Annotated in this window: 57 protein-coding genes and 1 pseudogene (1 of these 58 running past the window's edge); 47 read left to right on the top strand and 11 right to left on the bottom strand. The window is 50.7% G+C overall.

Annotation, left to right across the window (positions count from 1 at the left end):
- Together phoR and BZJ19_RS09910 are read left to right on the top strand one after the other, a co-directional pair.
- Positions 1 to 91 carry the 3' end of a phosphate regulon sensor histidine kinase PhoR gene (gene phoR, locus BZJ19_RS09915; protein ID WP_077481289.1) on the top strand. Its footprint begins 1,205 nt before the window's first position, so only the last 91 of its 1,296 coding nucleotides appear in the window; the start codon falls outside the window, past its left edge; it ends in the stop codon at positions 89 to 91.
- Entirely contained in the window at positions 85 to 1,044 is a 960-nt protein-coding gene (locus tag BZJ19_RS09910) for a PstS family phosphate ABC transporter substrate-binding protein (protein ID WP_077675515.1), read from the top strand. Before phoR ends, BZJ19_RS09910 begins: the two co-directional genes overlap by 7 nt.
- Here the strand turns inward: BZJ19_RS09910 and ppx are convergent.
- The 3 genes from ppx to BZJ19_RS09895 are packed head-to-tail and all read right to left on the bottom strand — an operon-like array spanning position 1,041 to position 5,175.
- Positions 1,041 to 2,555, bottom strand: a complete 1,515-nt coding sequence (ppx, locus tag BZJ19_RS09905; protein ID WP_077675514.1) for an exopolyphosphatase — start codon at positions 2,553 to 2,555, stop codon at positions 1,041 to 1,043. The genes BZJ19_RS09910 and ppx overlap by 4 nt on opposite strands.
- Positions 2,533 to 4,644 (bottom strand): polyphosphate kinase 1, encoded by a 2,112-nt coding sequence (ppk1, locus tag BZJ19_RS09900; RefSeq protein ID WP_077675513.1) that lies wholly within the window; start codon positions 4,642 to 4,644, stop codon positions 2,533 to 2,535. Before ppk1 ends, ppx begins: the two co-directional genes overlap by 23 nt.
- Positions 4,645 to 4,665: 21 nt before the next feature.
- A complete protein-coding gene (locus BZJ19_RS09895; protein ID WP_077675512.1) occupies positions 4,666 to 5,175 on the bottom strand; it encodes a glycine cleavage system transcriptional repressor in 510 nt (169 codons plus the stop codon).
- 240 nt (positions 5,176 to 5,415) lie between these two features.
- On the opposite strand from BZJ19_RS09895, the gene BZJ19_RS09890 reads away from it, so the two are divergent.
- Genes BZJ19_RS09890 through phoU form a run of 4 tightly spaced genes read left to right on the top strand, consistent with a single transcriptional unit; the run spans position 5,416 to position 10,838 of the window.
- Positions 5,416 to 7,617, top strand: a complete 2,202-nt coding sequence (locus tag BZJ19_RS09890) for an ABC transporter permease subunit (RefSeq protein ID WP_077675511.1) — start codon at positions 5,416 to 5,418, stop codon at positions 7,615 to 7,617.
- Between the two features lie 18 nt (positions 7,618 to 7,635).
- A complete protein-coding gene (gene pstA / locus BZJ19_RS09885) occupies positions 7,636 to 9,282 on the top strand; it encodes a phosphate ABC transporter permease PstA (RefSeq protein ID WP_077675510.1) in 1,647 nt (548 codons plus the stop codon).
- Between the two features lie 19 nt (positions 9,283 to 9,301).
- On the top strand, positions 9,302 to 10,120 hold the full coding sequence (gene pstB / locus BZJ19_RS09880) for a phosphate ABC transporter ATP-binding protein PstB (protein WP_077639624.1): 819 nt from the start codon (positions 9,302 to 9,304) through the stop codon (positions 10,118 to 10,120).
- 10 nt (positions 10,121 to 10,130) lie between these two features.
- Positions 10,131 to 10,838: a phosphate signaling complex protein PhoU gene (gene phoU / locus BZJ19_RS09875; RefSeq protein ID WP_069590609.1), complete on the top strand. Its 708-nt coding sequence runs from the start codon at positions 10,131 to 10,133 to the stop codon at positions 10,836 to 10,838.
- 3 nt (positions 10,839 to 10,841) lie between these two features.
- Here phoU and ppk2 read toward each other — a convergent pair whose 3' ends face one another.
- The 3 genes from ppk2 to BZJ19_RS09860 form a co-directional block, all read right to left on the bottom strand.
- A complete protein-coding gene (gene ppk2 / locus BZJ19_RS09870; protein ID WP_077639625.1) occupies positions 10,842 to 11,663 on the bottom strand; it encodes a polyphosphate kinase 2 in 822 nt (273 codons plus the stop codon).
- 146 nt (positions 11,664 to 11,809) lie between these two features.
- Positions 11,810 to 12,550: a copper homeostasis protein CutC gene (locus tag BZJ19_RS09865; protein ID WP_077675509.1), complete on the bottom strand. Its 741-nt coding sequence runs from the start codon at positions 12,548 to 12,550 to the stop codon at positions 11,810 to 11,812.
- A 219-nt stretch (positions 12,551 to 12,769) separates the two neighbouring features.
- Positions 12,770 to 13,372, bottom strand: a complete 603-nt coding sequence (locus tag BZJ19_RS09860; RefSeq protein ID WP_069590615.1) for a peroxiredoxin C — start codon at positions 13,370 to 13,372, stop codon at positions 12,770 to 12,772.
- Positions 13,373 to 13,515: 143 nt separating this feature from the next.
- Between BZJ19_RS09860 and BZJ19_RS09855 the strand changes: the two genes are divergently transcribed.
- The 3 genes from BZJ19_RS09855 (at position 13,516) to aceA (ending at position 17,927) form a co-directional block, all read left to right on the top strand.
- Positions 13,516 to 14,424 carry a hydrogen peroxide-inducible genes activator gene (locus BZJ19_RS09855; protein WP_077675508.1) on the top strand — a complete coding sequence of 303 codons (909 nt, stop codon included), beginning with the start codon at positions 13,516 to 13,518 and terminating at the stop codon, positions 14,422 to 14,424.
- A gap of 518 nt (positions 14,425 to 14,942) precedes the next feature.
- Positions 14,943 to 16,550: a malate synthase A gene (gene aceB, locus BZJ19_RS09850; protein ID WP_077675507.1), complete on the top strand. Its 1,608-nt coding sequence runs from the start codon at positions 14,943 to 14,945 to the stop codon at positions 16,548 to 16,550.
- Between the two features lie 72 nt (positions 16,551 to 16,622).
- Positions 16,623 to 17,927, top strand: a complete 1,305-nt coding sequence (aceA, locus tag BZJ19_RS09845; protein WP_077675506.1) for an isocitrate lyase — start codon at positions 16,623 to 16,625, stop codon at positions 17,925 to 17,927.
- A gap of 45 nt (positions 17,928 to 17,972) precedes the next feature.
- Here the strand turns inward: aceA and BZJ19_RS09840 are convergent, their stop codons facing one another.
- A complete protein-coding gene (locus BZJ19_RS09840) occupies positions 17,973 to 18,413 on the bottom strand; it encodes a CBS domain-containing protein (protein ID WP_077675505.1) in 441 nt (146 codons plus the stop codon).
- A gap of 219 nt (positions 18,414 to 18,632) precedes the next feature.
- On the opposite strand from BZJ19_RS09840, the gene queA reads away from it, so the two are divergent.
- The 5 genes from queA (at position 18,633) to secF (ending at position 24,124) form a co-directional block, all read left to right on the top strand.
- Positions 18,633 to 19,691: a tRNA preQ1(34) S-adenosylmethionine ribosyltransferase-isomerase QueA gene (gene queA / locus BZJ19_RS09835; protein ID WP_077675504.1), complete on the top strand. Its 1,059-nt coding sequence runs from the start codon at positions 18,633 to 18,635 to the stop codon at positions 19,689 to 19,691.
- A 105-nt stretch (positions 19,692 to 19,796) separates the two neighbouring features.
- Positions 19,797 to 20,918 (top strand): tRNA guanosine(34) transglycosylase Tgt, encoded by a 1,122-nt coding sequence (gene tgt / locus BZJ19_RS09830; RefSeq protein WP_077675503.1) that lies wholly within the window; start codon positions 19,797 to 19,799, stop codon positions 20,916 to 20,918.
- Between the two features lie 36 nt (positions 20,919 to 20,954).
- Positions 20,955 to 21,284 carry a preprotein translocase subunit YajC gene (yajC, locus tag BZJ19_RS09825; protein ID WP_069590628.1) on the top strand — a complete coding sequence of 110 codons (330 nt, stop codon included), beginning with the start codon at positions 20,955 to 20,957 and terminating at the stop codon, positions 21,282 to 21,284.
- 27 nt (positions 21,285 to 21,311) lie between these two features.
- Positions 21,312 to 23,165: a protein translocase subunit SecD gene (gene secD / locus BZJ19_RS09820; RefSeq protein ID WP_077675502.1), complete on the top strand. Its 1,854-nt coding sequence runs from the start codon at positions 21,312 to 21,314 to the stop codon at positions 23,163 to 23,165.
- A gap of 11 nt (positions 23,166 to 23,176) precedes the next feature.
- A complete protein-coding gene (gene secF / locus BZJ19_RS09815) occupies positions 23,177 to 24,124 on the top strand; it encodes a protein translocase subunit SecF (protein ID WP_077675501.1) in 948 nt (315 codons plus the stop codon).
- Positions 24,125 to 24,226: 102 nt separating this feature from the next.
- On the opposite strand, the gene suhB is transcribed toward secF, so the two are convergent.
- Positions 24,227 to 25,030 (bottom strand): inositol-1-monophosphatase, encoded by an 804-nt coding sequence (gene suhB, locus BZJ19_RS09810; protein WP_077675500.1) that lies wholly within the window; start codon positions 25,028 to 25,030, stop codon positions 24,227 to 24,229.
- Positions 25,031 to 25,290: 260 nt separating this feature from the next.
- Here suhB and trmJ point away from each other — a divergent pair, with 260 nt between their 5' ends.
- The 19 genes from trmJ (at position 25,291) to der (ending at position 42,743) form a co-directional block, all read left to right on the top strand.
- Positions 25,291 to 26,046 (top strand): tRNA (cytosine(32)/uridine(32)-2'-O)-methyltransferase TrmJ, encoded by a 756-nt coding sequence (trmJ, locus tag BZJ19_RS09805; RefSeq protein ID WP_077675499.1) that lies wholly within the window; start codon positions 25,291 to 25,293, stop codon positions 26,044 to 26,046.
- 132 nt (positions 26,047 to 26,178) lie between these two features.
- Entirely contained in the window at positions 26,179 to 26,700 is a 522-nt protein-coding gene (iscR, locus tag BZJ19_RS09800) for a Fe-S cluster assembly transcriptional regulator IscR (RefSeq protein ID WP_069590637.1), read from the top strand.
- 29 nt (positions 26,701 to 26,729) lie between these two features.
- Positions 26,730 to 27,944, top strand: a complete 1,215-nt coding sequence (locus BZJ19_RS09795; RefSeq protein ID WP_077675498.1) for an IscS subfamily cysteine desulfurase — start codon at positions 26,730 to 26,732, stop codon at positions 27,942 to 27,944.
- Between the two features lie 54 nt (positions 27,945 to 27,998).
- Complete coding sequence (gene iscU / locus BZJ19_RS09790) at positions 27,999 to 28,382, top strand: Fe-S cluster assembly scaffold IscU (RefSeq protein ID WP_069590641.1); 384 nt, start codon at positions 27,999 to 28,001, stop codon at positions 28,380 to 28,382.
- A gap of 21 nt (positions 28,383 to 28,403) precedes the next feature.
- Positions 28,404 to 28,727, top strand: coding sequence for an iron-sulfur cluster assembly protein IscA (iscA, locus tag BZJ19_RS09785; protein ID WP_069590643.1), 324 nt, complete (start codon positions 28,404 to 28,406; stop codon positions 28,725 to 28,727).
- A 13-nt stretch (positions 28,728 to 28,740) separates the two neighbouring features.
- The gene (hscB, locus tag BZJ19_RS09780) at positions 28,741 to 29,253 is read left to right on the top strand and encodes a co-chaperone HscB (RefSeq protein WP_069590645.1); all 513 of its coding nucleotides are present in this window, start codon (positions 28,741 to 28,743) and stop codon (positions 29,251 to 29,253) included.
- A gap of 47 nt (positions 29,254 to 29,300) precedes the next feature.
- The gene (gene hscA / locus BZJ19_RS09775; RefSeq protein ID WP_077675497.1) at positions 29,301 to 31,151 is read left to right on the top strand and encodes a Fe-S protein assembly chaperone HscA; all 1,851 of its coding nucleotides are present in this window, start codon (positions 29,301 to 29,303) and stop codon (positions 31,149 to 31,151) included.
- Positions 31,152 to 31,153: 2 nt separating this feature from the next.
- On the top strand, positions 31,154 to 31,492 hold the full coding sequence (gene fdx / locus BZJ19_RS09770; protein WP_069590648.1) for an ISC system 2Fe-2S type ferredoxin: 339 nt from the start codon (positions 31,154 to 31,156) through the stop codon (positions 31,490 to 31,492).
- 28 nt (positions 31,493 to 31,520) lie between these two features.
- Positions 31,521 to 31,721 carry a Fe-S cluster assembly protein IscX gene (gene iscX / locus BZJ19_RS09765; RefSeq protein WP_077478907.1) on the top strand — a complete coding sequence of 67 codons (201 nt, stop codon included), beginning with the start codon at positions 31,521 to 31,523 and terminating at the stop codon, positions 31,719 to 31,721.
- 205 nt (positions 31,722 to 31,926) lie between these two features.
- A complete protein-coding gene (gene pepB / locus BZJ19_RS09760) occupies positions 31,927 to 33,222 on the top strand; it encodes an aminopeptidase PepB (RefSeq protein ID WP_077675496.1) in 1,296 nt (431 codons plus the stop codon).
- 154 nt (positions 33,223 to 33,376) lie between these two features.
- The gene (gene ndk, locus BZJ19_RS09755; RefSeq protein WP_077456448.1) at positions 33,377 to 33,805 is read left to right on the top strand and encodes a nucleoside-diphosphate kinase; all 429 of its coding nucleotides are present in this window, start codon (positions 33,377 to 33,379) and stop codon (positions 33,803 to 33,805) included.
- 236 nt (positions 33,806 to 34,041) lie between these two features.
- Positions 34,042 to 35,163, top strand: a complete 1,122-nt coding sequence (gene rlmN, locus BZJ19_RS09750; protein ID WP_077456450.1) for a dual-specificity RNA methyltransferase RlmN — start codon at positions 34,042 to 34,044, stop codon at positions 35,161 to 35,163.
- Positions 35,164 to 35,191: 28 nt separating this feature from the next.
- The gene (pilW, locus tag BZJ19_RS09745; protein ID WP_077675495.1) at positions 35,192 to 35,947 is read left to right on the top strand and encodes a type IV pilus biogenesis/stability protein PilW; all 756 of its coding nucleotides are present in this window, start codon (positions 35,192 to 35,194) and stop codon (positions 35,945 to 35,947) included.
- Positions 35,937 to 36,911: a cytoskeleton protein RodZ gene (rodZ, locus tag BZJ19_RS09740; RefSeq protein WP_077675494.1), complete on the top strand. Its 975-nt coding sequence runs from the start codon at positions 35,937 to 35,939 to the stop codon at positions 36,909 to 36,911. The genes pilW and rodZ overlap by 11 nt, the downstream gene beginning before the upstream one ends.
- Positions 36,912 to 36,926: 15 nt before the next feature.
- Positions 36,927 to 38,060: a flavodoxin-dependent (E)-4-hydroxy-3-methylbut-2-enyl-diphosphate synthase gene (ispG, locus tag BZJ19_RS09735; protein WP_077675493.1), complete on the top strand. Its 1,134-nt coding sequence runs from the start codon at positions 36,927 to 36,929 to the stop codon at positions 38,058 to 38,060.
- A gap of 47 nt (positions 38,061 to 38,107) precedes the next feature.
- A complete protein-coding gene (gene hisS / locus BZJ19_RS09730; RefSeq protein ID WP_077675492.1) occupies positions 38,108 to 39,376 on the top strand; it encodes a histidine--tRNA ligase in 1,269 nt (422 codons plus the stop codon).
- A 12-nt stretch (positions 39,377 to 39,388) separates the two neighbouring features.
- On the top strand, positions 39,389 to 39,991 hold the full coding sequence (locus BZJ19_RS09725; RefSeq protein ID WP_077478913.1) for a YfgM family protein: 603 nt from the start codon (positions 39,389 to 39,391) through the stop codon (positions 39,989 to 39,991).
- 9 nt (positions 39,992 to 40,000) lie between these two features.
- Positions 40,001 to 41,158, top strand: a complete 1,158-nt coding sequence (gene bamB / locus BZJ19_RS09720; protein WP_077675491.1) for an outer membrane protein assembly factor BamB — start codon at positions 40,001 to 40,003, stop codon at positions 41,156 to 41,158.
- Between the two features lie 91 nt (positions 41,159 to 41,249).
- Positions 41,250 to 42,743, top strand: a complete 1,494-nt coding sequence (gene der / locus BZJ19_RS09715) for a ribosome biogenesis GTPase Der (RefSeq protein WP_069590670.1) — start codon at positions 41,250 to 41,252, stop codon at positions 42,741 to 42,743.
- A 402-nt stretch (positions 42,744 to 43,145) separates the two neighbouring features.
- On the opposite strand, the gene xseA is transcribed toward der, so the two are convergent.
- Positions 43,146 to 44,510 (bottom strand): exodeoxyribonuclease VII large subunit, encoded by a 1,365-nt coding sequence (gene xseA, locus BZJ19_RS09710; protein ID WP_235608194.1) that lies wholly within the window; start codon positions 44,508 to 44,510, stop codon positions 43,146 to 43,148.
- Between the two features lie 247 nt (positions 44,511 to 44,757).
- Between xseA and guaB the strand changes: the two genes are divergently transcribed.
- Both guaB and guaA read left to right on the top strand, forming a co-directional pair.
- Complete coding sequence (gene guaB / locus BZJ19_RS09705) at positions 44,758 to 46,221, top strand: IMP dehydrogenase (protein WP_069590671.1); 1,464 nt, start codon at positions 44,758 to 44,760, stop codon at positions 46,219 to 46,221.
- A gap of 95 nt (positions 46,222 to 46,316) precedes the next feature.
- Positions 46,317 to 47,894, top strand: coding sequence for a glutamine-hydrolyzing GMP synthase (gene guaA, locus BZJ19_RS09700; protein ID WP_077675489.1), 1,578 nt, complete (start codon positions 46,317 to 46,319; stop codon positions 47,892 to 47,894).
- Between the two features lie 74 nt (positions 47,895 to 47,968).
- Here the strand turns inward: guaA and BZJ19_RS17360 are convergent, their stop codons facing one another.
- Positions 47,969 to 48,103, bottom strand: coding sequence for a hypothetical protein (locus BZJ19_RS17360; protein ID WP_268794311.1), 135 nt, complete (start codon positions 48,101 to 48,103; stop codon positions 47,969 to 47,971).
- A gap of 99 nt (positions 48,104 to 48,202) precedes the next feature.
- Between BZJ19_RS17360 and BZJ19_RS09695 the strand changes: the two genes are divergently transcribed.
- From BZJ19_RS09695 to BZJ19_RS09645, 12 genes and pseudogenes are all read left to right on the top strand, one after another.
- Positions 48,203 to 49,390 (top strand): tyrosine-type recombinase/integrase, encoded by a 1,188-nt coding sequence (locus tag BZJ19_RS09695; RefSeq protein ID WP_077675488.1) that lies wholly within the window; start codon positions 48,203 to 48,205, stop codon positions 49,388 to 49,390.
- 201 nt (positions 49,391 to 49,591) lie between these two features.
- Positions 49,592 to 49,816, top strand: a complete 225-nt coding sequence (locus BZJ19_RS09690; RefSeq protein ID WP_077675487.1) for a helix-turn-helix transcriptional regulator — start codon at positions 49,592 to 49,594, stop codon at positions 49,814 to 49,816.
- A gap of 4 nt (positions 49,817 to 49,820) precedes the next feature.
- The gene (locus BZJ19_RS09685; protein ID WP_077675486.1) at positions 49,821 to 50,705 is read left to right on the top strand and encodes a helicase RepA family protein; all 885 of its coding nucleotides are present in this window, start codon (positions 49,821 to 49,823) and stop codon (positions 50,703 to 50,705) included.
- Positions 50,695 to 51,603 carry a replication protein C, IncQ-type gene (gene repC / locus BZJ19_RS09680; RefSeq protein ID WP_077675485.1) on the top strand — a complete coding sequence of 303 codons (909 nt, stop codon included), beginning with the start codon at positions 50,695 to 50,697 and terminating at the stop codon, positions 51,601 to 51,603. The genes BZJ19_RS09685 and repC overlap by 11 nt, the downstream gene beginning before the upstream one ends.
- A gap of 418 nt (positions 51,604 to 52,021) precedes the next feature.
- Positions 52,022 to 52,303 carry a hypothetical protein gene (locus tag BZJ19_RS09675; protein ID WP_077675484.1) on the top strand — a complete coding sequence of 94 codons (282 nt, stop codon included), beginning with the start codon at positions 52,022 to 52,024 and terminating at the stop codon, positions 52,301 to 52,303.
- A gap of 971 nt (positions 52,304 to 53,274) precedes the next feature.
- Positions 53,275 to 53,457, top strand: a complete 183-nt coding sequence (locus BZJ19_RS09670) for a FitA-like ribbon-helix-helix domain-containing protein (protein ID WP_077675483.1) — start codon at positions 53,275 to 53,277, stop codon at positions 53,455 to 53,457.
- 2 nt (positions 53,458 to 53,459) lie between these two features.
- Positions 53,460 to 54,248, top strand: coding sequence for a P-type conjugative transfer protein TrbJ (gene trbJ / locus BZJ19_RS09665; RefSeq protein WP_077675482.1), 789 nt, complete (start codon positions 53,460 to 53,462; stop codon positions 54,246 to 54,248).
- Positions 54,249 to 54,250: 2 nt separating this feature from the next.
- Positions 54,251 to 54,433, top strand: a complete 183-nt coding sequence (locus BZJ19_RS09660) for a hypothetical protein (protein ID WP_077675481.1) — start codon at positions 54,251 to 54,253, stop codon at positions 54,431 to 54,433.
- Between the two features lies 1 nt (position 54,434).
- Positions 54,435 to 55,421 (top strand): annotated as a pseudogene (gene trbL / locus BZJ19_RS09655) (P-type conjugative transfer protein TrbL); the annotation flags it as partial.
- Positions 55,422 to 55,829: 408 nt separating this feature from the next.
- The gene (locus tag BZJ19_RS17405; RefSeq protein WP_323133376.1) at positions 55,830 to 56,057 is read left to right on the top strand and encodes a conjugal transfer protein TrbL; all 228 of its coding nucleotides are present in this window, start codon (positions 55,830 to 55,832) and stop codon (positions 56,055 to 56,057) included.
- Between the two features lie 30 nt (positions 56,058 to 56,087).
- Positions 56,088 to 56,336, top strand: a complete 249-nt coding sequence (locus BZJ19_RS09650; protein WP_235608192.1) for a hypothetical protein — start codon at positions 56,088 to 56,090, stop codon at positions 56,334 to 56,336.
- A gap of 68 nt (positions 56,337 to 56,404) precedes the next feature.
- Positions 56,405 to 56,629 carry a type I toxin-antitoxin system ptaRNA1 family toxin gene (locus BZJ19_RS09645; protein WP_077675478.1) on the top strand — a complete coding sequence of 75 codons (225 nt, stop codon included), beginning with the start codon at positions 56,405 to 56,407 and terminating at the stop codon, positions 56,627 to 56,629.
- A gap of 115 nt (positions 56,630 to 56,744) precedes the next feature.
- Here the strand turns inward: BZJ19_RS09645 and BZJ19_RS09640 are convergent.
- Positions 56,745 to 57,671 (bottom strand): 3'-5' exonuclease (locus tag BZJ19_RS09640; protein WP_276526535.1); only part of this gene is annotated, 927 nt, incomplete at its 5' end.

Below are 57,671 nucleotides of genomic sequence, written 5' to 3'. Positions count from 1 at the left end.
TAGCCATCATGATGCGGAACTCGAGATCCAAAGTGAGGTAGGGATGGGTAGTACCTTTGCATTTACGCTACCGGAGCGATTGGCATGTTAAGGTGGGGAATACTCTGTGTCAGCCTTCTTTGGACCGCACTGGCCCAGAGCCATACGACTCAGTCAATGCTGCCGGAATATCAGCGTATTAGCGGGGTTTCGGGGAACTTAAATTCCGTAGGTTCCGATACCTTAGGCAACATGATGGCGGCGTGGTCCGACGGGTTTAAGCGTTTGTACCCGGGGGTAAATGTTCAGCTGCAAACCCCCGGCTCTGCCTCGGCGGCACCCGCGCTGGTGGAAGGTACAGCACAACTTGGCCCAATGAGCCGTCCGATGCGGGTCAGTGAAGAAAATGCGTTCCAAGCGCGATTCGGTTATCCACCGACCGCTGTGCCGGTGGCGATTGATGCCATGGCGGTTTATGTCCACCAAGATAACCCACTACAGAGAATTAGCTTCAATCAGCTGGATGCTATCTTTTCGCGAACGCTCTGGTGTGGGGCGAGTGAGTCTATTACTCGCYGGGGACAGTTAGGACTTACCGGACGTTGGCAACATCGCGATCTACAATTGTTTGGGCGTAATTCGGTATCCGGCACCTATGGCTACTTTAAACAAGCGGCATTGTGTCGAGGTGACTTTCGCGCCAACGTCAACGAGCAACCGGGATCGGCATCTGTGGTGCAATCTGTGGCCTCCTCATTAAATGCGATTGGATACGCTGGGATGGGTCACCAAGCGTCGGGGGCGAAAATGCTCGCCGTCGGTCATCCCGGTAAGCCTGCTGTTTTGCCGACTCAGCAGTCAATTCGCGACGGTGATTACCCACTTACACGGTATTTATATCTCTATATCAATAAAGCACCCAACGCGCCGCTGGCTCCTCTTGAGGCGGCGTTTATGGGATATATCCTCTCTGCTCAAGGGCAAAAGGAAGTGAGCCGAGAAGGGTATATTCCCCTCCCGGCGCAAGTGGTGCATGCGCAGCGCCACGCACTTGGATTGGATTAGTCGCTAAAACAAAGCGACCAACCCGCCGCTTGCCAGTAGTCTTGCTCTGCGGTCAGGTCGGCCGCAAGTAAGCGATTATCATCCAGCCAGCCTTTGGGAAACTGCAGCTGCCAACCGCCGTTTTTATCGATAGTCACCGTAATCTCGGGGAGAGCTTCGTCATTGCGCTGTGAGTGCAACACACAGGCGAGCCGCAGTGCGCAGATAAGCGTTTCGATCAGTTTGGGTTTAAACAAGGTGAATTTTGGCATTTCTCCCAGCTTTAACGCTTTACGATGAAAGCGCGCAAGGGTTGCTAAGACGGTTTGTTGCTCTTGGTTAAAACCGGGCAGGTTGGTATTGCTGAGAATATATGCTGAATGTTTGTGATAGCCCGGATAACCAATGCTTAACCCCACTTCGTGTAATAAAGCGGCCCAATTGAGTAATCCAGCCAATTCCGCTTTTTTACTGCCTTGTTCGGGCTCCGCTTGTGCGTAGAAGTGGGCGGCTGTCTGTTGCACCCGCCGTGCATGGGCAAGGTCGACATTGTAGCGTGCGGCCATATCATCTGTAGTTCGGCCACGGATGTCGGTGCGTTGGAAGCGCTCTTCCATCTCATACAGTAAGCCCTCACGCAGGGCACCATCTGAGAAGCGCAATTCATCAATTTTGAGCGCGTCGAGAACACCGGATAAAATCGCCACCCCAGCGGCAAAGACCGGCTGCCTGTCTTCGGTCAATCCCGGTAAATCGATGCTGTCACTGTGTTTGAACTTTAATAGCTTTTCAATCACATTATCCAAGCGCTTGCGCGTGATAATGCCATCCTCATCGCCCAACCCAATCACCACCTCGCGAATGGCTTTAATGGTGCCCGATGCGCCTAACGCGACTTGCCATCCTGCTTTGCGATATTGACTCGCCAGACTTTCCAGTTTTTGTTGGGTGGCCGTTTGGGCCGCAAGAAACTGCTTTTCACTCAGCGCGCCTTGTGGGAAAAAGCGTTCGTTATAGCTGACACATCCCATACGTTTACTATTGACGAGCAGGGGCTGAAAGTCTTCACCAATCACCAGCTCGGTTGAGCCCCCACCGATATCAATGACTAAACGGCGACCCAGATTTTGCTGGGTGTGAGAGACCCCCAGATAAATCAGGCGTGCTTCTTCTTCACCCGCAATAATTTCAATCGGATAAGGGAAGACTTGATTCGCCCGTTCAATAAATTCATGTGCATTTTTGGCTTGGCGTAATGTATGCGTTCCAGCTATTCGTACGTTATCTATCTCAATGCCATTGAGGCGTTCGGCAAACATGGCTAAACAGTCGATACCACGTTGAATGGCTTCGTCGCTTAGGCGCTGTTTTTTATCCAGTCCTGAGGCTAATCGTACCCGCTGCTTGTGACGACTGATAATTTGTAGGCCTTGCCCAACCACGCGGGCAACCACCATATGAAAGCTATTAGAGCCAAGATCGACGGCCGCGATCTCTCGCGGCTTATCATTACTTGCTTTGGGGTGTGTCATGCTGCAACTTTTCCGCGTGTTTGAGTTCCTGTCTCTCTAACTGCTTGAGAAAATCGTAAGTTTCGATTTGCGAGCGAATTTTTTTCTTGTTCCCTCGTTTAACATAGGTATTCGACATCTCCTTGTCGATGATACGCGCCTTGGTCCGATCGGAAAATTGGATCTCAAGGATGTCCATGATACGTTCTTTTAAACGCGGATCGCGGATGGGCGCACCGACTTCGATACGGTTATCGATATTGCGGGTCATCCAGTCGGCGGAAGAGATATAGACATCACGCTCACCACCATTTTCAAACGCAAATACACGCGGGTGTTCTAAAAACCGATCGACGATACTGATCGCCTTGATATTTTGACTCACGCCTTTCACGCCCGGCACTAAAGAGCACATGCCGCGTACAATCATGCGAATTTTCACCCCTTCGCTGCTGGCTCGATAAAGCAGATTGACCAGGCTTTTATCGACAAGATTGTTCACTTTTAAGGTGATCCCGGCCTTACGTTTGGCTTTCGCGTGTTCGATTTCGCGCTCAATTAGCTTTTGAATTCGACGTCGAGAGTTACGTGGTGACACGATCAAATGATTGAACTTGACCGGACGATAAGGGTTTTCGATAAATTCGAAGACCTTGCGTATTTCAGATGTGATCTGCTGATCGGCGGTAAAGAGTGCAAAGTCGGTATATATACGGGCCGTTTTTTCGTGGAAGTTACCGGTGCCAATGTGGCCATAATCACGTAATTCGCCATTTTCTCGCCGTGAGATCAGGCAAAGCTTGGAGTGAATTTTAAGCCCTGGAGTACCAAACACGACTTTGACGCCCGCATCGGTGAGTACGCGCGACCATTCGATATTGGCTTCTTCATCAAAACGGGCTTGTAGCTCGACCACCACGGTCACGCGCTTGCCGTTATTGGCCGCATCAATCATGGAGTTAATGATCCGCGAGTTCTTTGCCACTCGGTACACGTTAATGCGAATGCTGCGCACGGACGGATCAAAAGAAGCCTGACGGACCAGCTCCGTCATATGGCGGAAGGTGTGATACGGATAGTAAAGCAGGATGTCGCGCTCACGAATCGCGTCAAAAGCATTATTATGTAATTGAAAATCTGCCGATTCGAATGGCGGCAGTGGCGAGTTTTCCAGATATTTTCGCCCGACGTTAGGAAAGCCGATGAAGTCACGAAAGTTATGATAACGCGCACCGGGTAGGACGCTGTCATAATCAGAAATTTTCAGCACTTGGATGAGTTTACTCACCATTTCCGGCGGCATATCGCGTTGGTAGACAAAACGCACTGGGAGGGCGGTAAGGCGTTGGTCCAAGCTTTCCGACATGTTCTCGAGCAGGCTGTGCTCTACCTCATTAGTAAGATCGTACTCTGCATCTCGGGTCATTTTCATGGCATAGGCATCGACCGTGTCGTAGTCGAAGAAGCCGCTGAAAATTTGGTCAAGACATAGTCGAATGATGTTGTCGAGCAAGATGATGGTTTTGCGCTGTCGTTTACCCTTGGGCTCAGGCACCTTAATAAAACGGTCAAGATCATCTGTTGGGATCTCAATCAGCGCATACTTGGGCTCTTCCCCTTCTTTTTTAAGCTGCACGGCGAGGTAAGAGTAGGCATCTTTCAGAAAGCTCAATACATCGACGTCTTTGGTCAGCATAATAGGCGTAATGTAGGGCAGAATATTGCTACGAAAATAGCGCTTTAGCCATTGGGATTGGTTATCGGTGAGCTGTCGTTCGTTAACGAGAAAGATATTGCGGCGCGCCATCTCTAGCAAGATATCGTTGTAGAGGTGGTCGAAATCTTGGTTTAGCTTGACGACTTTCGCTTGAATTTTACTTAAAAGCTCTTTGGCATGACTGTCGACCCCACGCTCTTCGTCAATGATGATACGGCGTTTAACATCCGCGAAACGCACTTGATAAAACTCATCAAGGTTGGAGGAGAAAATCCCCAAAAAACGAACACGTTCGATAATGGGTACGCTCTTATCGGCGGCTTCTTGGAGGACGCGTTCGTTAAAAGATAGCCAACTTAATTCTTTGTCGACGTGGTAAGTATCTAATGTCATAAAGCGTGAGAAAATCCTGTTCTACTGGGTGAAATTACTGTCAAATTCGACGATTAAGTCGTCGGACAGCGCTTCAAGGGCTTCGTGTAACATGGAGACATCCGCATCCGGCGGAATATCCAGATAAAAATCAGCAGTAAAAATTTGCCCACCGGTATTGGCTGCGCTTTGTGTTTGCGCATTGAGTTTATTGATAGTGATACCGTGAGCCGCCAGTAATTGGCTAAGTGTTTGAACAATGCCGCGACGATCGTTACCCGTGACCGATAAGGTATGCGTAGTTGGGCTAGGCGTGACCGGCTTAGCGTCGGTGATTAGCAGTTGTATACCATCTAATTCACGGAGCGCATGGATCAGCGAGTCGGCATGAGTATCAGACACATCAATATGGATAATCCCAGCGAACTGTCCGGCGAGTTGACTGAGACGGCTGGCTTGCCAGCTTCCGTGATACGTAAAAATGGTCTGTGAGATTTGATCAACCAGTCCGGCGCGATCGGGACCAATTAATGTGATAACGAAATGTTTCATGCGTGATCCTTACGGCGATTGTCGAGTCAATTATTGAGGCCGGTCAAGGTGTTGTCTATGCTGCTGTGCAGTAAAGTGACTAAACTGTGCCCAATATCAACCTGCGCCAGCCTAAAGCCCGTTTGTTTCATTTTTATTGCGTACAGCCCTCGGTGGTATCCCCGTTAAGAGTAGGGATGTCATAAAAATGTCATTGTAATGACATACAATTAAGGGCTTGATCTAAAACAAGAGGCACGAATGACCCACACATCCCCATCACTAAAAGATGCCAATCGAGTAAGACGTTTAAAAGACACGTTTGCTCGGCATACGGTGCGTCTTGGTGGCGTGATGGTATTGGTCACTTTATTGCTCTTATTCTTTTATTTGCTGACCGTCGTGTTACCGCTTTTCCATCAAGCGACTATGACGCCCACGGGTCGTTTTAGTGTGCCAACGCCAGCGACGCCGCACTTTATTGGTGCTGACAATCGTGAGCAGCTGGTTTATGCGCTTGATGATAGTGGCACCTTAACCGTAGCCCGTCGTCCTTTACAGGTCGACCAAGTTGCAACCGTGATGTTGGCGCGCAACTTATCAGATATTCCTCGTCCTGCGATGGCGACAGTTCCTGCCACCGCGCCCTTTATGGCTGTAGAAATCAAACCGGGACAAGTAGGCGTTTGGCAGCTACGTTTTCGCGCTGAATATGGCAACAATACCTCGGTATTGCCCAAGCTGCGCCGTATGACCGCATTTCCTTTACCTGTGATACTGGACTCGTCGGCGCTGCGCCAATTAGCGCTCGCTGTCCCAGATAGTTTACATGGGGAAAATATAGCCCCTGTTTTGGTGGCGGTGACACACACACAGGAGCTGGTGCTTTATCGCAGTGGACGGATTGAACGGCACCTGCTGAGTGAGCCAGTTGACAATATGGCGCTCTCACCTGACGGACAACGCCTCTTTGTGCGTCAAGACAGCACACTGACGGTGTGGCGAATTCACGGGCAACAGATGACCGTGCGTGAAACCATTAATCTTGCCAATGTGGTTGAGAGTCCGGTTCAGGCGATGACCTTGCTCGCAGGTGGGCGTTCGTTAATGCTACATCATCAAGATGGTGGCTTGAGTCAGTGGTTTGATGTGGTGAAAAGTGGCCAGCCATCGCTGACCGAAGTGCGGTTATTTCAGCCAGCTAAAGGAAAGTTTGTGGCCTCACCGGAGCTGCATCGTAAAAGTATTGCGGTTGCGGATGAGCAAGGGGGGCTGAGCTTGCTGCATGCGACCAGCGAAAAGCAACGTTACTTTGCGGCCATGCTCGATACCTTGCCGCAAGCAATGGCATTTTCTCCTCGTGCACAGGCATTGATTACCGCCACCGATGGTGTATGGCAATGGTTTGCTGTCGATAACCCACACCCAGAAGTTAGTGTTCACTCACTTTGGGAGAAGGTCTGGTACGAAGGGTACGCAGAGCCCCAGTATGTGTGGCAATCCACTTCAGCAGATGACACGTTTGAAGCCAAATTAAGTGTGGTTCCGGTGATTTTTGGCACCCTAAAAGTGGCGCTCTTTGCGCTTGTATTTGCCGTCCCGATGGCGATTGGTGCAGCGATTTATACTGCCTATTTTATGTCTTCTGGGTTACGTAAAGTCGTGAAACCGACGGTTGAAACCATTGAGGCGCTGCCAACCGTGATCATCGGCTTTTTAGCGGGGCTCTGGCTTGCTCCTTGGGTTGAGCAACACCTTCCCACGGTATTTTTACTGTTACTGATGGTGCCACTTTGTTTGCTGGGTCTTAGCATGATTTGGCGAATGATCCCGCGCTATGTGCGACGTCGCTTACCGGAAAACGCACAAATCTTGGTGATTATTCCTGCCCTGTTACTGATTGCCTTGTTGGCTTGGCAATTAGGCCCTTGGTTAGAACACCTATGGTTTGGCGGCGATGCGCGTCGCTTTATCACCCATGAATTAGGGATAGGCTATGACCAGCGTAACGCGCTAGTAGTCGGTATTGCGATGGGCTTTGCGGTGGTGCCAACCATTTTCTCGATTGCGGAAGATGCCATTTTCTCTGTACCGCCGCATTTAAAAAGCGGTGCGTTGGCCTTGGGGGCCACTCACTGGCAGACATTGACACGTGTGGTATTACTCACCGCAAGCCCTGGTATTTTTTCGGCGGTGATGATGGGACTCGGACGTGCGGTGGGCGAAACCATGATTGTGCTGATGGCGACCGGGAATACGCCCATCATGGATTGGAATCTGTTAGAGGGGTTGCGCACCTTGTCCGCAAACATCGCGGTTGAAATGCCTGAGTCTGAGGTGGGGAGCTCCCATTATCGCGTGTTATTTTTAACTGCATTTATTCTGTTTGTATTTACCTTTGTGTTTAACACCTTAGCTGAACTCGTACGCCAACGCTTGCGCGACAAGTACAGTAACTTATAGGCGGGGATGAGAGCTCTTATGCGCGCATGGATGAAATCAGGAACCCCTTGGGTGTGGATAACCGCAGGCATGGTCAGTGTCAGCTTGATTGCGATCCTCGGTGTGTTGCTTCTTATTGGTGCGCGCGGGTTGGGCTATTTTTGGCCTACGCCCATCACCCAGTTCACGCTCAATACACCCGAAGGCCAAGAAACGGTGATTGGGCAGATTTACCAAACGGACCGTGTCGACGCGACGCAACTGCAAGATGCAGGTATCACATTGCCGCAAGACGCTAACCAAGATTATGCCCGTTTAGTGGTCAAAATCGGTAATCGCGAGCGTGAGGGGGTGGACTTCCGGCAGTTGTTGGCGTTTAACATTCGCAGCCAATTTACTCCGGCATCGTTAGCCATGATAGAGCGGGTCGAGAATGGGATGTTCTATGGATGGCCTGTTGCGCTGGTAGATGAACAAGGTACGCGCCATCGCCTAGATGAGGCAGATCTTGAAGCGCGCCTTGACGACTTGTCCGCGCGACGTGATGTGATTGATGACATTGAACGTGTCCACCTCGCCAGTGTCAATTATCAACTGGAACAGCTGCGTTTAGAGGAAAAACGCTGGGCCTTGGCCCATGCCGCAAATCGTGAGCCCCCGGCCCATATTTCAGAGCAGCGCGCGCAGCTATTGGACCAATATTCCCAGCTCGAGAAGAAGCTGGAAAGTTTACGCCATCACCAAGATGATGCCATGTTGGTGGTCAAAGACAGCCATCATGAAGAAGTGCTACTGCCACTTCGTAACGTCTTGGCGGTATGGTACCCCAACGCAATGAGTGGGGTTGAGAAGCTGCTCTTTTGGGGGCATCAAATTGGCGCGTTTGTCTCAGAGCCACCACGGGATGGTAATGCTTCTGGCGGCGTGTTCCCGGCCATTTTTGGCACCGTATTTTTGGTGCTGTTGATGGCTGTGATTGTGACACCGCTTGGGGTTATTGCCGCGGTGTACCTTCATGAATATGCGCCGAAAACCGCGTTTACACGGATGATCCGGATTGCGGTCGTCAATTTGGCCGGGGTACCGTCGATCGTCTATGGCGTGTTTGGTTTGGGCTTTTTTGTCTATTTCATTGGTGGTTCGATTGATGAGCTCTTTTATCAAGCCGCTCAACCGGCCCCTGTCTTTGGAACGCCAGGCGTACTGTGGTCAGCGTTAACATTGGCGATTTTGACACTACCCGTGGTCATTGTGTCGACGGAGGAAGGATTGGCGCGTATCCCAACCAGTGTTCGTCATGGTGCGTTTGCATTAGGTGCCACCCAAGCCGAGACACTGTGGAGAGTTGTGCTGCCGATGGCAAGTCCGGCGATGATGACTGGGCTGATCCTCGCCGTTGCGCGCGCAGCCGGTGAGGTCGCGCCTTTGATGCTGGTGGGAGTAGTGAAAGTGGCACCTGCTTTGCCGGTGGATGGTAACTTTCCCTTTTTGCATCTCGAACGTAAGTTCATGCATCTGGGGTATCATATTTATGATCTTGGCTTTCAGAGTACCCATATTGAATCGGCCCGCCCTCTGGTGTACGCCACCTCGTTTTTACTGGTGTCTGTGATTGTGGCGTTAAACCTTGCCGCTATCGGGATCCGCCATTATTTGCGAGAAAAGTATCGCGATTTGGAACAATAATGATGAGGCTCGACAACCTATGTTTTCGATAAACTCCCGAATTGGCCTGACGCCCGAGCTCGATTTGGCAAATTTGCCTGAAGAGCAAACCGCGCTGTCGATCCGTCATCTCAATTTGTACTATCAGCAAACACAAGCCTTGTTTGATATTAATATGCGGATCCCAAAGGGAAAGGTCACGGCGTTTATCGGCCCGTCCGGCTGTGGTAAGTCGACCTTGCTACGCTGTATTAACCGGATGAATGATCTGGTTGATGGCTGTCGTGTTCGCGGGGAAGTGACCCTGCATGGGCAGAATATTTACGATCGCGACGTTGATGTGCCTGCATTACGCCGCCAAGTTGGTATGGTGTTTCAGCGGCCCAACCCTTTTCCTAAATCTGTTTATGAAAATGTGGTGTTCGGATTACGCCTGCAGGGTATCAATGATCCGCGGGTGCTAGATGATGCGGTAGAGCGAGCGCTGCGAGGGGCGGCTTTGTGGAATGAGGTAAAAGACAGACTCAATGATAATGCATTTGGCTTGTCAGGCGGTCAGCAGCAGCGTTTGGTTATCGCCCGTGCGATCGCGATTGAACCAGAGGTATTGTTGCTCGATGAGCCTTCATCAGCGTTGGATCCGATTTCAACGTTGACGATTGAAGAGTTGATTAATGATTTGAAAAGCCAATACACCGTGGTGATCGTCACCCATAATATGCAACAAGCCGCGCGTGTCTCTGATCAAACCGCATTTATCAATATGGGGCGTTTGGTGGAATACGCGGACACGGACACCTTGTTTACGACGCCGAAAAATAAACAAACTGAAGACTATATAACTGGTCGCTACGGATAAGGAGCAGGCCTTGGACAACCATAACATCAGTCGCCACATTTCAGGGCAGTTTAATGCCGAGCTTGAAGCCATTCGAACCCATGTTTTAACCATGGGTGGGTTGGTCGAACGCCAACTGACCGATGCACTACGAGCTATGCATAACCAAGATGTCGATCTGGCGCGTCATGTCATTCGTGAAGATCATAAAGTCAATGGCATGGAAGTGGCGATCGATGAGGCATGCACGCGGATTATCGCTAAACGTCAGCCGACCGCCAGTGACTTGCGATTGGTGATGGCGATCATCAAAACCATTACCGATCTTGAGCGTATTGGTGATGTGGCGGACAGCATCGCTAAAATGGCACTGGATAACTCCAGTCACTCCCAGCAGCCTTTTCTCGTCTCGTTGGAAGCGCTAGGGCAACGTGCGGCGAAAATGCTGCACGAGGTACTGGATGCGTTTGCCCGTATGGATATTGAGGCGGCGATGCGGGTGTATCGCAAAGATGATTCATTAGATCGTGAATACGAGGGTATCTTGCGTCAACTGATGACCTACATGATGGAAGACCCACGCTCAATTCCTAACGTGCTGAAAGTCATGTGGTCAGCACGCGCCATTGAGCGTGTTGGCGATCGCTGTCAGAACATTTGCGAATACATCATTTACTTTGTTAAAGGGAAAGATGTTCGCCATATTCAAAAAGAAGAGCTGGAAAAACTGCTCAAATAAGGGTTAATCGTCTGACTCATCATTGAGCCACTCGCTGACTTGATCCGGCACAAAGCTTTGATCTTCAAGTGGCATGCGGACATAGCCCTCTTTATTGATTTCAGGTAGCTCGACCTCGGGGTAGGTGATCTCTTGATATGGGATCTGCGATAATAAGTGCGCAATGCAATTGAGCCGTGCGTGCTTTTTATTGTCGGCTTCGACCACCCACCACGGGCTGTCTTTGGTGTCGGTGTAAGCAAACATACGATCTTTGGCCTCGCTGTATTGCACCCAGCGGCTGCGAGACTCTAAGTCCATCGGGCTAAACTTCCAGCGCTTTATGGGTGTGCTAATGCGTTCGGCAAAGCGTTTTTCTTGCTCGTCGTCAGAAACTGAAAACCAATATTTAATCAAGATGATGCCAGCGCGCATTAACATGCGCTCAAACTCGGGACAGGTACGTAGAAACTCTTCGTATTCTTCGTCGGAGCAAAATCCCATCACCCGCTCAACCCCCGCCCGGTTGTACCAGCTGCGGTCAAACAGAACGATTTCACCACCGGCAGGTAGGTGCTCAACATAACGCTGGAAATACCATTGGGTGCGCTCGCGCTCGGTGGGCTTATCTAGTGCGACGACGCGGCATACACGTGGATTGAGTTTTTCGGTAATACGTTTTATCACGCCACCTTTGCCCGCGGCGTCTCGCCCTTCGAATAACACCACCACTTTGAGGCGCTCTTGCTTGACCCACTCTTGCAGTTTGACCAGTTCGGTTTGTAGTTCCGTCAGTTTCTTTTCGTAGTGCTTTTTGCTGATTTTACTCGACGTTTTATCCGACAAGGGAAACTCCTTTTTACACCATTGTGCTATTACGGTAGAAAACTCGCCTTTACGATGCAACGCTACCGCCTCGAGGCCGGCGCTCGCGCATCAAAACATCCGAGTCAATCACAGTTCGATGTTGTGCCATAGCCTGTTGCACGCACTTACAAGTGTGCGGAAAGGGCTTTTATTTGCCGGATAATGGCGGGGTTGGTCATTGGGTAGCAGGCATCATCACCTTCGCCCATGGTGGCCACTGCGTGGTGTTGCATCGCACTGGGTTGATCCATACGGGCAGACAAGTGAATTTCACGCGCGCCGCTGTGGGAGAGGATTGCGACAGCGTTATCAGGCGTGACACCCGCGCCAGGCATGATCTGTAAAACAGCCTGTCGGGTCATTTCTACCCAGCGTTTCAGTGCCTCTTTACCTTGCTCTGCGCTGCTGGCTTGGCCCGAAGTAAGTACCCGCTCAATCGCAGGGCGCGCTAAAAGCGCTTCCAGTGCCGATTCAGGATCGGCGCAGTGGTCAAACGCGCGATGAAACGTCACGCCCATACCTTTGGCTTCTGCCAACATGTCATCAATAAGTGGTAAGTCGAGCTGTCCTTGGGCTGTCAGTGCGCCGATCACCACGCCTGCACACCCAGCTTGGCGTGCCATCGAAATATCCTTGAGCATGACTTCCGCTTCGTCACTGCTGTATAAGAAGTCTCCCTCACGTGGCCGGATAATAGCATAAATGGGAATATTCGCTTGTTTGACGGCAAGTTGCATATAGCCGTAACTGGCTGTGAGTCCACCAAGGCGCAGTGCACTACACAGCTCGATGCGGTCAGCGCCAGCGCGCTCTGCCACCTTTAAAGAGCCAATACTATCAATACAAACTTCGACCAAGACAGACATACCACCCCCTAGTGAGCAACACAGTGTCAATAATAGAGGCTGTATTGTGACAGCAGGCTGAAGAATTACCTAGTAGAAGCGGTAGAAAGGGAGGGGATCGTGACGATGCAAGTAACGTGTTATGGAGAATAGATACAAAAAGGGCCCAGTTTAACCGGGCCTCATTATTATCTCACATTGTCCAGTGCGTAGGGCACGTCACCTTTTGACCGTTAATAATTACAGGTCAGCAGAGTGCTCAGACAGGTATGCAGCAACACCTTCTGGTGAGTCTTTCATACCTGCTTTACCTTCTTCCCACTGTGCTGGGCATACTTCACCGTTCTTCTGGTGGAAGCTCAGTGCGTCAACCATGCGCAGCATCTCGTCGATGTTACGGCCAAGTGGCAGATCGTTCACGACTTGGTGACGTACAACGCCTTCCTCATCGATGAGGAAAGAACCACGGAAAGCAACACCTGCTTCTGGATGCTCTACGTCGTACGCTTTGCAGATTTCGTGTTTAACGTCTGCAACCAGTGGGTATTTAACCGCACCGATACCACCGTCTTCGATGGCAGTTTTACGCCATGCGTTGTGTGAGAACTGAGAGTCGATAGACACACCGATAACCTCAACGCCCTTCGCTTGGAAGTCTTGGAAACGCTTATCGAATGCAATCAGCTCTGATGGGCACACGAAAGTGAAGTCGAGTGGGTAGAAAAAGACAACAGCTTTTTTGCCTTTGGTGAACTCTTTCAGGTTGAAGTTTTCAACGATTTCGCCATTACCTAGTACGGCTGCGGCAGTAAAATCTGGTGCTTGACGACCTACGAGTACCATAACTCAGCTCCTAATTAAAAAGTTTGCCTGAAGATCAGGTTCCTATATAAGCGAGACAAACTATAGCTGACTTGCTACATTGAAAAAAGTGGAATTAATAGATTGTTATAATCGAAAAAAACGATTGTATAAAGTTTGACAGAATGAACAAATATCCATCACTTAAGCAGCTACACTATCTGGTTACCTTGTCAGAAACTCGCCATTTTGGCGAGGCGGCGAAACTGTGTTTTGTTAGCCAATCGACCCTCAGTGCCGGGATCCAAAACCTAGAAGAGTTGATTGGTGCCCAGCTCATTGAAAGAGACAATAAAACCTTGGTGCTGACTGGTATGGGAGAGGAAGTGGTACGCCGCAGCCGCGAAATCCTTGCCCGAAGCCAAGATTTAATGGAGCTCACTCACGTTCAGTCTGATCCTATGCATGGCAAAGTCCGTTTAGGCTGTATTCCGACTATCGCTCCGTTTTTACTCTCCGACGTGGTCCAGCAGGTCAACCAGCGCTATCCCAATTTAGATCTCTTGTTACGAGAAGATACCACCGCGAATTTGCTTACGGCGCTCAAACACGGCGAAATGGATGTGCTGATTTTGGCCTTACCGATGGATATCGGCGCCATGACCAGCCGCWTTGTTGGCCGTGATCCTTTCAAGATGGTGATGAGCCGCAAGCAAGCCGCGCGATTAACGCTGCCAGTGGATTACGACGCCTTGCCCGATGAGTCGGTGTTTTTGCTCGAGCGCGAACACTGTCTCACGGACCATGCGGTATCTGCCTGCCAAATGACAGCCTCACAGAAGATTAATCCGTTTATGGCGACCAGCTTACATACCTTGATCCAGATGGTCGCCAACGGCAATGGCGTCACATTTATTCCGCAAATGGCGATTGATCATGGCTTAATCGATAATCTCGACGTGCATCTAGAAACGCCACCCGGACGCGCCGCGTATCGTGAAATCGGCATGGTGTGGCGTCCATCATCGAGTCGTATTGATACCTTTAATAAATTGGCGGATCTGGTGGCGGCATTACTCAATCGGACTGACTAGCTAGCGCTCATCTGCTATTTGGAGTTTTATCTCGGTTAATAGCAAAATGATTAGCATATTCCTCTGCAATAAAACCTCATCCAGTGAAATAGAATCGTTGGATTATTATCACGCCAGTGAGTCGGTTTATAATCAACGCATCTTGCTGTTTCGATTAACTGGCTGATAATCATAAATTTATTACCTCACCCACACATCTTTTGTCTCTTTATGTGTAATTAAATTACGTAATGAGTTACAAAGAGGTGACAAAAATATGATCTGCGTAGCAGGTTTATATCCTCCTAATAATTCGTACAAAAAAATCAATTCGAGCTAATACTCTATTTTATTTAACTTGCTGTTTTATCTGTATTTATGTGTTTTTTGTTGCGAGGTTGAAATGAATCTCTAGTTGATTTTTACGCCAAACTACGCCAACTTGATTAAACAGTGACCACATTGTCTAGAAAAGTTGCAGTGTGGCGGAATAATCATTTTTGTTGTGATTGGATTACAACTGAGGCCAGGGAGGCAACATGACTGAAGCGTGTTCAACGTTACGTGAATCGCTGGTGCTGACAGAAGCGTTATCACCGGAACAAGCTGAAATACTCACCGATGATGCGTTATGTTTTGTGGCGAGTCTCGCTGATAAGTTCGCATCACGCGTGCCTGAGCTGCTCGCGGCGCGAGAAGTCCGTCAGCAGCGCATTGACGCAGGCACCTTGCCAGACTTTTTACCCGACACCGAATCAATTCGCCAAGGGGACTGGACCATTCGTGGGATCCCCAGCGATCTGCAAGATCGCCGGTTAGAAATCACCGGACCTGTCGATCGCAAAATGGTGATTAACGCACTGAATGCGAATGTGAAGGTCTTCATGGCAGACTTTGAAGACTCATTTGCACCGGCGTGGCCGCAAGTAGTTGAGGGGCAGCGGAATTTGCGTGATGCGGTCAACGGCACCATCAGTTATACCCACCCTGACACCGGTAAGCGTTATCAGCTCAATGATAATCCGGCTCGGCTGATCTGCCGGGTGCGTGGCCTTCACCTCACTGAAAAGCACGTAGAGTGGCAGGGTAAACCTATTCCAGGCGCTTTATTCGACTTCGCTTTGTATTTTTTCCACAACTATCGTCGCTTATTGGAGACCGGTTCGGGTCCTTACTTTTATGTGCCGAAGTTACAAGCCTATCAAGAAGCCGCATGGTGGAGTGACGTCTTCTCATTTGCTGAAGATGAGTTTGGCCTAAGCCGTGGCACCATTAAAGCCACCGTCTTGATTGAGACCCTGCCTGCCGTGTTTGAGATGGATGAAATTCTTTACCATCTTCGCGACCACATTGTGGCACTAAACTGTGGCCGCTGGGATTACATCTTTAGCTACATCAAAACCTTGCGCAATCATCCAGATCGTGTTTTACCGGATCGCCAAGTCGTGACCATGGATAAACCTTTCCTCAATGCTTACTCCCGTTTGTTGGTAAAAACTTGCCACAAGCGCGGTGCGTTAGCGATGGGCGGTATGGCTGCGTTTATTCCCAGTAAAGATCCGGCCGAAAACCAGCAGGTGCTGGATAAGATTGAAAAAGACAAAACCCTCGAAGCCAACAAYGGCCACGACGGCACATGGATTGCGCATCCTGGACTGGCAGATACCGCCAAAGCGGTGTTCGACCGCGCTCTAGGTGACAAACCTAACCAATTACATATCTCCCGCGAGAAAGATTCGCCGATTACTGCCGCCGATCTCCTTGCACCTTGTGACGGAGAACGCACCGAAGCGGGAATGCGACACAACATTCGAGTCGCGGTGCAATACATTGAAGCATGGATCTCAGGCAATGGATGTGTCCCGATTTACGGCTTAATGGAAGACGCCGCCACTGCCGAGATTTCACGTGCGTCGATTTGGCAATGGATCAAACATCAAAAGCCATTGAGCAATGGTCAAGTGGTTACCAAGGCATTGTTTGAGCAATACCTCAGTGAAGAGATGAAAGTACTGGAACACGAGTTAGGGACCGATGTCTTTGCCCGCGGGCAATATCAGCAAGCAGCCGCCTTGATGGCACAGCTGACGACCAGTGATGAGTTGGTCAACTTCTTAACCCTACCTGGGTATCAGTATTTGCCATAGTGGCATGGAAGCAACACAACAAAATGGATTGACAGGACTGGGCTTGCGCCCGAGAAATAAGAGGAATGGAACATGACTTTGACTCGCCAACAACAAATCGCTCAACTGGAAAAAGAGTGGGCAGAAAATCCACGTTGGAAAAACGTAAAACGGACTTACAGCGCAGAAGAGGTTGTGAACCTACGCGGCTCTTTTGTCCCTGAAAACACCATTGCCAAGCGCGGCGCCGCTAAGCTTTGGGATCTTGTCAATGGCGAGGCCAAAAAGGGTTATGTGAATTGCCTTGGCGCACTCACTGGCGGACAAGCTGTCCAGCAGGCCAAAGCGGGAATTGAAGCCATTTATCTCTCCGGCTGGCAAGTGGCGGCGGATAACAACACCGCTTCAAGCATGTATCCAGACCAATCACTGTATCCTGTTGACTCGGTACCTGCAGTGGTAAAGCGCATTAATAATGCTTTTCGCCGTGCCGATCAGATCCAATGGTCGAAAGGGGGCAGCCCCGAAGATGGCATTGATTACTTTTTGCCGATTGTAGCCGATGCAGAAGCAGGCTTTGGCGGCGTACTCAACGCGTATGAGTTGATGCGCAGTATGATTGATGCAGGTGCCGCAGGGGTGCACTTCGAAGATCAGCTCGCGTCGGTGAAAAAATGTGGCCACATGGGGGGCAAGGTATTGGTGCCGACCCAAGAAGCGGTGCAAAAACTGGTGGCAGCGCGTTTAGCGGCGGACGTTGCAGGGACAGATACCCTAGTCATTGCGCGCACCGACGCCAATGCGGCAGACTTGCTGACCTCGGATTGCGATCCCTACGATAAAGACTTTATTGTCGGCGAGCGCACGGCCGAAGGCTTTTACCGTGTGCGTGCGGGGATTGAGCAAGCCATTTCTCGCGGCTTGGCCTACGCGCCGTATGCCGATTTAGTTTGGTGTGAAACGGCAAAACCTGATTTAGAAGAAGCGCGTCAATTTGCCGAAGCCATTCACGCTAAATACCCCGATCAATTACTGGCTTATAACTGCTCTCCGTCATTTAACTGGGAGAAAAACTTGGATGCAGAAACGATTGCCCGTTTCCAACAAGCGCTTTCAGACATGGGCTACAAGTATCAGTTCATCACCTTAGCGGGTATTCATAACATGTGGTACAACATGTTTGATTTAGCCCATGCTTATGCACAAGGTGAGGGGATGCGTCACTATGTCGAAAAAGTGCAGCGTCCAGAGTTTGAGGCGGCTGAACGGGGCTACACCTTTGTAGCCCACCAGCAAGAAGTGGGCACCGGTTACTTTGATCAGATGACTAACACCATTCAAGGTGGTCAATCGTCGGTGACAGCGTTGACTGGCTCGACCGAAGAAGATCAGTTCTAATCCGCACGGATGGGACGAAACGGGGAGTGGTGACACTCCCCTTTTTTATTCGTCGGCCTCCATGGGCTCAGTTTCTTCTTGGATTTCCAACAAGGTTGAGGCAATGGCGACAAAATCACTATCGGTAATAATGCCGACCAACTTCTGATTCTTAATCACAGGCAAACAACCGATTTTGCGCTCTAGCATGGTTAAGGCGGCTGCGCGTAGAGAGGCTTGCGGATCCACCGTCACCAGTTGACGGTGAGCAAAATGCGACAGGGGCGTATTCATCTCGTTGTCCCCGTTGGTCGCTTTACCTAACGAAGAGGCTTGAGCGGATAGTACGTCGCGTTGTGTCACGAGTCCTACCAGTCGCTGCGCATCATCAACCACAGGTAAATGACGAAAGCGTTCGGCACTCATCAGCGTATGAGCGTCGGCCAAGGTGTGTTCCGGGGAGAGCGTATGTGGATGCCGGGTCATCATGTCATCAACGATAAACATGGCACCTCCTTACAGTCAGACAGGGAAGGGAAGCTATACTTATACTCTAGTCTACCTAGCACTGATTCGACGTGATACGTATCAAGGATAGTTGTTATAAAAAGGCAGGCGAAGTGCAATAAGATGTGACAGTTTAAGCGGCGACTAATCCTCCACCTTGCTTGATATTCACCGTGGTGAACCTATACTAGCGGCCTGCTTTTTATCTAGGCAAATGTCATGCAATTATCCGATTTTCACTTTGAACTTCCCGATGAGTTAATTGCACGCTATCCGCAGCCGGATCGCAGTGCAAGTCGCTTATTGTCACTCGATGGCACAAGCGGTGAGGTAGTCCATCGTCAGTTTAAAGATATCCTCGAGCTGGTTGAGCCTGGGGATTTGATGGTGTTCAACAACACACGAGTGATCCCTGCGCGTGTGTATGGCCGCAAAGCGTCGGGCGGTAAAATAGAGGTGCTAGTGGAGCGCGTGCTCGACGAACGTCGCTTCCTCGCCCACGTGCGCGCGTCTAAAGCCCCCAAACCCGGTGCCGAATTATTCCTTGGCGATGACGGACAGATCCCAGCAGAGATGGTGGCACGCCATGATGCTCTGTTCGAAATCCAGCTAAACGGCGATAAAGGCGTGGTAGATACGCTTAACGACATCGGCCATATGCCGTTGCCGCCATACATCGACCGCCCTGATGAAGAGAGCGATAAAGAACGCTATCAAACCGTGTATAACCAAAAGCCCGGAGCAGTCGCTGCGCCAACGGCGGGGTTACACTTTGACGACGCCATTATGGCAGCGCTCAAAGAAAAAGGCGTCAATATGGCGTTTGTCACCTTGCACGTCGGCGCCGGAACATTCCAGCCTGTGCGCGTTGATAATATCGAAGAGCACGTAATGCATGCAGAGTATGCGGAAGTGCCACAAGAGGTTGTTGATGCGGTGAACCATACCCGTGCGCAAGGTAAACGCGTGATTGCGGTGGGAACCACCTCGGTGCGTTCACTGGAAAGTGCGGCACAAGCGGCGAAGCAAAACGGTGAGCCGTTGGCGCCATTTTTTAACGATACTCAGATTTTTATCTATCCTGGTTATCAATGGCAGCTGGTGGACGTGTTAGTGACCAATTTTCACTTGCCGGAATCAACCTTGATCATGCTGGTGAGCTCTTTTGCCGGTTATGAACATACCATGGCCGCCTATCGTGCGGCAGTTGAAGAGCGCTATCGCTTTTTCAGCTACGGCGATGCCATGTTTATTACCCGTCAGCAAGACGCTGACTAATCGATAACGACACGAGATTAACTGCTCGTGCGATGCTTGCGGCAGGATAAACCTTGCACGCATAAGACACACGCCAGACTGTTTCTCTGGCACTGAGGAGGATTCGTGGAATACGAACTGAAGAAAACCGACGGACGCGCCCGCCGTGGCCGTTTGATCTTTGAACGCGGGACCGTAGAAACCCCAGCATTTATGCCGGTAGGAACGTACGGGACCGTAAAAGGAATGACCCCAGAAGAAGTCAAAGGAACCGGCGCCGAAATCTTGCTTGGCAACACCTTCCACCTTTGGCTGCGTCCGGGTCAAGAGGTAATGCGACTGCACGGGGATTTGCATGACTTTATGCAGTGGCAAGGACCCATCTTGACCGACTCTGGCGGCTTCCAAGTCTTCAGCTTGGGCGATATCCGTAAAATCACCGAAGAAGGGGTTCATTTCCGTAACCCTGTGAATGGTGATCGCATCTTTATGGATGCGGAAAAATCGATGGAGATCCAATACGACCTTGGTTCAGACATCGTGATGATTTTTGATGAGTGTACGCCTTACCCTGCGACGCACGCCGAAGCGAAAAAGTCGATGGAGATGTCATTACGCTGGGCAAAGCGCAGCCGTAATCACTTTGACAAATTAGGTAACAAAAATTCGCTGTTCGGTATCGTGCAAGGTGGTGTATATGAAGACCTGCGCGATGTATCGGTCAAAGGGCTCACTGAGATTGGCTTTGATGGTTATGCTGTCGGTGGTTTGGCCGTGGGTGAGCCGAAAGAAGACATGCACCGCATCTTGGAGCATACCTGTCCGCAACTACCAGAGGATAAGCCCCGCTATCTGATGGGCGTGGGTAAGCCCGAAGATTTGGTGGAAGGCGTTCGTCGAGGCGTAGACATGTTTGATTGTGTGATGCCGACCCGAAATGCCCGCAACGGCCACCTCTTTATTACCGGCGGTGTGATCAAGATCCGTAATGCGAAACATAAAAGTGATACCTCGCCTCTGGATCCAGAGTGTGACTGTTACACTTGCCGCCATTACAGCCGTGCTTACTTGCACCATTTAGACCGCTGTAACGAAATTCTTGGCGCGCGCCTCAATACCATCCACAACTTACGTTACTATCAACGAGTGATGGAAGGTTTGCGTCACGCGATTGACGAAGGTAGATTAGATGCCTTTGTAGAGGATTTCTACGCGCGTCGTGGCAAGGAAGTGCCGCCGCTCGACTGATTTCGAATTCAACAACTAGAACGAGGACGTGATTGAATGTTTATCTCACAAGCTCACGCAGCCGCTGAAGCCGGACCACAAGGTGGTGGTATGCAGCTATTTATCATGCTTGGCCTTTTTGCGGTGATTTTCTACTTTATGATTTACCGCCCGCAAGCCAAACGTGTTAAAGAGCACAAGAACTTGATGGCTTCTATGAGCAAAGGGGACGAAGTACTGACCGGTGGTGGTTTGGTGGGTAAAATCACCCAAATCGCTGAAGACAATGATTTTATTGTCATCGCCCTGAACGACGACAACGAAGTGACGATTAAAAAAGACTTCGTGACCGCTGTTCTACCTAAGGGTACCATCCAGTCTCTTTAATTCTCGCAACCATAAAGGATGCATGCTGTGCTAAACCGTTATCCTTTGTGGAAGTACATCATGTTGCTGGTAATCTTGGTTACCGGCATCGTGTATGCGCTTCCCAATTTATACGGTGAAGATCCAGCAGTACAAATTTCCGGGGCGCGAGGCGCCTCGGTAGATATGACTGCGCTGGACTCCATCAAACAAACCCTCGAATCCAACGATCTCTCCTATCAATCTATCGCGCTCGAAGACGGCACCGTGTTGGCCCGCTTTAAAGACACTGAGACCCAAATCAGTGCCCGCGATCTTCTGATGTCCCGTTTTGATAGTAATGACTATGTGGTGGCTTTAAACCTGGCCCCTGCGACGCCGACTTGGCTAGACGCGCTGGGTGCCACGCCTATGAAGCTTGGTCTTGACTTGCGTGGCGGTGTGCACTTTCTCATGGAAGTGGACATGGACGCGGCACTTGAGAAGCTGATGACGCAGCAGGAAGACAGCTTCCGTACTGATCTGCGCGAAGCGCGTATTCGCTACCGCGGCATTCGAATTGAAGATAACACCCGCGTTGTGGTGCTTCTGCGCAATGCGCAAGACACAGACAAAGCACTTGAGCTGTTGTCGAACAACTATCTGGATATGAACTTCTCGGTGGATGACGATCAAGGCAAACTGACCGCCGCCTACAAAGAAGAGCGCCTGAAAGAAATTCGTAACTACGCGGTGGCACAAAACATCACCATTTTGCGTAACCGTGTGAATGAATTAGGTGTGGCCGAGCCATTGGTGCAACGTCAAGGCGCGAGCCGGATTGTGGTTGAGCTTCCGGGTGTACAAGACACGGCGCGTGCGAAAGAAATTCTTGGCGCGACGGCGACCTTGGAATTTCGTGAAGTGGACCAAGACGCCGACTTGTCTGCTGCCATGGCTGGCCGAGTGCCGCCGGGTAGCGAGCTGATGATGACGCGTGATGGTCGTCCAACCGTGTTGAAAAAGCGCGTGATCCTGACCGGGTCTCATATTACCGATGCGAGCTCGTCGCGTGACGAATACAGCCGCCCTCAGGTCAACATCTCGCTAGATAGTGAAGGTGGCGACAAGATGTCGGACTTCAGTAAACGCCATATTGGTGAACTGATGGCAACGGTTTTCGCTGAGTACAAAGACAGCGGAGAGCGCGACGAAAACGGCAAAGTGATCTTGGAAAAACACGAAGAAGTGATCAACCAAGCGACGATTCAATCGGCGTTGGGGCGTAACTTCCGGATTACCGGTATCGACTCGCCAGCAGAAGCGCACAACCTCGCGTTGCTGCTTCGTGCCGGTGCCTTGATTGCGCCTATCTCTATTGTTGAAGAGCGCACCATTGGTCCATCTATGGGGCAGCAAAACATCAATATGGGTGTGCAAGCCTGTATCTGGGGATTGGTTGCGGTGATGGTTTTCACCTTGATTTACTACCGTCGCTTTGGCCTTTTTGCCAACTGTGCGCTGTTTGCGAACATCGTGCTGATCATCGGTATCATGTCTTTGATTCCCGGGGCGACCATGACGCTACCCGGCATTGCCGGCATTGTCCTCACCGTGGGGATGGCCGTGGATGCGAACGTACTTATCTTCGAGCGGATCCGCGAGGAGCTTATTGAAGGGCGTAATCCACAACATGCGATTGATCGGGGTTACTCCAATGCTTTCAGTACCATTGCCGATGCCAACATCACCACATTGATCACGGCCATCATCTTGTTTGCAGTAGGTACAGGGGCAATCAAAGGCTTTGCTGTGACGCTGTCGATCGGTATTTTGACCTCAATGTTTACGGCCATTATTGGTACACGTGCGCTGGTTAACCTGGTGTACGGTGGTAAACGCGTCAAGAAACTGTCGATTTAAGGGAGCCAAGCATGTTTCAAATTTTTAAACCAGACATGTCGATCAACTTTATGCGTTGGTCCAAGTTGGCCTTCGTTCTTTCGCTTGTCATGATTGCCGCGTCTGTGGTCACACTGTCAACCAAATGGTTGAATTGGGGGCTGGACTTCACTGGTGGAACCCTGATTGAAGTTGGCTTCGAGCAGCCGGCAGATTTACCTGCAATTCGTGAAGCCTTATCCGCTGATGGGTTTGACGATGCGGTGGTGCAAAACTTCGGCAGCGCTACGGATGTGATGGTCCGTTTGCGTCCGCGCGATGATATGCAGGGCGAAAACCTGGGTAACGAAGTGCTCCGTGCGATCAAAGAAGGTACGGGTGAAGCAGTCGAAATGCGCCGGATTGAGTTTGTGGGTCCAAACGTCGGGGACGAACTGACTGAAGCGGGTGGTCTAGCGATCATCATTGCCTTGGTTTGTATTTTGATCTACGTCTCATTCCGCTTTGAGTGGCGTCTGGCTGCAGGTGCAGTTATGGCGTTGGCGCATGATGTGATCATCACCTTAGGGATCTTCTCACTGTTTCAAGTGGAAGTAGACTTGACCATTGTTGCCGCGTTGCTAACGGTGGTAGGTTACTCGTTGAACGATACCATCGTGGTATTTGACCGGATTCGTGAAAACTTCCGTAAGCTGCGTAAAGGTGAGTCGGATGAGATTATCAACGCCTCTATCTCACAAACCTTAAGCCGGACCACGATTACATCCGGGACCACGTTGTTTGTGGTCATCGCCCTATTTACCTTGGGCGGTTCAATGATCCACGGGTTTGCCATGGCATTGCTGATTGGTATCACGGTAGGTACGTATTCTTCGATTTACGTCGCGTCAGCTTTGGCGCTGAAATTGGGGATTACTCGCGAGCACTTGCTGGTACCCGAGGTGGAAAAAGAAGGTCAAGAGTTCGACTCTATGCCTTAATGCTGTCGGCTACCGATTCGGTGGCCGCTGCTTTAGCATTCCATTTGGTAATAAAAAAAGCGGCGCTCGATGAGCACCGCTTTTTTTCGTCTGTCATGTCGATTATTTCTTCATCGACTCAGGCGCATTCTCACGCACTTTTGCCAGCATGCCTTTCACGATACGTGGGTTACCACTGACAATATTGCCTGAGTGCATGTAATCGGTGCCGCCACTAAAGTCGGTACAAATCGCACCCGCTTCACGAGCAATCAGCTCACCGGCCGCAAGGTCCCACGGCTTAAGGCCAAGCTCAAAGAAACCGTCCACACGGCCAGCGCCTACGTAGCACAGATCCAAGGCTGCTGAACCGGTACGACGGAAGTCTGCACAATCAACAAACAAAGCACTGATCACGGCCATAAAGCCTTCAGCATGTTGCTTCGCTTTGAAGGGGAAACCCGTCGCGAGGATGGTGCCGTTCAGATCTTTTGCGCTGCCGGTACGGATACGTTTGTTATTGAGCTGCGCGCCTGAACCGCGTTGTGCGGTGAATAGCTCGTTACGCATTGGGTCATAAACGCAGCCGATTTCGGTGCGGCCTTTAATGCGCACAGCAATAGAAACGCTGAAGTGAGGTAAGCCATTAACGAAGTTAGTGGTGCCATCCAGTGGGTCGATGATCCATTGATAGTCGCTATCTTTCCCTTCAGCCACACCTGACTCTTCGCCAACGATGGTGTGATCCGGGTAGGACTTTTTGATGATGTCGATGATGATTTGTTCTGCCGCTTTGTCGACATTAGTGACAAAGTCATTACTGCCTTTTTGCGCGGTTTCGATGTTGTCTCTGTTTTCTGCAGATTTAGCGATAAAGTCGCCAGCCTTCCGTGCAGCACGGACGGCGATGTTTAGCATCGGATGCATACGATTTTCCCAACGGATGTTAAAGAACGAAAGCGGCGCGAGTATAACAGAGCTGGATGAAAAGGAAAGTGGTTATTTTTTCATCGCCACGAATCAGGCAATTAGCGCGGTAACATGTTTTTCGTCAATAGTCGCTCTTGTCCTAGCTGAGAAGTATTATCGATTGCACTGTGATAAACTGCGCAGATCTTTCAGACCTCTGCTTGCGGGTAGTCAATACCAATGGTTACCCCAGTAGTGCAAGAGACGACGATAACACCATGCTAGATCAAATTCGCGTAGTGCTGGTGGGCACCTCCCACTCCGGCAATATCGGCTCGGCGGCACGAGCCATGAAAGTAATGGGCTTAAGCCGTATGACCCTAGTGGCACCTCAATGTGACGTTGATGGGCAAGCCATTGCACTGGCTGCCGGTGCCAGTGATATCGCTAATAACGCGCGAGTGGTGGACACGCTAGAAGAAGCCGTGGCCGATTGTGGCTTGGTGATTGGGACCAGTGCACGTAGCCGAACGCTAGAATGGCCGATGCTAGATGCCCGCGAGTGTGGGAAAAAGGCCTTGTCTGAGGCACCATCTCATCCGGTTGCAATTGTGTTTGGCCGTGAGCGCACAGGACTCACTAATGAGGAGTTGCAAACTTGTCATTATCATGTCGCTATTCCTGCCAACCCAGATTATAGCTCGTTGAATTTGGCCATGGCGGTGCAAACACTCTGCTATGAGCTGCGTATGGCATGGTTAGAAAGCCAAGAGTATCAAGGCGAGAGTCAGGTTCAAGACTATCCGCTTAATGAAGAGCTGAGCCGTTTTTACCAACACCTTGAAAAGGTGTTAACCCAAACTGGTTTTATTCGTAAACAGCATCCTGGCATGGTGATGACCAAATTGCGTCGTCTGTTTAATCGCGCAAGGCTGGAGAGCCAAGAGCTTAATATTCTGCGAGGCGTCTTGTCGTCGGTTGAAAAAGGGACCCTGCCAGCAGAGGCATCACCATCCAATAAAGAGAATTCATAACGGCATTGATCGATTTCATTGGCACGACGTAATAGGGCAAATAAAACCTGACTAAATTACTCAGGTAAATACTTGACCAAAATACTCAAGTATGTAACCATTTGACCATCTATTCACCACAGGTAGCGTGTTATGAGACTGACTTCGAAAGGCCGTTATGCGGTAACCGCGATGCTCGATGTCGCCCTTCATTCTGAGCAGGGCCCGGTGCCACTGGCGGACATTTCTGAGCGTCAAGGCATTTCATTGTCTTACCTTGAGCAACTTTTTTCTCGCCTGCGCAAGGCGGGGCTAGTGAGCAGTGTTCGTGGCCCAGGCGGTGGTTATCGTCTTGGTGTAGAAGCCACTGATATCGCGGTAGGTGCCGTGATCGCGGCGGTTGACGAATCCGTAGACGCCACTAAGTGTCAAGGTAAAGCTGACTGTCAAGGCGGTACTCGCTGTTTGACGCATACCTTGTGGCGCGATTTAAGTGCCCGTATAAGCGGTTTTCTAAATGACATCACGCTCGGTGAGCTGATGCAAGATAACGAAGTGAAGCAAGTAGCAGATCGTCAGGACGCTAAACTGGATGCCACCTTGGCGCCCAGACATTCTTTTAGCTCACAAGTAAAGCAAGACAGTGCCACCATTGGTGTCAATGTTCGCTCCTGATGACCATGTCGGTGTAATTGGAGAAAAACATGAAATTGCCCATTTATTTTGATTACTCAGCCACGTGTCCGGTTGATCCGCGTGTGGCTGAAAAAATGAGTCAGTACCTGACTATGGACGGGTTCTTTGGTAACCCGGCCTCTCGCTCGCACCGTTTTGGCTGGCAGGCAGAAGAAGCGGTGGATACCGCTCGTGAGCACATCGCGAACTACTGTAACGCTGATCCTCGTGAAATCGTCTTTACCTCTGGTGCGACCGAGTCTGACAACTTGGCAATTAAAGGCATCGCTCACTTCTACGGGAAGAAAGGCAAGCACGTCATTACTTGTAAAACCGAGCACAAAGCGGTGTTGGACCCATGCCGTCAACTCGAGCGTGAAGGCTTTGAAGTTACCTACCTTGAGCCAGAAGAAAATGGCTTGGTAGACATGAAAAAGCTCGAAGCTGCGATGCGTGACGACACCATCTTGGTGTCCATCATGCACGTGAACAACGAGATCGGTGTGATTCAAGATATCGCGGCCATTGGCGAACTGTGTCGTGAGCGCAAGATCATGTTCCATGTCGATGCGGCGCAGTCTATCGGTAAACTGCCTATCGATGTGCAAGAAATGAAAGTGGACCTGATTTCATTCAGCGCCCACAAAGCTTACGGACCTAAAGGTATCGGGGCACTGTATGTACGCCGTAAACCACGCGTACGTATCGAAGCGCAAATGCACGGTGGTGGCCACGAACGCGGTATGCGTTCAGGTACACTCCCTACCCACCAAATCGTGGGCATGGGTGAAGCGTTCCGTATTGCCAAAGAAGAGCGTGAAAAAGATTACCAACATGCACTGGCATTGCGTAACCGCTTCTACGAAGGCGTCAAAGATCTGGAAGAAGTCTACGTCAACGGTGATATGGAACAGCGTGTTCCACACAACCTAAACGTAAGCTTTGCGTTTGTTGAAGGCGAATCTTTGCTGATGGCATTGAAAGACCTTGCCGTTTCTTCAGGCTCAGCCTGTACGTCAGCAAGCCTTGAGCCTTCTTACGTATTGCGTGCACTGGGACGTGACGATGAGCTTGCACACAGCTCACTGCGTTTCTCATTTGGCCGCTTCACCACCGAGGAAGAAGTGGACTACGCGGTTGAAAAAGTCCGCGAAGCGGTGAACAAACTGCGTGAAATGTCTCCATTGTGGGATATGTACAAAGACGGTATCGACCTAAGTACCGTTGAATGGGCGCACCACTAATTCAAAAAACGCGCCAGCTGGCAACAGTGAGCAATCATATTTGAGGAAACGATTATGGCTTACAGCGATAAAGTAATTGACCACTACGAAAACCCACGTAACGTCGGTGCGTTTGAAAAAGATGATCCGTCTGTCGGTAGCGGCATGGTGGGTGCGCCGGCTTGTGGTGACGTTATGAAGCTACAAATCAAGGTGAACGACCAAGGCATCATCGAAGACGCCAAATTTAAAACCTACGGCTGTGGGTCAGCGATTGCATCAAGCTCGCTGGTGACTGAGTGGGTAAAAGGCCGCTCAATTGATGATGCCGCCGCGATCAAAAACTCAGAGATCGCCGAAGAGCTAGAACTTCCGCCGGTAAAAGTGCACTGCTCTATCTTGGCAGAAGACGCTATCAAAGCGGCAGTGAGTGACTACAAGAAAAAACACCAGCAGTAAAACCAAGGGGTTGTTGTAACTATGGCGATTACCATGACACAAGCGGCATCTGATCGCGTCAGAGCTTTTTTGGATAACCGAGGCAAAGGCATCGGCCTGCGACTGGGTGTCAGAACGTCAGGTTGCTCGGGCATGGCTTATGTCCTTGAGTTTGCTGATGAGCTGCAAGAAGGCGATCAGGTGTTCGAACGTGACGGTGTAAAGGTGATTGTCGACAGCAAAAGCCTGCTTTATCTCGAAGGGACAGAGCTGGACTTTGTGAAAGAAGGCCTTAATGAGGGCTTCCAGTTCAACAACCCTAACGTGAGCAGCGAGTGTGGTTGTGGCGAAAGCTTTAACGTGTAATTCGTGAGAGCACATGAATCATTTTGAACTCTTCGAGCTACCGTACCAGTTTGAGCTGGACGGTAGCTCGCTTTCTTCCACATTCCGGGAACTGCAACGTCAGTACCACCCCGACAATGTGGCTAGCCAAGACGATAAGACCCGTCTTCAGGCGGTACAGAAAGCATCCCAAATAAACGATGCGTTTCAGACCTTAAAAGATCCGGTGAGTCGCGCAGAATACATGCTGCTCCTGCAGGGTATTGACTTGAAAGACGAGCAACAGACCATGCAGGATCCGGAGTTTTTAATGCAGCAAATGATGCTGCGCGAAGAACTTGAGTCAATCACCGACAGTCATGACGACGCGGCATTGTTTGATTTTGGTGAGAAAGCCCAAGCGCTTTACGACAGCTTGATCGCGGACGTTAAAACTGCGCTAGCACAATCGCAGTGGCAAGATGCTGCGGTGATCGTTCGTAAGCTCAAGTTTGCGGTCAAACTTCGTCAAGAGGTGGAACGCGTTGAAGATCAGCTCATGGGCTGATGTTGCACTTATTCGCCTGTCAACGCAGTAAAGTTTAAGGATTCGACATGGCACTGTTACAGATTTCAGAACCCGGTCAAAGTGCTGCGCCGCACGAGCACAAACACGCGGTGGGCATTGATTTAGGGACCACCAACACCTTGGTAGCGTCGGTGCGAAGTGGCAAGGCGACCACCTTGAACGACCATCAAGACCGACCTTTAATCCCCTCCGTCGTCCACTACGGTGAAGAGACTGTTTCTGTCGGTTACGATGCACTAGACAAAGTGCAGACAGACAGCGCGAACACCTTGGTGTCCGTGAAGCGTATGATGGGGCGCTCATTGGAAGATGTCCAAGCTCGCTACCCTAATTTGCCTTATCAGTTTTCTAAAACCGAAAACGGCCTTCCACAAGTCGAGACGCGTCGAGGGGCGATTAACCCAGTTCAAGGTTCGGCTGATATTTTACGTGCCGTTCGTGAGCGCGCAGAGGACAGCCTAGGCGACGCCTTAGAAGGCGTGGTCATTACGGTGCCCGCTTACTTTGACGATGCGCAGCGCGCAGGGACCAAAGATGCGGCCAAACTTGCAGGCCTCAATGTCTTGCGCCTGCTCAACGAGCCAACCGCGGCGGCGATTGCCTACGGCCTCGACTCTGGTCAAGAAGGCGTGATTGCTGTGTATGACCTTGGCGGCGGTACTTTTGATATTTCTATTTTGCGCCTCTCGAAAGGGGTGTTTGAGGTCATGGCCACAGGCGGTGACTCGGCACTGGGTGGTGACGATTTTGATCACTTGGTTGAACAGTGGATCTGCGAGCAAGCCGGATTTGAAACCCTGAGTGGCGATGAGCGTCGTACGGTGCTTCACGCGGCGACACAAGCCAAGATTGCGCTATCGTCGGCGGACACCACGGCCATTGATGTACTTGGCTGGCAGGGCGTGCTGACGCGAGAAACGTTCGATCAGCTGGTGGCGCCACTGATCAAGAAAACCTTGATGTCGTGCCGTCGTGCACTGAAAGATGCCAGTGTCAGTGCTGATGAGGTGCTGGAAGTGGTTATGGTGGGCGGCTCAACCCGTGTGCCTGCGGTTCGTGAGCAGGTTGGCCAATTCTTCGGTCGTGAGCCCCTCACTAGCATTGACCCAGATAAAGTGGTTGCCATGGGCGCGGCCACTCAAGCGGATATTTTAGTCGGCAACAAGCCAGACTCTGACATGTTGTTGTTGGATGTGATCCCCTTATCACTCGGTATTGAGACCATGGGTGGCTTGGTGGAAAAAATCATTCCACGTAATACCACGATTCCTGTCGCCAAAGCGCAAGAGTTTACGACCTTCAAAGACGGCCAAACCGGCATGAAAGTGCATGTGGTACAAGGCGAGCGTGAGATGGTTGATGACTGTCGCTCACTGGCCCAGTTTAGTCTGAAAGGCATTCCACCCATGACGGCTGGCGCGGCACATGTGCGCGTCACCTATCAAGTGGATGCTGACGGTTTGCTGTCTGTCACCGCGATGGAAAAATCGACCGAGGTTGAAGCGTCCATCCAAGTGAAGCCGTCTTACGGCCTCAGCGATGACGAGATCGCTACGATGATCAAATCATCGTTTACCCATGCGGCGGAAGACAAAGACGCGCGCTACTTAGCTGAGCAGCGTGTTGAAGCTGACCGCGTGATTGAAGGGCTGCTTATTGCTATGCAACAAGATGGCGATACCTTGCTTGATGCCGATGAGCAACAAGCACTGGTGAATGAAATAGAAAAACTGATCGCTCTGCGCAACGGTGATGATGGCGCTGCGATAGAAGCCGGAATCAAAGCGCTGGATAAAGCAAGCCAGACTTTTGCGGCACGTCGCATGGACCAATCGATTCGTCATGCGTTGGCCGGCCAATCCATTGATGAGGTGTAATCATGCCTAAGATTATTGTTCTGCCACACCAAGATTTGTGTCCAGAAGGTGCAGAATTAGAGGCCAAAGAAGGTGAAACGGTTCTCGACGTGGCACTAAAAAACGGTATTGGGATCGAACATGCCTGTGAAAAGTCCTGTGCCTGTACCACATGTCACATCATTGTTCGTGAAGGCTTCGACTCACTCGACGAAAGTGACGAGCTAGAAGACGATATGCTGGATAAAGCGTGGGGGCTGGAGCCTGAATCGCGTCTCGGCTGTCAGGCAAAAATCACGGATGAAGATCTCGTGGTCGAGATCCCACGTTATACCCTCAACCATGCGGCAGAAAACCATTAGTCCAAGCCGCTAAGGACGGAGAAGCAAGATGAGCTTGAAATGGACAGATTCACGCGATATCGCGATTGAACTGAGTGATATTTACCCAGATGTAGATCCTAAAGCGGTACGCTTTACGGATTTACACCGTTGGATCACTGAGTTAGAGGATTTTGATGACGATCCGGAGCGCTCCAATGAGCGTATCCTAGAAGCGATCATCATGTGTTGGATGGATGAGCTAGACTGAGGGTTAACTCTCGTGAGTGGCTGATAATACTTGTATTTTAGTCACTGCCTCGGCACAGTATCTGTGGCCAAATACCTAACACATTATTAAAAGCGGGCCAATCGGCTCGCTTTTTTACATTCAACTGGCTGTCATCGACCTCGATTAAGATAGCCAGATGACGCTGCACAGTAAAAAGCAGCGCGATAGTACAAGGAGTGCAACTATGTCTGAAACATTAATGGTTACTTTGTCGCATCAGCCGGCAGCCGCGCATTGGGGCGAGAACGCCTTGGTCTCATTTGAGGCGGATAAAGCGGTTGTACACGCGCCAAAAGGCGAGACGCAACGCGATAGAGTACAGCAAGCCGCTCGCAAGCTTGAAGGGCAAGGCGTACCAGCATTAACGCTTGGTGGTGACCAGTGGGACTTGGAACTGGCGTGGGCGTTCTATCAAGGTTTGCGCGGCCCGAAAAATACCGTCGCATTTGAACAGGCCGTCCTCAGTGGCGCCGATGCCGAGGAGTTCGCCCTGCGCCAGCAAGTGGGCGATTGGGTGCGCGACATTATCAACCAAACTGCCGAAGAAGTGGGCCCTCATCAACTAGCTGCCCGCGCGGGGGAGTTTGTCAAATCCATGGCCCCGGAGGCGGTCAGTTATAAAATTATTTCTGGCACCGATTTGCTTGAGCAAGGCTGGAACGGTATTTACACCGTTGGACGTGGTTCGGCGCGTAAACCGACCATGCTGCAGCTTGACTTCAATCCAACCGGTGATGAATCTGCCCCTGTCTATGCGTGTTTAGTGGGAAAAGGGATCACCTTCGATTCGGGCGGTTACAGCATTAAGCCGTCTGACTTTATGGCGTCGATGAAAGCCGATATGGGTGGTGCTGCCACCGCGACCGGCGCATTGGCGATGGCGATTGCCAAAGGGCTGAATAAGCGCGTCAAACTGATCCTATGCTGCGCAGAAAACATGATCTCAAGCAGCGCCTATAAGCTTGGGGATATCATTACCTACAAAAATGGTGTGACGGTCGAAGTGCTCAACACTGATGCGGAAGGTCGATTAGTCTTAGCCGATGGTCTGATGTACGCCAGTGAACACAAGCCTGAACTCTTGATTGATTGCGCGACCCTAACCGGTGCAGCGAAAGCCGCGCTGGGTAATGACTATCACGCTTTATTCAGTTTTGACGACTCACTGGCGCATCGCACCCTTGAGGCGGCGCAGCAAGAAGGTGAAGGTATGTGGCCGCTGCCACTGGCAGAATTCCACCGTAAACTCTTGCCTTCATCGTTCGCGGACATTGCCAATGCGTCTTCTGGTGCATACATGCCAGGCGCGAGCACCGCGGCTGCGTTCTTGTCCTACTTCGTGGAGGGTTATCAAAAAGGTTGGATGCACGTTGATTGCTCCGGCACCTACCGAAAAGCCGCGAATGACAAATGGGCGGTGGGCGCAACCGGTATGGGCGTGAAAACCCTTGCCCGTGTGTTGCTGGATGAGGCGAAATAATTGCTCATTGACTGAAAACAGGCGAAGCATGTCACTGATTTTTTGTGCCAGTTAACGCTTCGCCTGATGAGCCATAGGGCGCACGGATAAAGTCTGCTAGGGTAGGCCCGTATCGTCCCTTGAGGCCCATTATAGAGAGTGAAAGGAAAAGCGAATGACCATTGAACGCACTTTTTCTATCGTCAAGCCTGATGCCGTAGAGCGTAACCTCATTGGTGCTATCTATCAGCGTATCGAAAGTGCTGGTTTGCGTATTGTCGCAGCGAAAATGCTGCATCTGACCAAGGAGCAAGCAGAAGGGTTTTATGCCGAACACCAAGGCAAACCGTTCTTCGCGTCACTGGTTGAGTTTATGACCTCGGGTCCCATTATGGTTCAAGTGCTAGAAGGTGAGGGCGCGATTAGCCGTTATCGCGAGCTAATGGGGAAAACCAACCCAGAAGAAGCGGCCTGTGGCACCTTGCGCGCCGATTTTGCAGAAAGCATGCAATACAACTCAGTGCACGGCTCGGATAGCCCCGCGTCTGCTGAGCGTGAAATTGCTTACTTCTTCACGGCTGATGAGATCCATCCTCGTTGCTAATCCCGCTTTTAGCGCACGGGTGTTTTAAAAAGAGGCGTTGGCCTCTTTTTTTACGTCTTAAGTGCAAATAACCCTGCTCGCTGAGAGTGGAAACTGTGATCTAAAGCCTGTACAATTTCGCGCCTTGAGCGCGCACGCCAGCCCCTTGTCGGCATGACAGGGCGGACAAGCAGCGTGACGCAATGGCGAATATACTTGTCTTTACCACACAGCTAGTTCTTACGAGGCAACCCCCAATGACAACAGAGAAAGTTAATCTGCTTGATTTTGACAGGCAGGCACTCCGTGCATATTTTGCTGACGAGCTCGGCGAAAAGGCATTCCGTGCCGACCAAGTCATGAAGTGGATCTATCACTTCGGTTGCGACGACTTCGATGAGATGAACAACATCAACAAGAAGTTGCGTGAGAAACTCAAGCGTGTGGCGGAGATCCGTGCACCAGAAGTGGCATCGGCCCAGTACTCAAAAGATGGCACCATTAAATGGGCCATGCGTGTGGCTGGCCAAGATGTTGAAACCGTCTATATCCCAGAAGATGACCGGGCTACCTTGTGTGTTTCTTCGCAGGTTGGTTGTGCACTGGATTGTAAATTCTGCTCGACCGGTGCCCAAGGCTTTAACCGCAACTTGCGCGTGTCTGAGATCATCGGTCAGGTATGGCGTGCGGCGAAAGAAATTGGGATTGAAAAAGAAACCGGTCGCCGTCCGATCACCAATGTGGTGATGATGGGCATGGGCGAGCCGTTACTGAACATGAAAAACCTGATCCCAGCGTTGAACCTGATGCTAGACGATAACGCCTATGGCCTATCGAAGCGTCGCGTGACGGTCTCAACCTCAGGGGTTGTATCAGGCCTTGAGCAAATGATCGGTAAAATCGACGTTGCGTTGGCGATTTCTCTGCATGCGCCGAACGATGAGCTTCGCAGCCAGATCATGCCAATCAATGACCGCTGGGACATTGAGGCATTCCTTGATGCCGTACGCCGTTATATTGCAACATCGAACGCGAACCGTGGTCGAGTCACGGTTGAGTATATTTTGCTCGATCATGTCAACGATTATATGGAGCATGCGCGTCAGCTCGCAGAGCTACTGAAAGATACGCCAGCGAAGATTAACCTTATTCCATTTAACCCGTATCCTGAGTCTCCGTACAAGAAACCGAGTAATTCTCGTATCGATAGGTTTATGAAAACCTTGATGGAATACGATTTTACCGTGACGGTACGCAAGACGCGTGGAGATGATATTGATGCCGCTTGTGGGCAATTAGCTGGCGATATCATTGATCGAACCAAACGCGCCGAGAAGCGACTGGGTGCACAGGAGGTAATCCCTGTTCGTCCAGTCTGACCGTTAGGCTCAGAAAAAGGATAGGGACATGCACCGTACTGGCTGTGTACTCTTACTCATCATGACGTTGGCTGGATGTGCCACGCCAGTAGAAAAGCAAAAAAGTTCAGAATTTGATAGTATTCGGGCAGCAGATGCCCGAATATCACTGGGATTAGGCTACCTAAACAGTGATCGCTATCAACAAGCGCAGCAAAACTTACAACAAGCGCTACGATATGCGCCAGACTACTATCGTGCCTTGCTGTCAATGGCGTATTATCAACAACGTGTCGGAGAAAGTGAAAAAGCCGACCGTTTTTATCAACAAGCATTGCGCCAGGCGCCCGATAATGGCGACGTACATAACAATTACGGTGTATTTTTGTGTGAGCAGCGGCGTTTTGCTGCGGCGAAGCAAGCATTTTTGCAAGCCATTGCGCAACCGTATTATCATCGGGTGTCAGACAGTTATGAAAATGCCGCTTTTTGTCAGCTAACCGCTGGGGAAAGGCAAAGTGCAAAAGCCTTGTTTGAAAAAGCCGTCGATCATGACCCACTTCGAGTGCGGTCAGGATTGCAACTTGCCAAACTTGAAATCGAGGATGGGCAAGAGACGCGTGCTATTGCACGTATTCAACGTCTGCAAAGACAGATCGGCGAGCGCCCTGCGGGGTTGCTGCTTTTAGTGAAGGCACATCAACAACAAGGCAACGCGGAGCAAGCTGCCCATGATGCACAACGATTGGCGCAACAGTTTCCAGAATCCAAAGAATATCAATTGTACCTAGCGAATGAATACTGAACAGACGGAAGAACAAGCGCAAACGCATACTCAACCTGCGCCCGGGGAAGTATTAAAGCAAGCGCGTGAAAAAATGGGCTGGAGTGTTCGCGATGTTGCCGACAGGCTGAGATTGCGCGTGAGCGTGATTGAAGACCTCGAAAACAACAATCCAGATACCGAACAATTGGCCACGTTTACACGTGGCTATTTGCGATCCTACGCCAAACTGATGCAAATTGACGCCGATAGCCTGATTGGTACCAGCGATATGGAAGCCAGCAGCGCTGAAACGGTGCAAAAAATGCAAAGCTTTTCACGCAAAACACGTCGTCAGAAAAGCGAGARTCGCTTGATGATGCTTTCGGGTGTGATTGCGCTGATCTTAGTTGGGATCACGGGTGCTTGGTACTGGCAAAATCAACAAACCGTTGAACCCATAGTGCCACAGCAAGCAGCGGACGAGTTGGTGACCACGCCGAATGACACCGATACCATGCCGGTGGCTGAGCCACTTCCAGAAGCCGCGCCGCAAGAAACACAAAGCGATGAGCCTGCACAAGCACCTATCTCGGACGCTGCACCAGAGCCATCGGTGCCGGCCTCTAGCGAAGGACAACAAGCGACACAAGCCGTGGCGCCAAAGGCGACGACCAGCGAACCGAGCATCAGCGAACAAATTGATGAAGCCCAGCGTGTCGCCAATGACCGTGTCGGCAATGACAACGAAGCGCCGATCGCTGCGGACAACACATTGGTCATGCGCTTTAGCAGCGATTGCTGGATCGACGTTCGCGATGCCACTGGCGCGCGCTTGGCCACGGGCATTAAAACCAACGGCGATGCACTGACTCTAAACGGTGAGCCGCCTTATCAACTAGTATTAGGCGCCCCAAGTGCGGTGACCATTACTTTTAATGGCGATAATATTGATCTTGATGGCTTTCCAACCGGCCAAGTGGCACGGTTGCGCCTTCCGCAGTAATCAGAGAACGTCGACATGCATACCGAATCCCCAATTAAACGCCGTCCGTCTAAACGTATTTACGTCGGTAATGTTCCCATTGGTGATGGTGCGCCGATAGCGGTGCAATCGATGACCAATACGCGTACCACAGATGTAGATGCCACGGTGGCGCAAATTAAAGCGCTAGAAAAAGTGGGCGCCGACATTGTACGTGTCTCGGTACCGACGATGGATGCGGCTGAAGCCTTTAAATTGATCAAGGCGCAGACCGCGATCCCGTTGGTCGCGGATATCCACTTTGACTACCGTATTGCCTTAAAAGTCGCAGAATACGGGGTGGATTGCTTGCGCATCAATCCCGGTAATATAGGCCGTGAAGAACGCATTCGTGCCGTGGTGGATGCCGCGCGAGATAAGAATATCCCGATCCGTATTGGCGTGAATGGCGGCTCACTGGAGCGTGATTTACAAGAAAAATATGGCGAACCGACACCAGACGCGCTAGTCGAGTCAGCGATGCGCCATGTCGATATCCTTGATCGGCTCAACTTTGATCAATTTAAAGTGAGTGTGAAAGCCTCAGACGTATTCTTGGCTGTTGAGTCATATCGAAAACTGGCGCAGCAAATCGATCAACCGTTGCACCTTGGCATTACCGAGGCTGGTGGTGCCCGAGCGGGTGCGGTTAAATCTGCGGTGGGCCTAGGCATGCTATTAGCGGAAGGCATTGGTGATACCTTGCGCGTATCCCTTGCCGCCGATCCGGTGGAAGAAATCAAAGTCGGTTTTGATATTTTAAAGTCACTGCGGATTCGTTCACGCGGGGTGAACTTTATTGCCTGCCCAAGCTGCTCGCGTCAAGAATTTGATGTGATAGGAACAGTGAATGCGCTCGAACAGCGCCTTGAAGACATCACCACGCCGATGGACGTTTCTGTGATTGGCTGTGTGGTGAATGGACCCGGTGAAGCCGAAGTCTCTCACCTAGGTTTGGCAGGTGGCAACAAACGCAGCGCCTATTACCTCGACGGCAAGCGTCAGAAAGAGCGTTTCRATAACGACAACCTTGTCGACGCACTTGAGGCAAAAATTCGCGCGAAAGCGGCGATGATGGATGAAAAAAACCGCATCGACGTCTCACAAATTGAAAAGGAAGGCGAAGCCTAACGGCCGCCTTCTCCATTCTCACTCTTTAATCGGTAACGGAAGTTAACGTGGCTAAAACAATTCAAGCAATTCGAGGCATGAACGATTGCCTCCCGTCTCAGTCTCCCCTATGGCAAAAACTAGAGAACACGGTCAAGCAAGTGGTCAGTGCTTACGGCTATAGTGAAGTACGCATGCCTATCGTGGAAGCGACCCACCTTTTTAGTCGCGCCATCGGTGAAGTCACGGACGTTGTCGAAAAAGAAATGTACACCTTTGATGATCGCAATGGTGACAGCCTCACACTGCGTCCTGAAGGGACAGCGGGCTGTGTGCGTGCTGGCATTGWAAATGGCTTGCTGTATAACCAAGAACATCGCCTTTGGTACACCGGCCCAATGTTCCGTCACGAGCGTCCTCAAAAAGGTCGCTATCGTCAATTCCACCAATTTGGCGTGGAAGTGTTCGGTATTGATGGCCCAGACGTCGACGCTGAACTGATTATGATGACGGCGCGTCTATGGCGTGAGCTAGGCATTGCCGATCACGTCCGTTTGGAGCTTAATTCAATTGGATCGCCACAAGCGCGTGCTGACTATCGCCAAGCCTTGGTGGATTTTTTGATGCAGCATGAATCTGTCTTAGATGAAGACAGCAAACGCCGCATGAAAACCAACCCATTACGTGTGTTGGATACCAAAAATGCCGACATTCAAGCCATTCTGGTGGATGCACCTAAGCTGAGCGACTACCTCGATGAGGAATCGAAGCAGCATTTTGCCGGCTTATGTGAACTCTTGGACGCGGCAGGTATCCAATACGAGGTTAACCACCGTTTGGTCCGTGGCCTTGATTACTACAACCGCACCGTGTTCGAGTGGATCACAGACAGCCTTGGCGCCCAAGGCACAGTATGTGGCGGCGGTCGCTATGATGGTCTGGTTGAACAACTCGGCGGTAAAGCGACGCCTGCGGTTGGATTCGCAATGGGCCTAGAGCGTCTAGTTCTGATGCTCGAAACCCTGAACCAAGACGATGTGCGTCCTGCCGTGGATGTGTATGTTGTCACGGTTGGAGAAGGCAGCCTCGTCGCCGGTATGCAGCTGGCTGAGCGCTTACGTGAGCAAGTCCCGGGCCTACGTGTTATGTCGCACTTTGGCGGGGGTAACTTCAAAAAACAATTTAAACGTGCGGACAAAGTCGGTGCGTCTGTGGCACTGGTGCTTGGCGAAGATGAAGTCGAGAATGGCACCGTGGCAGTAAAAGATTTGAAAGGCGGCGAGCAGCAAACCTTGAAACAAGACGAGGTCGCCGCGACACTCGCAGATTTGATTTAGAGAGGACAGATCGTGGACGTCTACACCACAGAAGAACAGCAAGTTGAAGCGATTAAAAAGTGGTGGCGAGATAACGGCAAAGCCGTTGTTATTGGCGCTGTAGTCGGATTGGGTGTGCTATATGGATGGCGTTACTACCAAGCACACGTGACTGAGAGCAAGGAACAAGCCTCACAGCAATATGTTCAAGCGCTTAGTGGTCTGGACAAAGGCGAAACCGCCGCCCTTGAGAACGTGGTTAAAAGCGAAGACCACGAAGGCTATCGTGCGTTAGCTGCTATGCAATTGGCGAAAAAACTGGTTGAACAAGGGGAGCTTGCGCAAGCGAGCGAACAGCTTCGTCAAGCCAGTGCTTGGGTTAAAGACGATGCCATTCATGGCTTAATTGCCACACGTCTTGCGCGGATTGAGGCGGAGTTAGGTAACTATGACACCGCAGTGACTGAGCTCGATAGCGTGACGGCACCAAGCTGGCGCGCAAAAGTCGAAGAGATCCGTGGTGATATCATGCTGCTTAAAGGCGACAAAGATGCGGCACGTAGCGCCTATGCGGCGTCACTTGCAGCGGCAGAGAGCCCAACCGTCAATATGAAGCTTAACAACCTCAGTCAGTAAGGTCGCGGTATGACAAAAGGATTATGGCGTGGGGCGGCGATGGCAGCTGCCTTGGCGTTGCTTGCCGGTTGTGCCGGTGAAGAAGATGTGGTGCAAATGGCACCATTGCCGACGGTGAATAGCCAATTTACCCCAAGCTTGCAATGGAAAGCACAAGTCGGTGATGGCGTTGGTCATTATTACTCTGCACTGCGTCCGGTCGTGGCTTATGACAAAGTCTTTGCCGCAGATCGTAACGGCCTTATCGGTGCGTACGATTTACAGACCGGCCAGTCGGTATGGGAAAAATCAGTGCAAACCGATGTACCTGCGTTGCTCTCGGGCGGCCTGAGTGCGTCTTACGGCAAAGTCTATGTTGGTGCAGAAACCGGGGTGCTTTATGCACTGGATGCCGAAAACGGGGAACTCGTTTGGCAACAAAACGTCAACGGTGAGATCCTGTCAAAACCTTTGGTTGAAGCTGGACTGGTGGTGGTTAATACCAGCCGCGGTGAGTTAGTTGCGTTGGATGCCGAATCGGGTGAAGTGCAATGGAACAACACCAACGATGTACCCAATCTCAGCTTGCGTGGTGACAGTGCGCCCGTCACTATCTCTGGCGGTTTATTCTGGGGCATGGCCAATGGTCGATTGGGCGCTGCGATGATCCAAGATGGTCGCTCACTCTGGCAAATTCCGATTGCCACGCCGAAAGGGGCGACTGAGATTGATCGTCTGGTCGATGTGGATGCCACTCCGGTGATTGAAGGCGACCGCCTGTACGCGGTGGGGTATAATGGTCAATTGGTGTCGATTGATTTGCGCTCTGGCCAAGCGGCGTGGAAGCGTGATTTTTCGACAGCGACAGACTTTATGGTTGCGGGCAACACCGTTTATCTGATTGATGATAAAGACGATGTCGTGGCATTGGATGCACGCAACGGCCTAGAAAAATGGCGTAACACTGAGCTGGAATACCGGATTCTCACGCCACCTTCGGCGAGCAGCGGTTACATCATGGTAGGTGACAGCCAAGGTTATTTGCACTGGCTTGATCCACAAACCGGCGAGTTTGTTGCTCAGCAGTCACTGGAAGGTAATGGCATCGCTGTTGCGCCAGTACAAACGGATAACGGCTATATTGTGATCACACGTGATGGTCAAATGAGAAAACTGACCATCGAGTAGAATTAGCCAACATAATTATTTTGGGCTCCTGACTGCTCTGACAGTGAGGAGCCTTGTTCATTGATAAGAGAATGAAAGAGAAGAGGTCTACATGATTCCTGTTATTGCCCTTGTAGGGCGCCCGAACGTAGGGAAATCGACGCTCTTTAATCGTCTAACCCGCACGCGTGATGCGCTAGTAGCGGACTTTCCGGGACTGACCAGGGATCGAAAATACGGTAAAGCGATGCTAGGTGAACACGAGTTCATCGTGATCGATACCGGCGGTATTGATGGCACCGAGGAAGGCGTAGAAACCAAAATGGCCGAGCAGTCTTTGGCCGCCATTGAAGAAGCGGACGTTGTCCTGTTTATGGTTGATGGTCGTGTGGGTTTAACCCCGGCCGACCAAGAGATTGCGCAGCATATTCGCACCCGTGAAAAAACATCTTTCTTGGTGGTGAATAAGGTCGACGGGATGGATCCGGACACCGCCGCATCTGACTTTTGGCAACTAGGCATGGACAACATGTACCAAATTGCGGCTGCACATGGTCGCGGTGTAAGTACCTTGATCAACCGTGCGCTGATGCCGTTCGCGGAACAAGCCAAAGAAGACCAAGAAGCTGGTTTGGTTGATCTCACCGGTGAGGATGATATCGAGCCGGTAGACGAAACCACCATGACCGAAGAGGAAGCGGAAAACGAGTATGCGCGCCTCCAAGCCCAGCCGATTAAAATTGGCATTATTGGCCGTCCAAATGTGGGTAAATCGACCCTAACCAACCGCATGCTCGGCGAAGAGCGCGTGGTGGTTTACGATATGCCGGGCACCACACGTGACTCTATCTACATTCCTATGGAGCGTGATGGACGCGAATACGTGATGATTGACACCGCCGGTGTACGACGTCGTAAGCGCGTGACGGATAAAGTCGAGAAGTTCTCGGTTATCCAAACCCTTAAAGCGATTGAAGACGCCAATGTGGTGTTGCTGGTGATTGATGCGCGCGAAAACATCTCTGACCAAGACTTAAGCCTACTGGGGTTTGCCTTGAATGCTGGACGCTCTATTGTGCTAGCGGTCAACAAGTGGGATGGATTGGATAGCGAAGTGAAAGAGCGTGTCAAATCAGAGCTCGACCGCCGTCTGGGTTTTGTCGACTTTGCGCGTGTTCACTTTATATCTGCCCTGCACGGTACGGGTGTGGGTCACTTGTTTGAGTCGATTCAAGAAGCCTATGAGTCAGCGACCAAGCGTGTAGGTACGTCGATGCTGACGCGCATCATGAAGATGGCGCAGGACGACCACCAACCGCCGATGATTCGAGGTCGCCGAGTGAAGCTAAAATACGCACACGCCGGGGGGTATAACCCGCCGATTGTGGTAATCCACGGTAACTTGGTTAATGAACTTCCGGACTCGTATAAGCGCTATTTAATGAACTACTATCGCCGGACGCTCGATATTATGGGCACCCCGATTAAGATCCAGTTCCAGAATAGTGAAAACCCGTATGAAGGGAAGAAAGAGAAGCTGACGCTTTCTCAGTCCAGACAGCGCAAGCGCTTGATGGACATGGTGAAAAACCGAAACAAAAAGTAATCACTTGCCCAGCCATCGCGCTGGGCTTTTTTTGATCTTCTATGCTGGTCTACGATCTTTTTCATGATCTTTTTCCGAATTTAAGTGATCTAAATCACATTAATATGCTGCTTAAAGTCAGTGACACGATCCGCTGTCATACCGCGCTAGGCGGGTTTTTGAGCGGTGAGAATTCAACCATCACCTGATGCTATTCTCTTTTCATTAATTCTGGATCACGTCAAAAAAATAAACCCAAATAGTTTTTTATATCGATTAAAATCCAAATGCAGAACATGTAACTTATGCTTTCGGGAAGTGTATTGATAAATATTCTTTTTAGGGTAGGAAGCTGATCAAGGGGCATTAACCCCTCGATCAGGCGATCACAATCAGATCAGAGAGAAGTCGGTTGTACAGAGGTTAATCTTGTGCGGGGGAGACAGAAGCCGGTGTCAGCGCGGTGACCGTACTTGTGATGTCGCCCTCACGCAGATGGGTATGTAATGTTTGACCCACGCTAAGCTGCTCGGTCTGGGTCACCACCTTGCCATCGCCCGTACGAGTGATGGAATAACCTCGAGTTAGGGTAGCCAGAGGGCTAACGGCATCTAGGGTTGCCATCAGAGTATGCAGCCGCTGTTGTGCGTGCTGCAATTGAGCGTCCATGGCGTGACTAAGGCGCTGTTCAAGCTGGCTCACACGCCCTTGCTGGCGATGAATGGTGTGGAGCGGCGTTGCACGCTGCAATCGGTCGTCCAACTGGCTACATTGCGCCTGAGCACGACGAATTTTAGTCATCATCGCTTGTTGCATGCGCCGTTGTAGCTCATCCAATCGCTGGCTTTGCTGTTGTAAGCGCGTGCGCGGATGCTGGTGGGACAAACGGTGCGACAATTGGGTGAGATGCCGTTGCTGACGATAAAGCACATCGGCCATAGCGCGACTGAGTGCTTGCTCGCGTTGCTGATATTGCTGAAGCCGATAACTCAGATCGCGGCTAACCAGCTCCGCAGCGGCTGAAGGGGTTGGAGCGCGCATGTCAGCGACAAAATCAGCAATGGTTACATCCACTTCATGACCCACCGCACTGACAATAGGAATCGTGCTGGCAGCGATAGTACGGGCGACGATTTCCTCATTAAAACACCAGAGATCTTCTAGCGACCCCCCGCCACGACCGACAATCAAAACATCGCACTCTGCTCGACTATTGGCACGACCAATAGCTTGCGCGATGCTGACTGCGGCATCGCGCCCTTGCACCAGCGTAGGATAAATGACCACGGGCAGGCTAGGATCGCGTCGCTTGAGTACATGCAGAATATCATGCAAGGCAGCGCCGGTTTTGGAGGTAATAATACCAATACGGCGTGGTTGAGTAGGTAAAGGCTTTTTCTCGCTTTGGGCAAAAAGCCCTTCGGCTGCAAGCGCTTGCTTACGTTGCTCAAACTCTTGTTGTAGCCGCCCATCCCCTTCAGGCTGCATACTTTCGAGGATCAATTGATAGTCACCGCGTGGCTCATACAAGGACACTCGGGCGCGGACTAACACTTGGTCGCCATTTTTGGGTTTGAAGGTAACACGACGGTTGTTACCGCGGAACATGGCACATTTCACTTGGCTTTGGTTATCTTTCAGCGATAAATACCAATGCCCTGAGACTGCGGCGGTAAAATTGGAAATTTCCCCGCTTAACCAGACAATGCCGATATCGCGCTCAAGACACAGCCGAACTTCGGCATTCAGCCGAGATACCGTCAAAATGTTGCGATTGTTTGTGCTCACGTCGCCAACCTTTTTCATTCACCTGCACGCATACTACCTGTCTGCTTTGAGGATGCCAATTGCTAAGCGTATGCCGTGCATGAGCGGGCATTTTTACTCGAAGTGATTGAATATTAAGCGCCTAAAATCAAAGACAGCAGTAAATGAAAATTCTCAGTAAAAACCTGTAGCCAAACGTTTGCGCTATACGTATAATGCTGCGGCAATATTTTGTTCCCCTTCACAAATTTTGGTGTGAGATATTGCAATGCTGAGAATCGCGAAAGAAGCGCTAACCTTTGACGATGTACTCCTCGTCCCTGCCCATTCCACTGTTCTTCCGAACACTGCGGATCTGCGAACCCAACTGACTCGTTCTATTAGCCTGAACATCCCTGTTTTATCAGCAGCGATGGATACGGTGACAGAAGCCCGTCTGGCGATTGCACTTGCGCAAGAAGGTGGCCTTGGTTTTATCCACAAAAACATGACCATTGAACAGCAAGCTGAGCAAGTTCGCTTGGTTAAAATTTACGAAGCGGGCATGGTCACAAACCCTGTTACAGTGACGCCAGAAATGACCATTGCGGACGTGAAAGCACTCACCGAACGCAACGGTTTCGCCGGCTATCCAGTGGTTAACGCGCAAAAAGAGCTCGTCGGTATTATCACCGGTCGTGATGTGCGTTTTGTGTCTGATTTGAGCAAGCGTGTTGATGAAGTGATGACGCCGAAGTCTCGCTTGGCCACGGTGCAAGAAGGTGCGGATCGAGAGCAAGTTCAGCAAATGATGCAGCAGCACCGCGTGGAAAAAATCTTGGTCGTCAATCAAGACCACCACCTAAGCGGCATGATCACCGCAAAAGACTTCCAGAAAGCAGAAAGCAAACCAAACGCCTGTAAAGACGAGCAAGGCCGTCTGCGCGTGGGTGCCGCCGTCGGTGCTGGCGCAGGTAATGAAGAGCGTGTTGCCGCCTTGGTGGAAGCCGGTGTCGACGTTCTTTTGATTGACTCATCACACGGCCATTCTGAAGGTGTGTTGCAACGCATTCGCGATACACGCGCCGCGTATCCAAACCTGCAAATCGTAGGGGGTAACGTTGCCACGGCAGACGGTGCTCGTGCCCTAATTGAAGCGGGTGTTGATGCCGTTAAAGTGGGAATTGGCCCAGGGTCGATTTGTACCACCCGTATTGTGACCGGGGTTGGTGTACCACAAATCACAGCCATCAGTGATGCAGCAGCCGTTGCACAAGAATATGGCATTCCGGTCATTGCTGACGGTGGCATTCGCTTCTCGGGCGATATGTGTAAAGCGATTGCCGCTGGCGCATCCTGTGTGATGGTTGGCTCCATGCTGGCAGGGACGGAAGAATCACCGGGTGAAGTTGAGCTTTACCAAGGTCGCGCGTACAAATCGTACCGTGGTATGGGATCGGTGGGCGCGATGTCAAAAGGCTCATCTGATCGTTATTTCCAAAGCGACAATGCTGCCGACAAACTGGTCCCAGAGGGCATTGAAGGCCGTGTAGACTACAAAGGCATGATGAAAGAAATCATCCACCAACAAATGGGCGGTTTGCGTTCATGCATGGGTCTGACGGGCTCTGCCACCATCAACGATTTACGCACCAAGGCGCAATTTGTTCGCGTGACTGGCGCGGGCATGAAAGAGTCACACGCTCACGATGTGACCATCACCAAAGAAGCGCCTAACTATCGCCTCGGATAATGTATGGCGGTGTGGCTTAAGGGCCACACCGCTTTCTATTCGTCCAAGAGGGCTGACAACGCCCCTTTGTTCCACTTAATTGAGAAAGCCAGATAATGACCAAAAACATTCATGCTCAACGTATTTTGATCCTCGACTTTGGCTCCCAGTACACGCAACTGATCGCACGTCGTGTCCGTGAAATCGGAGTGTATTGTGAGTTGTGGAGCTGGGATGTAGAAGAGCAAGATATTCGTGATTTTGCCCCTGATGGCATCATCCTTTCCGGTGGCCCTGAAAGTGTCGCTGAAGCTGGCTCACCGCGTGCGCCTGAGTATGTCTTTAATGCTGGCGTGCCGGTGCTTGGCGTATGCTACGGCATGCAAACCATGGCTGAGCAACTGGGCGGTAAAGTGGCCGGCTCTGAGCACCGCGAATTTGGTTATGCCCAAGTTAAGCGTGTTGCCAACAGTGCTTTGTTTGATGGTATTGAAGATGCGATCGCCGAAGATGGCACCGCGCTATTGGATGTGTGGATGAGCCACGGTGATAAAGTGGTCGCTATCCCAGAAGATTTCGTCAAAATCGCCGAAACCGACACCTGTCCGTTTGCGGCGATGGCTAACGAAGAGAAGCGCTTCTACGGCGTACAGTTCCACCCGGAAGTCACGCATACTCGCCAAGGCAAACGCATGCTAGAGCAGTTTGTGATGACCATCTGCGGTTGTGAGCGCCTATGGACTCCTGCGTCTATCATCGAAGATGCGGTTGAGCGTATTCGCGAGCAAGTCGGTGATGATGAAGTGATCCTTGGCCTATCTGGTGGCGTTGATTCCTCAGTAGTGGCAATGCTGGTTCACCGCGCGATTGGCGACAAGCTCACGTGCGTATTTGTGGATAACGGCCTGCTACGCCTTAACGAAGGCGAGCAAGTACTGGAAATGTTTGGTGACCACTTCGGCCTCAACATTGTCCACGTCAACGCTGAAGACCGCTTCCTCGACGCGCTGAAAGGCGAAGCTGACCCTGAAGCTAAGCGTAAAATCATTGGCCGCGTGTTTGTTGAAGTATTCGACGAGCAAGCCACTAAAATGAAAAACGCCAAATGGTTGGCGCAAGGCACCATCTATCCAGATGTGATTGAATCAGCAGCCTCGAAAACCGGTAAAGCACACGTGATTAAATCGCACCACAATGTGGGCGGTCTTCCGGAAGAAATGAAAATGGGCTTGGTTGAACCACTCAAAGAGCTGTTTAAAGACGAAGTCCGTAAGATTGGCCTTGAACTAGGCCTGCCTTACAACATGCTTTACCGCCACCCATTCCCAGGGCCAGGTCTTGGCGTGCGTGTACTGGGCGAGATCCACAAAGAATACTGTGACCTTCTACGTCGCGCGGATGCAATCTTTATCGAAGAACTGCGCAACGCCGATTTGTACGACAAAGTCTCACAAGCGTTTGCGGTTTTCTTACCGGTACGTTCTGTTGGTGTAATGGGCGATGGCCGTAAATACGATTGGATCATTGCCTTGCGTGCCGTCGAAACCATCGACTTTATGACCGCGCACTGGGCACACCTGCCATACGATTTTCTTGGCAAAGTGTCGAACCGCATTATCAACGAAGTCGACGGCATCTCCCGCGTGGTTTACGACGTCTCCGGCAAACCGCCTGCGACAATTGAGTGGGAATGATCACACGTTAGGCATCAGCTGGTAATAACTGGCATTAAATGACACCTAAGCCCATGTTTTCATGGGCTTTTTTGTTATTGTGTCTGGCATTGTTTGGCAACTGATGGCAGCGGGAAGCACCGCTTGAGCGTGGTATCCAAGGTGGTATTATCGAGACATGATGCCATGACTGATAGCCGATACCATGCTGCTTGATCTTGTGTGTTCATGGTATCGAAAATACTTAAGCTTCTGTTTTTATTGAGATTAAAGCCTGTTTTTTGGGTGATCTTGCAGCATGGTATCGGAATCAAAGAAGGATAAGGCTCTTGCTGACCGATACCAAGCTGCGAAACCTCAAACCGAGGGACAAACTCTACAAAGTGAATGACCGGGACGGCCTTTATGTGGCTGTCACCCCTGCCGGTTCCATCTCATTCCGTTACAACTACTCGATCAATGGCAGACAAGAGACGATCACCTTTGGTCGTTACGGCGTTGGGGGTATCACTCTCGCAGAAGCTCGTGAACGACTCGGTGAAGCCAAGCGGATGGTCGCTGATGGAAAGTCGCCAGCGAAGGAGAAGGCAAGGGACAAGGCGCGTGTAAAAGGGGCTGAAACCTTTGGTGCCTGGGCTGAAAAGTGGCTACGTGGCTACCAGATGGCCGACTCTACCCGTGATATGCGCCGCTCGGTTTATACGAGAGAGCTGGAAACAAAGTTCGGCAATCAAAAGCTGACCGAAATCACTCACGAGGACTTGCGAGCACTGACCGACGCCATCGTAGAGCGTGGAGCGCCTGCTACGGCGGTTCATGCGCGTGAGATTGTACTCCAGGTATACCGCTGGGCCACTGAGCGAGGCCAGAAGGTTGAGAACCCGGCAGATCTGGTGCGGCCAGCAAGCATTGCCAGGTTTGAGCCGAGAGATCGAACCCTGACCCCCGAAGAAATCAGGATCATGTATCAGTACATGGGGCGTATTGGTACATCACCATCGATCCGCGCAGCAGTCAAACTGTTGTTGTTGACGATGGTGCGAAAAAGCGAGCTGACAAATGCCACCTGGAGTGAGATCAACTTCAGCGAAGCGCTCTGGACCATCCCGAAAGAAAGGATGAAGCGGCGAAATCCTCATCTGGTGTTTCTATCCAGGCAAGCCATGGACATTCTCATCGCTTTGAAGACGTTCTCCGGTGGATCGGATTATGTTCTGCCGTCGCGTTACGATTCTGACGTGCCCATGAGCAGTGCCACGCTGAACCGGGTGATGACGATGACTTACAAGCTGGCTCAGAAAGAGGGGCAGCCGCTTGCCAAATTCGGCCCGCACGACCTGAGACGAACAGCCAGTACCTTGCTCCATGAAGCCGGTTACAACACCGACTGGATTGAGAAATGCCTGGCGCATGAGCAAAAAGGTGTGAGGGCAATCTATAACAAAGCCGAGTATCGCGAGCAGCGCACAGCCATGTTGCAGGACTGGGCTGACATGATTGATGAATGGACTGCCTAAAAGTGGGTGGTTGTCATTTTTTTAAAGGTTAGATGGTTGCTAATTATGATATCTTTGATAGCATAATTAGCGTAGATTGATGCCAAATTTCCATTCAAGGCCGCCCTCCGGCATCGGGAAGGTCAATTACCGATTAGCAGACGCTACTCGATGAATAGTCCGCTTGAGACATCAAGCGCATTCATTTGAGAGGTATTGACCATGCACACTGCCAAAACCCTCATCAACAGGAAGCAACTCCTGGAGATGATCCCTCTTTCAACGCGCACAATTTATAACCTAGAGCAACGGGGCGAGTTTCCTAAGCGAATAGCGCTTACAAGCAGAAATGTTGCTTGGGATTTATCGGAAGTCGAAGAGTGGATAGAGACCCGTAGATCGTCAGGAATCCAAGCTACTCGGCCTGGCAATACGATAAGGGGCTGACGCTATGACCCTAGAAATTGCGTTGCTCGATCTGAGAAAAGCTGTTGAGAACGAGCCGAAGTCCCTTGATTTTGTATTTCCTGGTTTCAAATCGGGAGCAGTTGGAACATTGGTAAGTCCTGGTGGAACAGGTAAAACCATGCTTGCTCTACAAGTTTCTGTAACGGTTGCTACCGGTGCTGATCTATTGAATTTAGCTGATATGGACAGCGCGTGGCGGCTGGTCACCGGTCCAGTGGTATTTTTAACCGGAGAAGACCCTACAGACGTGTTATCTGGGCGTTTTCACGCTATAGGTCGATACCTTAACACTAGCCAACGTGAGGCCATGTATAACAACTTAGCGGTTGCTCCTCTGGTCGGTTTCAGTGCCGATATGATGAGTAGAGAGTGGCGGAATTGGATTGAGAACGTCACTCGAGGTGCTCGCCTCGTAGTAATTGACACGTTACGCCGATTTCATAAGTTGGACGAAAATGATGGAGGCCATATGAAAGGGCTGCTGGACTACATGGAACAACTTTGCAGCGTAAATAGAACTAGCGTTTTATTCCTCCACCATACAAACAAAGCCGGTGCGTTTAGCAGTGGTGACGCTCAGCAGGCTAGCCGAGGCAGTTCTGTGCTCACGGATAACGTCCGCTTTCAAGCGAATTTAATTGGCATGGGGGCGGCAGAAGCCGAAACATGGGGAGTAGACGAAGAATGTCGCCGTCATTTTGTGCGATGGTCCTTCCCTAAGCTTAATTACTCTGCCCCTATCTCTGACAAGTGGTATCGACGACATGAAGGAGGAATACTGAAGCCTGCCGTATTAGAGAAGCAGAGCAAATCCAATAGAGTGCTGCCATTCAATAAATCTAAGGGTGGTGCGCGCGATGAGCTTTGATCTTACCCATGTTCGACATGACCCAGCCCATTGCTTGGCTCCTGGCTTGTTTCGTAGCCTGAAGCGTGGAGAGCGGAAACGGCTTAAGCTGGACGTAACCTATACCCATGGCGAGGATTCTATACGTTTCTGGGGACCTGAGCCTCTGGGAGTTGATGATCTTCGTATCCTACAAGGGCTTGTGGCTATGGCCGCAATTTCTGGTGATGGGGGGCGCGGGATTGTGCTGCGAAACGAAACCGAGTCAGAGGTTGGGCAGCAATTGCGCCTCTTGCTAGACCTCAAATGGGACGCGGTTGAGAAGGACGCGATGGTTGCTAAGGGCAGCTTCCGACAACTGGCCCGGGAACTTGGATATGCCGACGATGGAGGCAGCCAGTTCAGAACTATCCGCGATAGCATCGAGCGACTATGGGCAGTATCGGTCATTGTGGAACGTAACGGGCAGCGTCAGGGGTTCCGTATCCTGTCCGATTACGTCAGCGACGACCGGGAAGGTAAGCTGTTTGTCGGCCTGAACCCTCGATTAGCAGAGGCTGTAATGGGAGAGCGTCCACATACTCGCCTCGACATGACGGAGGTTCGGGCGCTACAGACCGATCCTGCTCGATTACTGCATCAGCGATTATCGGGCTGGATTGATGCCGGTAAATCTGGACGCGTAGAACTGGATACCCTTTGCAACTACGTCTGGCCGGACAAAACGAAGAACCCCAACACCTTGAAAAAGCGCCGTCAGACGGCCCGGAAAGCGTTAACTGAACTGATTTCAGTGGGCTGGACTGTACATGAATACGCTAAGGGGAAATGGGAGATTAGGCGGCCAGGGACTAACCGTGCCAACCCCCGGCGCGACAGTACCCATACCCGGCATAATAGCACCCGTCCCCCGGCATAATAGTATCCCATCACCGGCATAACGGTATCCGCTACAATCGCGAAAACCCCTGCAGGACAAGGCTTTCCGGTCTGTTTTGGAAATCGATCCAAGATATTCTAAAGAATATCCACCATGCGCGGCATAGCCCGCGCCTTAATGGCGCGTTCATGCCTTGCCAATAGTATCGGCCTCCGGCCGATGTTTTAACGCCAAGAGGGTGGCCGATTCTGATTCCTCGCCAGAAGCTACCCCTTCTCTTGGCGTGCAATCCTTCCGAAGGGCAGGTCAAAGAGGTCTCAAGAGCGCAAGAAACATCGATCATAGTTTGGCTAGGGCGGGTGTGCGCTTGGGTGTGAAATCTTGAATTCAATTAGATCCGCCCCCATTAGAGTTCCTTAGGCTTCAATTCCGTAGCCTAAGGAACAGGAGCGTTTTGATGAAAAACCCATTTGAAACACAACAAACGCGTGCGAGGAAGGAGTTTAACGCTCTAGGCCGCGCGGAAAAGAATGGCATTACTGATGCCGAACTTGTACAGGAAATGACTGCTGATATGTCAAACCCTGACTCTGCAGAATCTATTATGCAGGCTGCAGCAGCGGTGATGTACATGAGGGGAGTGAAAGGCGGTGAAACGCCTATTACAGAAGCTACTAATCGTTGCCTTGCACGTAAAAGAAAAGAAGAAAAAACAGGCTTAGCTGCTAATCCAGCTTAAGCTTATCAAGCACTAAAGCCTTGGTACTTAGTTGGAGTGCCAAGGCTTTTTGGGAAGTCCCCTTCTTTGCAGACGCATAATGAGCCGTTCAAGCAGGAAAACTATAATAGTTGGCTGTTATCTATGCGCTCCAATTTATAGCCGATTTTTATTTTCCTCTTAGCGGGGTGTTAAGAGAGCACTGCTTGAGGCGCCTATTTCCGCGACTCTAGACGCTGTATTTCATGTATAGCCACTTATGGCCGTAGTCGGCTGAAGATGTGCTGTTTGTAGGTTGTAGTATGTTGTATCACCATACAACTTACTACAACACTACATTTCCTATCCGCACTGACGTTGTGCCGAGTGCCGAAAAGCTGTCCAAAGTTGGGCGCTAGCGGCTCGACACGCCAGGGTGTTGATAGCGGTCCTTCCTGACCGTGTGACCCAACCGATACCAATCTGAAACTGTCAAAGAAAAGGCTGGTGAGAGTGTCTAGTAAGTTTAAAAACCCATGGAATACAGTGACCTACATTCGATGTGTTGCTAGCACTCGTACGTTTCATTGACACTTGAGGGGCGCTATCCCTCCTGAATTAGTAAAGCTGTGTATTCCTGTGCTTTTTTGCTGTGTAAATCTCCGCGTTAGCGTAGCAATTGCCTGATATTACGCGTTTATTTTGTGTTTCTGTTCTAGCAAGAAGGTGAGCAAGCGATTTTATATGGTTTGCACAAAAAAACAGATTTTCGCGGCAACACTTTCCTTGGCGTAAACAATGCTGAATGGCGGGCAGGATAGGTGAAGTTAGCTAATCGGCGGAGCCGATTAACTATCTTCACTCTCCCTTATTCGCGCCGGGGGCGCTCAACGGGGAATCTTGCTCTGCGAGGCTACCGGCTGCCGCCGATTTGTAAGGTGAGTAGAAAACATGGTTGTTGTTTGTGATATCTTTGATATCATTGGTAGCGAGTGCATCAAGAAGGTATTAATATGGCGAATGTACTTGTCCGTAATTTGCCTCCTGAAGTTCACCGGGCGCTAAAAGTGCGTGCGGCGCTTAACGACAGGAGCACTGATGCGGAAATACGAGAAATACTGGCAGCGGCAGTGCAACCGCTGGAGCTGGATGTCATTGGTCGAGAAGTTGGATATTTATTCATCGAGAGGTATTGATCATGCAAGAGAAAAAAATTTTAGCGGCTAAAATTCCAATCCTACCGGTTGCCTTGGCAACCTCGCTTCTTATCGGTTCATTGCAGCCTGTACAGGCGGGTATCCCTGTCGTTGATGGCACCAATCTGACGCAAAACATCATGTCCGCGATGGAAGCCGTTGCGCAGACGCTCAAGCAGATTCAGGAGTACCAAACCCAACTCCAGCAGTACGAAAACCAACTGCAAAACACGATGGCCCCGGCGGCCCATATTTGGGACCAGGCGCAGCGGACCATCAACGATCTGAACCAGGCTACCAACACGCTCGCTTATTACCAAAACCAACTTGGTAGCCTCGATGCGTACTTGGGCAAGTTCCAGGACGTGGCCTATTACCGTGGATCGCCTTGCTTCTCTTCTACAGGGTGCAGCGATGCCGAACGGGCCGCGATGGAAGAAAACCGCCGCCTGGCGTCCGAATCGCAGAAAACGGCCAATGATGCGCTGTTTAAGGGCTTGGAGCAGCAGCAAGACAACCTAGAAGCAGATGCCCGTCAGCTTACCCGCCTGCAGTCCGCCGCCCAGGGTGCAGACGGACAATTGGCCGCCATTGGTTACGCCAACCAGCTCGCCAGCAACCAGGCCAATCAGCTCCTGCAAATCCGTAGCTTGCTGATTGCTCAGCAAAACGCCGTTGGCACTAAGATGCAGGCCGACGCCGACCGCGAAGCTCAATATCAGGCTTCACGCGATAAGCTCTATGAGGGGCTGGCCGAACCGGTAAACCGTTCTCAAAGCAAGGAGTACTAAGCATGAAATACATGATTCAAGTGCTGACACTTCTGCTTTCTTTGTCCCTCATGGCGGGATGTAGTGAGAAGGAAGAAAACTGCGAAAAAACAAACCAACAGCAAGAGCAGTGCGAAAAACAGGACGGGACTATCTACGATAGCCTGAAAGAACCGGTGGATCGCTCTAAGAGCAAGGGATTCTGATATGAAAACAGTACTTCTTCGCTTTGGGGTCGTGCTGCCCTTTGCTTCCATTTCACCAGCCGCCTTTGCCGAAATAGATAAAGGCGGTGTGTTGAATGAAGTTTCGGACCGTTTTTTAACCGAAAGCTCAAACTGGGCGACAACAATTACTGATCATGCGTCCTGGTTATTCTGGACACTGGTTGTTATCTCAATGGTCTGGACATTCGGCATGATGGCATTGCGTAAAGCCGACATTGGCGAGTTCTTCGCCGAGTTTACTCGCTTCACCATTACTACCGGATTCTTTTGGTGGCTGTTGATCAATGGGCCTAGCTTTGCAATGGATATTATCAACTCGTTGAGAAATATCGCGGCAGAAGCATCCGGTCTGCCAAGGGGGTTGAATCCTTCCACGCCGATAGATATTGCGTTTGATATTATCGCTAAGGCAGCGAGCAGCTATAGCATCACTAGCCCTATGGACAACTTGTCCATCTTCCTGACCACGCTTGCCATATTGGCATGCATGGCCATTGTTGCAGCCAACGTTCTTCTTGCCCTAGTTACGGCATGGATTATTGCTTATGCGGGAATCTTTGTCTTGGGCTTCGGTGGCTCGCGCTGGACCTCTGATATTGCCGTCAACTATTTCAGGAGTGTGGCCGGTATAGCACTCAAAATCATGACGATGACACTGCTGGTTGGGATCGCTGTTTCTATTATCGATGGTTATCACTCCGACCTTTCAGAAGGTGCGCCGATGGACGAATTGTTGGTAATTTTCGTTGTGTCCCTTGTCATGGTTATTCTCGTTAACTCCGTACCAAACGTGGTTGCAGGTTTGATCCCTGGCGGTGGTGCTGCTGCGAGCGCTGGTAGTTCATTCAGTGCAGGGGCCTTGATTGGTGGGGCTGTCGGTGCCGGTGCAGCCGTCGCATCGGGTGGTGCTGCGCTTGGAAGCGCTGCAATGTCCGGGGCGACTAATATGGCCGGTGGAGCTAGTGCTGTAAAAGCAGCCTTTCAAAAGGCGCAATCCAGTATGGCCGGTGGAGACATGACGAGCTTCGGCGGTAGCTCTAGTGATACCGGCGAAAGCTGGGGTGGTAGCACCACTGGCAGCGATAACGCGAGCACGGGTGATACGCCATTTGCAAAGGCAGCAGGTTTTTCCGGAGCGGGTAGTTACAGCTCTGGCGGTGGGTTTGGTCGGGCAGCTTCTCTAGCAGCCGGAACGGCTGGCGAGCTTGCTAAAGGGGTCGGAGCAAAGATGGCCGGAAGTTTTCAAGATAAGGCTAATCAGACCGCCGGAGGACGCCTGGCATCCTCAATTCGTGAAAGCATGGAGCCAAAGAGTGATAACGATGCTGGTCGAGCTGATCAGGTGAGTGATACCGCATCGTTCGACAGCGATAGCTTGAGCGGTGGCAACGGCGGTGGCTGGGTAAACCAAACAGGCGGCTTTGATGCTCTGTCCAGCGAGGACCAGGACAAGGCCCGCCAGTCACACGCTGAGTGGCAAGCACGCGACCCGGAAAAGCACACCTTCGACGTCGGGGACTACGTTTCGTATGCCCAGGAACGCCAGCAGGAACGTAATGAAGAGGTTGCCAGCTTTGTGAACCGCGATCGGCAAGATACGTAAGGAGATAAGACGATGAAAGAACGTAATTTCATGGCTGCCCTAGATATGCTCGACAAAGACCAGGAACCCCGCGCAGAAGCCGATTTTGTACCGGTTGTCGAACCATTGACCGAGGAAGAGAAAGACACCGACGCGGAGATTGCGGCCTTTGTGAATCGCCCGGACCCTACTGGCCGAGTGGAGGCATTGAGCAGCACGCGCATCAGCAATGACGCAGGGGCTGGAACCGGGAAAACCCCGTTTTCAGAAGTGGCTGGGTTTTCCAATACCGGCTTATAGACAGCACACGGGCCGGTGATGGTGCACCGGCCCGCATTTCCACATACCACCTGACAGAGAGGTGACACATGACAACCACATATAATATCGAAGTTGAGCAAGCAATTCATCAGGCAGCGACCAAGCTGGCCGCCCTGGTGTTCATCGACCAAGAAACCGCCCGGCAGATTTCCCCCGTCGCGGAGGCGGTCGCTAATATGTTCACGATCCTTTACTACCAGGCTGAAACTGGCCGAGCGACGCCGGAGGACTTCGAGCTGGCGTTAACAGCTATCCGGCAGGCGATGATGTAATATCGAAATATACAATGGCAAAAGACATTAGATTCGAAGTTCTATGTTATTGAAAAAACAGGGCGGTATTTCTGCCCTGTTTTATTTTCTTTTCGGTGGTAATGTCTAAACGATTTTAGAGCTGTCGGGTAGGAGTATATGAACAGCCGCCTCCTGTTTGGTGGCCTCGTTCCGATATCAGGTAAAGATGCTTTTTCGCACGGGAACAAATTACATAAAGCAACCTTCTAGCAACATAGTTTTGATGCTGAGAGGTTTGATTTCTTATGTCATTCCAATGAGGTATTTTTCCATGTAATAAACCAGTGCATATGACGACTTCATATTCATCCCCCTTTGTAGAATGGGATGTGGTTATTTTTACACCACTAGCTGAGGAAAAGAAGGATTCTAGATCACTGGCTCTGTAATTCATCTTATATTTTTTTATTCTTTCAGATGTAGAATTTTTTAAACTTTCCTTTTCTCTATATGCTACAGTTTCAGCGTCTAGACTTATATTAAGTTTTTCGCAAAATTTTTTAATGATGTTTTCGATCCAGTTTTCAATTTCATCATCACTTTCTACACATATTGAATTTATTGTTTTTAGGATTTTCTTGGGTGAGGTAAGCTCATCATCCTGAGTTATGGTGTTTATTCTTTCTGATAGTTCGCTTGAATACCTTCTTCTCTTTAAATAGTTTTTTATGTCCGGTTTGGTTAGGGCAAGCCGAATTAAGGTGAGCCAAATATTATCTTGATTTTTTGGGATTGGTGAAATCAGGAAACCATCAATATTAAAATCTTTGTCTAAATCATTTAGTTTGTTAGAAGCGCCAATAACATCGAACCAGCTAGGACAAAGAATAACGATCTCACTCTCAGGAATTCCTTGACTTAAGTGATGTTCTACTATGCTTTTAATGTACTCTGGAAGATCTGATTTATGAATTTCATTTTCTACATGAACTACAGATGGAAAGTCATGAATATCTGATTTAGACTTTACCGCATAACCTTCGTCTTGATATTTTATGTAATGATCGATAATTCTCTGACT

The sequence above is a fragment of the Salinivibrio proteolyticus genome, assembly GCF_001996165.1.
Taxonomy (GTDB): domain Bacteria; phylum Pseudomonadota; class Gammaproteobacteria; order Enterobacterales; family Vibrionaceae; genus Salinivibrio; species Salinivibrio proteolyticus.
This window is presented reverse-complemented; position numbering and strand designations above follow the sequence as displayed.

What these genes read in the sequence shown, in the direction of transcription:
- ppx (WP_077675514.1), bottom strand. Translation starts at nt 2,555, where the DNA reads ATGACACACCCCAAAGCAAGTAATGATAAGCCGCGAGAGATCGCGGCC.
- ppk1 (WP_077675513.1), bottom strand. Translation starts at nt 4,644, where the DNA reads ATGACATTAGATACTTACCACGTCGACAAAGAATTAAGTTGGCTATCT.
- BZJ19_RS09895 (WP_077675512.1), bottom strand. Translation starts at nt 5,175, where the DNA reads ATGAAACATTTCGTTATCACATTAATTGGTCCCGATCGCGCCGGACTG.
- BZJ19_RS09890 (WP_077675511.1), top strand. Translation starts at nt 5,416, where the DNA reads ATGACCCACACATCCCCATCACTAAAAGATGCCAATCGAGTAAGACGT.
- pstA (WP_077675510.1), top strand. Translation starts at nt 7,636, where the DNA reads ATGCGCGCATGGATGAAATCAGGAACCCCTTGGGTGTGGATAACCGCA.
- pstB (WP_077639624.1), top strand. Translation starts at nt 9,302, where the DNA reads ATGTTTTCGATAAACTCCCGAATTGGCCTGACGCCCGAGCTCGATTTG.
- BZJ19_RS09865 (WP_077675509.1), bottom strand. Translation starts at nt 12,550, where the DNA reads ATGTCTGTCTTGGTCGAAGTTTGTATTGATAGTATTGGCTCTTTAAAG.
- BZJ19_RS09860 (WP_069590615.1), bottom strand. Translation starts at nt 13,372, where the DNA reads ATGGTACTCGTAGGTCGTCAAGCACCAGATTTTACTGCCGCAGCCGTA.
- aceA (WP_077675506.1), top strand. Translation starts at nt 16,623, where the DNA reads ATGACTTTGACTCGCCAACAACAAATCGCTCAACTGGAAAAAGAGTGG.
- BZJ19_RS09840 (WP_077675505.1), bottom strand. Translation starts at nt 18,413, where the DNA reads ATGTTTATCGTTGATGACATGATGACCCGGCATCCACATACGCTCTCC.
- queA (WP_077675504.1), top strand. Translation starts at nt 18,633, where the DNA reads ATGCAATTATCCGATTTTCACTTTGAACTTCCCGATGAGTTAATTGCA.
- yajC (WP_069590628.1), top strand. Translation starts at nt 20,955, where the DNA reads ATGTTTATCTCACAAGCTCACGCAGCCGCTGAAGCCGGACCACAAGGT.
- secF (WP_077675501.1), top strand. Translation starts at nt 23,177, where the DNA reads ATGTTTCAAATTTTTAAACCAGACATGTCGATCAACTTTATGCGTTGG.
- suhB (WP_077675500.1), bottom strand. Translation starts at nt 25,030, where the DNA reads ATGCATCCGATGCTAAACATCGCCGTCCGTGCTGCACGGAAGGCTGGC.
- trmJ (WP_077675499.1), top strand. Translation starts at nt 25,291, where the DNA reads ATGCTAGATCAAATTCGCGTAGTGCTGGTGGGCACCTCCCACTCCGGC.
- iscR (WP_069590637.1), top strand. Translation starts at nt 26,179, where the DNA reads ATGAGACTGACTTCGAAAGGCCGTTATGCGGTAACCGCGATGCTCGAT.
- BZJ19_RS09795 (WP_077675498.1), top strand. Translation starts at nt 26,730, where the DNA reads ATGAAATTGCCCATTTATTTTGATTACTCAGCCACGTGTCCGGTTGAT.
- iscU (WP_069590641.1), top strand. Translation starts at nt 27,999, where the DNA reads ATGGCTTACAGCGATAAAGTAATTGACCACTACGAAAACCCACGTAAC.
- iscA (WP_069590643.1), top strand. Translation starts at nt 28,404, where the DNA reads ATGGCGATTACCATGACACAAGCGGCATCTGATCGCGTCAGAGCTTTT.
- hscB (WP_069590645.1), top strand. Translation starts at nt 28,741, where the DNA reads ATGAATCATTTTGAACTCTTCGAGCTACCGTACCAGTTTGAGCTGGAC.
- hscA (WP_077675497.1), top strand. Translation starts at nt 29,301, where the DNA reads ATGGCACTGTTACAGATTTCAGAACCCGGTCAAAGTGCTGCGCCGCAC.
- fdx (WP_069590648.1), top strand. Translation starts at nt 31,154, where the DNA reads ATGCCTAAGATTATTGTTCTGCCACACCAAGATTTGTGTCCAGAAGGT.
- iscX (WP_077478907.1), top strand. Translation starts at nt 31,521, where the DNA reads ATGAGCTTGAAATGGACAGATTCACGCGATATCGCGATTGAACTGAGT.
- pepB (WP_077675496.1), top strand. Translation starts at nt 31,927, where the DNA reads ATGTCTGAAACATTAATGGTTACTTTGTCGCATCAGCCGGCAGCCGCG.
- ndk (WP_077456448.1), top strand. Translation starts at nt 33,377, where the DNA reads ATGACCATTGAACGCACTTTTTCTATCGTCAAGCCTGATGCCGTAGAG.
- rlmN (WP_077456450.1), top strand. Translation starts at nt 34,042, where the DNA reads ATGACAACAGAGAAAGTTAATCTGCTTGATTTTGACAGGCAGGCACTC.
- pilW (WP_077675495.1), top strand. Translation starts at nt 35,192, where the DNA reads ATGCACCGTACTGGCTGTGTACTCTTACTCATCATGACGTTGGCTGGA.
- bamB (WP_077675491.1), top strand. Translation starts at nt 40,001, where the DNA reads ATGACAAAAGGATTATGGCGTGGGGCGGCGATGGCAGCTGCCTTGGCG.
- der (WP_069590670.1), top strand. Translation starts at nt 41,250, where the DNA reads ATGATTCCTGTTATTGCCCTTGTAGGGCGCCCGAACGTAGGGAAATCG.
- guaB (WP_069590671.1), top strand. Translation starts at nt 44,758, where the DNA reads ATGCTGAGAATCGCGAAAGAAGCGCTAACCTTTGACGATGTACTCCTC.
- guaA (WP_077675489.1), top strand. Translation starts at nt 46,317, where the DNA reads ATGACCAAAAACATTCATGCTCAACGTATTTTGATCCTCGACTTTGGC.
- BZJ19_RS17360 (WP_268794311.1), bottom strand. Translation starts at nt 48,103, where the DNA reads ATGAACACACAAGATCAAGCAGCATGGTATCGGCTATCAGTCATGGCA.
- BZJ19_RS09690 (WP_077675487.1), top strand. Translation starts at nt 49,592, where the DNA reads ATGCACACTGCCAAAACCCTCATCAACAGGAAGCAACTCCTGGAGATG.
- BZJ19_RS09685 (WP_077675486.1), top strand. Translation starts at nt 49,821, where the DNA reads ATGACCCTAGAAATTGCGTTGCTCGATCTGAGAAAAGCTGTTGAGAAC.
- repC (WP_077675485.1), top strand. Translation starts at nt 50,695, where the DNA reads ATGAGCTTTGATCTTACCCATGTTCGACATGACCCAGCCCATTGCTTG.
- BZJ19_RS09675 (WP_077675484.1), top strand. Translation starts at nt 52,022, where the DNA reads ATGAAAAACCCATTTGAAACACAACAAACGCGTGCGAGGAAGGAGTTT.
- BZJ19_RS09670 (WP_077675483.1), top strand. Translation starts at nt 53,275, where the DNA reads ATGGCGAATGTACTTGTCCGTAATTTGCCTCCTGAAGTTCACCGGGCG.
- trbJ (WP_077675482.1), top strand. Translation starts at nt 53,460, where the DNA reads ATGCAAGAGAAAAAAATTTTAGCGGCTAAAATTCCAATCCTACCGGTT.
- BZJ19_RS09660 (WP_077675481.1), top strand. Translation starts at nt 54,251, where the DNA reads ATGAAATACATGATTCAAGTGCTGACACTTCTGCTTTCTTTGTCCCTC.
- BZJ19_RS09650 (WP_235608192.1), top strand. Translation starts at nt 56,088, where the DNA reads ATGGCTGCCCTAGATATGCTCGACAAAGACCAGGAACCCCGCGCAGAA.
- BZJ19_RS09645 (WP_077675478.1), top strand. Translation starts at nt 56,405, where the DNA reads ATGACAACCACATATAATATCGAAGTTGAGCAAGCAATTCATCAGGCA.